The following is a 56,388-nucleotide window of genomic DNA, read 5'->3' as shown; positions in this document are numbered from 1 at the left end:
GACGCGCCGAAGATTGGCGAGATGACCAGCATGCTCACCGGCAACGAGACCAAGGATGCCGAGACCACCCGGCCCGGGCACGAGAACCATGGAGCCGGCGAAGTGGGGAACCTGCTGAAGAACCAGAAGGACAAGTGAGGAAACGGCCGGGGGAGCTCCTCCCCCGGCCTTCCGCGCCGCCAGACTTCACGCCGGTTGGGCGGCCCCTTCGGGCGTCTCTTCCCGCGTCTCGGGCATCGCCAGCCATACCAGCAGCACGCAGAGCAGGCCGATCACCCCCAGCATGGCGAAGGCCACGCCCGGGCTGATCCAGCTCGCCACGGCCCCCGCCAGGCTGGTGCTGATGGTGCCGCCGATCCCGACCGACAGGCCGAACAGCCCCATGCACAGGTTGAAGCGGTTGCTGCCCCGCGTCAGGTCGGCGGCAATCAGCGGCAGCATCACGTTCAGCGTCGCGGCGCTGATGCCGTCCAGCGCCTGCACGAAGATCAGCCCGACCGGCGCCTCCACCAGCGCCAGCAGCGCGCCGCGCAGCGGCAGCATGCTGAAGCCCACCATCAGCACCAGCCGCCGGCCGCGCGCCTCCGCCAGCCACCCCACCGAGGGCGAGATGGCCACCACCACGAGCTGCGGCACAACGATGGAGGCGGCGATGATCAGGCTCGCCTCCTCGCCGGACTGGCGCGTCACCGCCGTGCCGGCCAGCGGCAGCATGGCGGCGTTGGACAGGGTGAACAGCGCGCAGCAGGCGGCGAAGACCAGGATGCCGCGGTCCCGCAGCAGGTCCAGCAGACCCCGCCCCTTCCTCTCCTGCTGCGCGTGCGCCGCCGCCACATTGGCGGCGAGGTCGGCGGGGCGGATGCTGAGCAGGCAGAGCAGGCTCGGCACGGCCAGCGCCGCCGTCAGCCAGAACACGGCGGCCGGGGAGAGATAGGTGCCCACCAGCCCCATCACGCCCGCGGCGATGGCGCCCCCCAGTGCGGCGAAGCGCGTATTGCGCCCGAGCCGCTCCCCCAGCCTCGCCCGGCCCACCAGCGCCAGGCTGATGGCGGCGATGGAGGGCGTGAGCACGCAGCTGGCAAAGCCGTGCAGCACCTCAGAGAGCAGCACCGGCAGGGTGGAAGGCCAGGCCGCCAGCAGGACCGCCGCCGTGGCGATGGCCAGCAGCGCCAGGATGGCGGTGCGCCGCTTGTCGTACACGGCGTCGACCAGGGCGCCGGCCGGCACCTGGCTGATCATCGCCGTCATGGTGCCCAGGCTGAGGGCGAAGCCGATCTGCACCTCCGTCCAGGCCTGCGTCGTCAGATAGACGGCGACAAACGGGCCGAAGCCGGTCTGCACATCCGCGACGAAGAAGTTCAGCCAGTCGAGGCCGCGCCTGCTGCGTTCGGCAGCCATGCGCGCCTATTCCGCCTTGCCGGGGCTGGGCGGCGCGGCGGGTGGCGGCTCCTTCGCCGGGTCTTGGCCCGGGGCCGGCTCCGGGGGAGATTTTGGAACCGCCGCGTCCGGGGTGGACGGCGCACCGGACCGTGCTGCGGGCGCCGGGGCGGGGACCGGGGCCGGGGCGTCCGATGCGGGCCTAGCCGCAGGGGGTGCGGCCGGCTGCAAGGCCATCTGCACCGCCTCGCCCTCCTTGTACTCAGGAAAATTCTTCAGCTGGTCACGGCTCAGCGACAGCTGGATGCCCTCCGGCGTGAAGCGCAGCACCGACCAGGACACGGCGATGCGCCGCCGCCCCACGCCGAGGAAGCCGCCATAGTCCAGCACGGCGGCGCGGGGCTGGCCGGCCTCGTCCACCAGGACGTTCACCACCTGGCCGACCACGATGCCGGTCACGCCCTTCACATCCTGGCCGAGGACGCGGAAGGCGGTGCCCTTGGCGAGGGTTTCGCGCTCCGCCAGGGGCGTGGTGCCGGTTTCCGCTTCCTGCGCCTGGGCGGGCACGGCCGGCAGCGACAGGGCGAGGGACAATACCAGGGCCGATGGCCAGGCGGGGCGACCGGCCGGGCAAGACTGAATGGACACGATACAGCGCTCCGGAAGCAAGGTCCCGGCCCCGAAGGACCAGGGGGGCGACCCAGCGCCCCCGCAAGCCATAACGGCGCCCGGGCGCGTCGGTTGACCCAACGGCCCAGCTTAGCGCGCCCCGCGCGACACAGGGCCAGGCCCTCGTGCCTCGCGCCCCGGACCCCCTCCCCGGACGGCCCGGGCTCAGCGCGCCAGGGCGCGCATCCACACCAGCACCGCCGCGGCGCCGGCATCGGGCGTGCCCAGCGCGCGCGCGCCCAGGTAGGAAGCGCGGCCGAGACGCGGCGTCATCTCCTGCGTGGCGCGCAGCCCGGCCTCGGCCGCCGCCAGCGCCGCCCCCCAGGCGGGGCCGAGGCCCTGGCCGGCGGATTGCTCGAAGGCCTCGGCCGCCGGCAGCAGCGCGTCCAGCATGGTGCGGTCGCCGGCCCTGGCGCCGCCCAGCGCGCCGATGGCATCGGCCGCCGCGCGGAAGGCGCCGGCCCAGGCGGCGGCGTCGGGGCTGGCCTGCCCTTCCAGGGCACGCGCCGCCCGCAGCAGCGCGACCGCGTAGAACGGCCCGGAGCTGCCGGCGATGGCGCGGCGCAGCGCCTGCCCGGCCTCGGCCAGCATTTCGGCGGGGTTGGCGTGGGCGCCTTCCGGCAGGGCGCGGAGCGCCGCCGCGCCGCGCGCCATGCTGATGCCGAGGTCGCCATCGCCGGCGGCGCTGTCCAGCGCGGTCAGCTCCGGCTCCGCGGCCTCCAGCGCCGCCGCGACGCGGAGGAGGGCGGCACCGATCGCGGGGGCCAGCGGGCCGGGTTCTGGCGGCGGCGCGGCTGGCGCCGCCGGCGGGGCGGGCAGGATGTTGGGCGGCGCGACGCGGCCATCGCCCGTCCAGGCCGGCGCGGCGGCGGGGGCGTCGAGCAGCGCCAGCCGCGCATCGTCCACCTGCATCACGGAGAGCGAGCAGCCCGGCATCTCGATGGCGGTGAGGTAGTTGCCGCACCAGGCGCGCTCCACCACCAGGCCGCGCGCGCGCAGCCCGGCCAGCGCGGCGCGGGCGACGATGGCCAGCTCCATCGGCGGCGTGCCGCCCAGCCCGTTGACCAGCAGCACGACCCGCGCCCTCGGCTCCGTGCCGAGATCGGCCAGGATGCGCCCGAGCAGCGTCTCCACCAGCGCGTCGGCCGGCTGCAGGGCCTCGCGGCTGACGCCTTGCTCGCCATGGATGCCGAGGCCCAGCTCCACCGCGCCCTCCTCCAGCGCGAAGCCGGGGCGGCCGGCGGCGGGCACGGTGCAGGCGCCGAGCGCGACACCCATCGAGCCCAGCGCCGCCGAGGCCGCGCGCGCCTGCGCCGCCACCTCCTCCAGCCCCAGGCCGCGCGCGGCGGCGGCGCCGGCGATCTTGTGCACCAGCACCGTGCCGGCAATGCCGCGCCGCCGCTCCGGCGGCACCGTGTCGCGCAGCGCCACGTCGTCGGCCACCACGACGATCTCGGCGGGAATGCCCTCGGCGCGCGCCAGCTCGGCGGCGAGGCCGAAATTCAGCCGGTCGCCCGTGTAGTTCTTCACCACCAGCAGCGCGCCCGCCGGCCCGGCGACGGCGCGGATGGCGGCCAGCACCGCATCGGTGCTGGGCGAGGTGAAGACATCGCCGGCGACCGCCGCATCCAGCAGGCCGGCGCCGACATAGCCGGCATGGGCCGGCTCATGCCCCGCGCCGCCCCCCGAGAGCACCGCGACGGGCCGTGCCTCCGGCGCGGCGCGCGCCGCGCGCACCACCACGTCGGCCTCGGCCAGCAGCGCCTGATCCGGGCAGAGCGCGACCAGCCCCTCCAGCATTTCCCGCACCACGCGGCGCGGGTCGTTGATCAGTTTCTTCATCTCGCGGCCCTTCTTCCAATCGTGCGGGAGGTTGGGCGGCGCGGACACCGCCATCAAGACGGTTTCTTTCAATGACAGGCACATTGAGGACTTCACGCCGGGCGCGGCCTGTGCTTTGGGTGGGGCCTTCCGCGAAAGGGCAGCGAATGTCGAAGAAGTTTCTGGCCGATGCCATCCAGAATTCGATCGAGATCACCGGCGTGGGCGCGAACGCCCTGGCCGGCGACATCATCGAGGCGATCAAGGGCGAGATCGTGAAGAATGGCCGCTTCACGATTCCTGACTTTGGCGCCTTTATCGTGCGTGAGACGCCGAAGCGCACCGCGATGAATCCCCGCACCGGCGAGAAGGTTGCGGTGAAGGCTGGCGCCACGGTGCGCTTCAAGCCTTCTCCCGCGCTGCGCGATGCCGCCTTCGCGGCGATGAAGAAGAGCAAGCGCAAGGCCGCCAAGGCCTGATCCGAGGCCCCGCCCGCCCGGCGCGGCGGGCGGGGCTTATTCCCGGCCCAGGAAGTCGAGCAGCGGCCGGCCGCCTTCCTCGATATCCTGCACCACCGCGGCGCGCACCATCGCCGCATCCTGCCGCCGCAGCCCTTCCAGCGCCTCCAGATGCCCGTGCCGCGGCCGGTTCTGCGGGCCGCCCGCATAGAGATGGCTGAGCAGCGGGCCACACTGCATCCACAGGATCTCGACGAGACCCAGCAGCACCGGCATGTCGGCGAGCCGGCACAGGCCGAAATGGAACTGCTCATTGCAGTGCAGCGCCGTGGGGAAGTCGCCACGCGCCTCGGCCTCCAGCAGCCTGGCATGGATCGCCGCCAGCGCCCCGATCGCCTCCGGGGTGGCGCGCGCGGCGGCCGCGGCGCCGGCCTGGCCCTCGAGATCGCAGCGCAGCGCGCGGATCTCCAGGAAACGCTCGCGGCCGATGCTCGGCACCACCACCGTGCCGCGCTCGTCCATCTGCAGCGCCTGCTCGGAGACCAGCCGCAGCAGCGCCTCCCGCACCGGCGTGGCGCTGATGCCGAGCCGTGCCGCCAACGGCCGCAGCAGCAGCTTCTCCCCCGGCCGCAGGCGGCTGAGCATCAGGGCCGCGCGCACCTCCTGGTAGGCGCGCTCGCTCAGGCTGTCGCGCGGGATGCGGCGGACAGGGCCGTCGGCGGCAGGGTCGATGGCGGCAGGCCGGCTCGGCAACGTGTTCACGATTGACATGCCCCGCGTAACGTCCTCAGTGTTATATCAAATGACGCATAACAAGCGTCGTGACCAGGGAAGGAAGAAGTCCATGGACACCGCCGCGCACGCCCGGCCGGGCGTGGATCGGGCCGTCACCTTGCGCCCGGCCTCCGCCGGCCGCCGCCACGGCTCCCGCGCCACATCCTTGCGCCCCTGACGCCATGCTCGCGCTCCGCAAGACCCGTGCCGCACCCGGGCTTGAAGCGCAGGAGGTACGACCCCCCGCCGCGCCGGGGCCGGGCGAGATCGGCATCCGCGTCGCCGCCGCCGGCATCTGCGGCAGCGACATCCATGCCTATGAATGGACGCCGGGCTACGAGTTCATGGCGCCCCACATGCCCTTCACGCTGGGGCATGAATTCGCCGGCCATGTGACGGCGGTGGGAGCGGGTGTGGAAGGCTTCGCCCCTGGCGACGCGGTAACCGCCTGGCCCACCATCGGCTGCGGCCAGTGCCGCGCCTGCTGCGAGGGGCGCAACCAGGACTGCCAGGCGCGCCGCATCCTCGGCCTGCACTGCGATGGCGGCTTCGCGGCGCATGTGGTGGCCCCCGCCTCCCACTGCTTCCGCCTGCCCGACGGGGTCGATGCCGAGATGGGCGCGCTGTGCGAGCCCCTCAGCATCGCCGACAACGCGGTGGAGGTGGCGGAGATCAGCCCCGGCGACGCCGTGCTGGTGCTGGGCCCGGGGCCGATCGGCCTCGGCATCGCCTGGATGGCGCAGCAGCGCGGCGCGCGGGTGCTGCTCGCCGGCTTCGACGACACGCTGCGGCTCGACTGCGCGCGCCGCATGGGCATCGGCCACACGGCCGACCTGGCAGGCACGAGCCTGGCCGCCGCGGTGCAGGCCTGCTTCGGCGAGAAGGTGGACCGCGTGATCGAGGCCACCGGCGTCACCGCCTCGATCACCGAGGGGCTGTCGGTGCTGCGCTCGAGCGGTGTGCTGGTGATCACCGGCATCCATTCGCGCTCCCTGGAACTGCCGGTGACGACCATGGTGCGCAACAAGCACCAGCTCCGCGCCGCGCACGACACAAGCTGGGCCGCCTGGCCGCGCGTGCTGGCGCTGCTGGCGGACCCGGCGCACCGGGCGCAACTCGCCCTGATGATCACGCACCGGCTGCCGCTGCGAGAAGGGCCGCGCGGCTTCGAGATGGCCCGACGCAAGGACGCCGTGAAGATCCTGCTGCGGCCCGGCGACGGCTGAGCCGCGCCGGCGGGCGCAACGACTGGGGAGGGAAACAAGAATGTTCAGGACGACACGCAGGGTGGCGCTCGGCCTTCTGGCCGGGCTCGGCATCGGCCTCGGGGCCGGCGCGGCGCAGGCGGAGATCCGCCTCGGCGCGCTCTACCCCTTCAGCGGCGAGCTGGCCGTGCTCGGCGACGAGAGCTGGCGCGGGCTGGAGCTGGCGGTGGAGGAGCGCAACGCCGCCGGCGGCATCAAGGGCGAGAAGATCACCCTGGTGCGCGGCGACGCGGTGGACAACAACCAGGCCGTGGCCGAGGCCCGCCGGCTGATCTCGGTGGCCCAGGTGAAGGCCATCTTCGGCACCTACTCCTCCGCCCGCAGCCAAGTGGCGAGCCAGGTGGCCGAGCTGGCGCGCATCCCCTATTTCGAGATGGGCGCGGTCTCCGATTCCATCACCGAGCGCAAGTTCCGCTACCTGTTCCGCACCAACCCCACCGCGCGGAACATGGCGGAGCGCTCGATCGAGATGGTGGTGAACTCCGTGGCCCCCGCCTTCTCGGTGGAGCCGAAGGCGCTGCGCATCGCCATCATCCACGAGGACAGCCTCTACGGCACCACGGTGGGCCGCTTCCAGGCGAGCTACGCGAAGGAGCGCGGCCTCACCATCGTCGAGACCCTGCCCTATCCCGCCAACATCGTCGACATGTCCTCGCTGATCCTGCGGCTGCAGGCGGCGAAGGCCGATGTGGTGCTGCAGACCTCCTACCAGAACGACACCGTGCTGTTCTTCCGCCAGGCGCGCGAGGCCAATTTCAGGCCGCGCGCCATCATCGGCGGCGGCGGCGGCTATTCGCTGCGCGAGACGATGCAGGCGGTGGGGCCGGAGGTGATGGACGGCGTGCTGAACGTCGACTTCACCCAGTACGCCATCAACCCGAAGGCGGCGCCGGGCATCGAGGATTTCGTCGCCGCCTACCGCGCCAAGTACGGCATGGAGCCGCGCTCGGGCCACAGCCTCGGCAACTATGTGGGCGCCAAGGTCTTCCTCGACGCCATCGCCGCGGCGAAGTCCCTCGCGGCGGACGACATCCGCGCCGCGGTCGCGGCGGTGGACGTGCCGGACGGCACCACGCCGGAAGGCTGGGGCGTGAAGTTCGGCCCCGACGGGCAGAACGAGCGCGCCAAGATGATGGGGCTGCAATGGCAGGATGGCCGCCTCGTCACCGTCTATCCGCCCGAGGCGGCGGTGTCCGAGCTGCGCCTGCGCCGCTGACGCCAAAGCGGCTGACGCCGGAACCGCGGGCGCCCGGCGGCGCCCGCGAAACGCACGGCCCAAGGGCACGGCAAGAGGAGCGTCCATGGAAACCTTCGTGCAGCTCGTCCTCAACGGGCTGATGCTGGGCGGGCTGTTCGCCATCATCAGCGTTGGCCTCACGCTGATCTTCGGCATCATCCGCCTGGTCAACTTCGCGCATGGCGAGCTGCTGATGGTCGGCATGTACCTGACCTGGCTGGGCACCTCCCAGCTTGGCCTGCACCCCTACGTGCTGGCGCCGCCGCTGGTGCTGGTGCTGTTCGTCATCGGCGTGCTGATCCAGCGCTTCATCCTGCAGCCGCTGCTGGATGCGCGCGACGCGCATGTGCAGATCTTCGCGACCGTCGGCCTCTCCACCGCGCTGATCAACCTGGCGCTGCTGGTCTTCGGCGCCGATCTCTACGCCACCCCTTCGAGCGGCGTGCGGGACTCCCTCACCTTCGGCCCCTTCCGCATCCTGATCGGCCAGCTGGTGATGTTCGTCTGCGGCATCGTCGTGGTCGGCGCGCTGCACCTGTTCATGGAGCGCACCTATCTCGGCCGCGCCATCCGCGCCACGGCGCAGCACCGCGCCGCCGCGCAGCTGATGGGCGTGGACGTCAAGCGCATCTACATCATCACCTTCGGCATCGGCGCCGCCTGTGTCGGGCTGGCGGCGGCGCTGGTGGCGCCGATCTATCCCGCCTCCCCCACCGTCGGCACCTATTTCGTGCTCACCGCCTTCGTCGTGGTGGTGCTGGGCGGCATGGGCAGCCTGCACGGCGCCTTCATCGGCGCGCTGCTGATCGGCCTCGTGGACAGCCTCAGCGCCTTCTACATCGCCCCCGACCTGAAGGAGGTGGTGATCTTCGGACTGTTCATCCTGATCCTGCTGTTCCGGCCGACCGGCCTGTTCGGCCTGGGCCGCGGCTCGGAATGAGGAGACTCGCATGAGCGACCTCGCCCTCCCCGCCGCCCGCGCGCCCCGCCGGCCGGACCGGGGCCTGGTGGCGGCCCTGGCGCTGCTGCCTCTGATCTTCCTCGTACCGCTGCTGATCGGCGACGATTTCGTCTTCCACGTCTTCATCACCATCTGCCTCTACGGCGCGCTGGCCACGGCCTGGAACATCGTCGGCGGCTTCGCCGGGCAGCTCTCGCTCGGCCACGCCATCTTCTACGGCATCGGCGCCTACACGGCGGGGCTGCTGGTGCCGCTCGGCGTCTCGCCCTGGCTCGGCATGCTGGGGGGTGCCGCCATCTCGGCCATGGTGGGGGTCGCCATCGGCCTGCCCTGCTTCCGGCTGCGCGGGCCGTTCTTCGCGCTGGCCACCATCGCCTTCCTGCAGGTCATCCGGCTGCTGGCGCTGCACTTCACCGGCCTGACCGGCGGCGCCGTGGGGCTGATGGTGCCGCTGCAGACCGGCTGGGAATGGATGATCTTCTTCGAGCGCTGGCCCTCGCTGCTGATCGCCTTCGGCCTGCTGCTGCTGACGCTGGGCGTCACCGCCTGGCTCCGCCACGCGCGCTTCGGCTACTACCTCGTCGCCACGCGCGAGCGGGAGCCGGCGGCGGCGGCGGCGGGGGTCGATACGCTGCGGGTGCGGCTCTACGCCGTGGCGCTCTCGGCGGCACTGACCTCGATGGTCGGCACCTTCCACGGCATGTACCTCACCTTCATCGAGCCGGAGGCGATGTTCTCGCTCGCCTTCTCCGTGCAAATCGCGATGTTCGCGCTGATCGGCGGCATCGGCACCGTCATGGGCCCGCTGCTCGGCACCCTGCTGGTGGTGCCGCTGACGGAGCTGGCGCGCGGCTGGCTCGGCGCCTCGGCGCTCGGCCTGCACGGCTTCGTCTACGGCACGGTGCTGGTGCTGATCGTGCTGTTCGTGCCGGACGGGCTGGTGGGCCTGTTCCGGCGCGCGCCCAAGGGCAGCGCCGACGCGGCGGAGCCCGCCGCGCCCGCCACGGTGCCGGCCACCGCGCGGGAGGACATCCGCCGCGAGATCGGCGAGCCCATCCTGGTGGCCGAGCACCTGCACAAGCATTTCGGCGGGCTGGCGGTGACGCAGGATGTCAGCCTCTCCCTGCGGCAGGGCGAGGTGCTCGGCATCATCGGCCCCAACGGCGCCGGCAAGACCACGCTGTTCAACCAGCTCTCGGGCTTCCTGGCGCCCGAGAGCGGCATCGTGCGCATCCGCGTCGAGGGCGAAGGCTTCATCCGCCCGGCCACGCCGCATGCCTTCGCCCGCGCCGGCGTCGGCCGCACCTTCCAGATCGTGCAGCCTTTCGCGGCGATGACGGTGCTGGAGAACATCATGATCGGCGCCTTCCACCACCATCCCGGCCGCGCCGCGGCGCGCGAGAAGGCGCTGGAGACGGCGCACCGCATGGGCCTCTGGGCGCAGCGCGACGTGGAGGCGCGCTCCCTCACCATCGGCGGGCTGAAGCGGCTGGAGATCGCCCGCGTCATGGCGATGGAGCCGCGCATCCTGCTGCTCGACGAGGTGATGGCCGGCCTCAACCAGACCGATGTGCAGCGCGCCATCCGCCTGGTCGAATCGATCCGCGACAGCGGCGTCAGCATCATCGCCATCGAGCATGTGATGCAGGCGATCATGGCGCTGTCGGACCGCGTGGTGGTGCTGAACTCGGGCCGCGTCATCGCCGAGGGGCGGCCGCAGGAGGTGGTGCGAGACCCGGTCGTCGTCGAGGCCTATCTGGGGGAGGATTTCGTCCATGCTCACTCTGCATGAGGTGCGGGCCGGCTATGGCCGCACCACCATCCTGCACGGCATCGACGTCACGGTGGGCGCAGGCGAGGTCGTCACCATCGTCGGCGCCAACGGCGCGGGCAAGACGACCACGCTGCGCACCATCGCCGGGCTGGTGCGCCCCACCGCGGGCCGCATCACCTTCGAGGGGGAGGAGATCGGCCGCCTCACGCCGCACGAGGTGGTGGCGCGCGGCATCACCCTGATCCCCGAGGGGCGCCAGCTCTTTCCCTTCATGACGGTGCGCGACAATCTGCGGATGGGCGCCTACACGCCGCATGCGCGCGGCCGCATGGCGCAGACGATGGACGAGGTGATGGATCTCTTCCCCCGTGTGCGGGAGAAGCTGGAGCAGCATGCGGGCTCCCTCTCGGGCGGCGAGCAGCAGATGGTGGCGATCGCGCGCGGGCTGATGGCGCGGCCGAAGCTGCTGATGTTCGACGAGCCCTCGCTCGGCCTGGCGCCCATCATCGTGAAGCAGGTGTTTGACGTGGTGGAGCGCATCGTGGCCACCGGCGTCACCGTGCTGCTGGTGGAGCAGAACGTGTTCCGCACCCTCAGCCTCGCCGACCGCGGCTATGTGCTGGAGAATGGCGAGATCGTCATGACCGACACCGGGGCCGCCCTGCTGCGCGACGACCATGTGCGCCGCGCCTATCTCGGCATCTGAGGAGCAGGACATGGAGCAGGATCTCGCGTGCCGGCCGAGCCATGCGGGCTGCCGCGTGCTGGTCACGGGCGCCGGCCAGGGCATCGGCGGCGCCATCGCCGAGGCCTTCGCGCGGCGCGGCGCCCGGGTCGGTGTGCTCGATGCCGATGCGGCGCGCGCCGGGGCGATGGCGCAGCGCATCCGCGCCGCCGGCGGCATCGCCGCCCCCGCCTGCGCGGATGTCTCCGACTATGCCGCGCTCGGCGCCGCCGTCGCCGCGCTGGAGGAATCGCTCGGCGGCCATTTCGACACGCTGGTGAACAATGCCGGCATCTCGCCCAAGCACGAGGGCCGCGCCCATGCGGTGTGGGAGATGGCGCCGGAGGAATGGCAGCGCGTCGTCGGCGTCAACCTCAATGGCTGCTTCAACGCCATCCGCCTGCTCACCCCGGCGATGCGCGCGGCGCGGCGCGGCTGCATCCTCAACATGTCCTCGGTCGCGGGGCGCACCTATTCCGTGGTGGTGGGCGCGCACTACGCCGCGACCAAGGCGGCGCTGATCGGCCTCACCAAGCACCTCGCGGGCGAGCTGGGGCCGGACGGCATCCGCGTCAACGCCATCGCTCCCGGGCGGATCGACACGCCGCTGATCCGCACGGTGGACGAGGCGGTGAATGCGGGCCAGGTGGCGGCCACGCCGCTGCGCCGCCTCGGACGGCCGGAGGAGGTGGCCGACCTTGCGCTCTACCTCGCCTCGGAGGAGGCTTCCTTCGTCACCGGCCAAGTCGTGGACGTGGCCGGCGGCATGATGATGACCTGAGGGATAGGCGCGTGGACGAGGTTGCGGACTACATCATCGTCGGCGGCGGTTCCGCCGGATGCGTGCTGGCGGCGCGGCTTTCGGAGGATCCTTCGGTCCGCGTGCTGCTGCTGGAGGCGGGGCCGGAGGACCGGGACATCTGGATCCATGTGCCGGCCGGCTATGCCCGCCTCTTCGCCAGCGGCCGCTACGACTGCAAGTTCGCGACCGAGCCGGAGGCGGAGCTGAACGGCCGCAGCATCAACTGGCCGCGCGGCCGCGTGCTGGGCGGCTCCGGCTCGGTCAACGGGCTGGTCTTCCTGCGCGGCTCGCCGCACGATTTCGACCGCTGGGCGCAGGCGGGCGCACGCGGCTGGTCCTATGAGGACGTGCTCCCCTATTTCCGGCGCATGGAGGACTGGCAGGGGCCGCCCGGCGAGACGCGCGGCCAGGGCGGGCCGCTGCCGGTCAGCCAGGTGCGGCGGCTCTCCCAGGGCGCGGCCGCCTTCATCGAGGCCTGCGCCGCGCTCGGCCTGCCGCGCAACGCCGACATGAATGACGGCCCGCTCGACGGCGTCATGCCGATCCAGATGAACGTGCGCGGCGGCCGGCGGATGAGCACCGCGCGCGCCTTCCTGCAACCGGCGCGCGGCCGGCCCAACCTGCGCGTGCTGACCGGCATCGAGGTGCGGCGCGTGCTGCTGCGCGAGGGCCGCGCCATCGGCGTCGCCGCGCGGCGCGAAGGAGAGACCGGCGAGGTGGAATTCCACGCGGCGCGCGAGGTGGTGCTCTCCGCCGGCGCCATCGCCACGCCGAAGCTGCTGATGCTCTCCGGCATCGGCGATGGCGCGGCGCTCGGCGCCTTCGGCATCGAGACGCGGGTGCACAGCGCGGGCGTGGGCAAGAACCTCCAGGACCACCTGATCGCCCGCCTCGCCTTCCGCACCCGCCCGGCCGGCACGGTGAACGAGATCATGGCCAACCCGCTGCGCCTGGGCTGGACGGCGCTGGGCTACGCGCTGCGGCGCAGCGGCCCGCTGGCGGTGGGCGCCACGGAGGCCACCGCCTTCGCCCGCGTGACACCGGGCGCCGAGGAGGCGGAGGTGCAGTACCAGTTCATCAACTTCAGCCTCGCCGGCGCGGGCTACGTGCTGCCGAAGACGCCGGGGATGATGATCAATTTCGGCCAGTGCCGCCCCGACAGCCGCGGCGAGATCCGGCTGCGCAGCCCGGCGCCGGAGGACAAGCCGCTCATCCTCGCCAACTATCTCACCGCGCCGGGCGATCAGCGGGTGATGCTGGAGGCGGCAAGGCTTGGCCGCCGCATCGGCCGCACCGCGCCCTTCGCCGGGCTGGTGGAGGAGGAGATCGCGCCGCCCCGGGGCCAGGATGACGAGGAGACGCTGCTGGCGCATATCCGCGCCGCCGGCACCACCGTCTACCACCCCTGCGGCACCTGCCGGATGGGCAGCGACGACGCCGCCGTGCTCGACCCGCAGCTCCGGCTGCGTGGCATCGAGGGGCTGCGGGTGGCCGATGCCTCGGTGATGCCGCTGGTGCCCTCCACCAACATCCAGCCCGCCGTCATCATGGTGGCGGAGCGGGCGGCGGCGCTGATCCGGGCCGGCAGGTAGGGGTGCTCCCCCGCCGGCTCAGCCCTGCAGCAGCTCGGCCACGCAATGCGCCAGGTCGGCACGGCGGAAGGGCTTGCGCAGCACGGGGTAGCCCTCGGGCACGCGGGCGGGGTCGGCATAGCCGGTCAGCAGCAGGATCGGCAGGGCGGGGCGCAGGCTGCGGGCATTCCGGGTCAGCTCCACCCCGCTCATGCGCGGCATCACCAGGTCGGAGACCATCAGCCCGATGCCAGGGTTGTCGCGCAGGCTGCGCAGGGCGGCCTCGCCATCCGGCACCTCCACCACCCGGTGGCCGAGATCGGCGAGGAAGGTGGCGGTGACGCGGCGCACCGCCGGGTCGTCATCCACCACCAGCACCGTCACGGGGTGCGCGGCGGGTTGCGGCACGCCGTCCTGGCTGGCCTGCGCCTCGGCCGGCCGCAGCGCCCGCGGCAGGAACAGCTCCACCGTGGTGCCCTCGCCCGGCACGCTGGTGATGACGGTGGTGCCGCCGGACTGGCGCGTCAGCCCATAGACCATCGAGAGGCCGAGCCCCGTCCCCTTCCCCACTTCCTTGGTGGTGAAGAACGGCTCGAAGGCCTGCGCCATCACCTCCGGCGGCATGCCGCTGCCGGTGTCGGAGACGGCGATGGCGACATAGTCGCCGCCGGCGAGGTCGCCGACCTCCTCCTCCCCCACCGATACGTTGCGGGTGCGGAGCGTGATGCTGCCGCCCTCCGGCATGGCGTCGCGGCTGTTGATGCAGAGGTTGAGCAGAGCCAGGCCGAACTGCTCGGGGTCCACCATGGCGGGCCACAGCGCATCGGCGAGCTGCCGGTGCAGGGTGATGGCATCGCCCAGGCTGCGCAGCAGCAGGTCCTCCACATCGGTCACCAGCCGGTTCACGTCCGAGGCGCGCAGCTGCAGGTCGCGCTTGCGGCTGAAGCTCAGCAGGCGCTGCGTCAGGGTGGAGCCGCGCTCGGCCGCCAGGATGGCGTTCTTCACCAGCCTCTCCTGCCGCGGCTGCGCCATGCCGCTGTGCAGCAGCAGCTCCAGGCTGCCCAGGATCGCGGTCAGCAGGTTGTTGAAGTCGTGCGCGATGCCCCCGGCCATGGTGCCGAGCGCCTGCATCTTCTCGGCCTGATGCAGCCGCTCCTCCAGGGCCCGCTGCTCGGTCATGTCGTGCTCGACCGTGGCCAGGTGCGTCGGCTGCCCGTCGCGGCCGAGGATCGGGATGCGGCTGATCCGCACCCAGCGCGGCGGCGCGCCGGCTTCCTGCCGCTGCTCCACCACCTCCACGGGGCGGCGCCGGGCCATCGCCTCCGCATCCGCCCGGCGCAGCGCCGCGGCGGCGGCGGGGCGGTCCAGCATCGCCGCTTCCTCGTGGTGCAGGCATGCCTCCAGCGGGCGGGCGAGCGCGGCCGCCTTGGCCGCGTTCAGGCGCACGAAACGGCCCTGCGCGTCCTTGAAGCTGAGAGGGTCGGCGGAGGATTCCAGCAGGCCCTGCAGCAGCGCCTGCTCCGTCTCCAGGCTGCGGCCGAGGCGGAAGCGCTCGGCGGCGTTGCGCACCATGCTCAGCAGCGCCGCCGGCTCCCACGGCTTCGGCGCGTATCCGGCGATGCGGCCATGGTTCAGCGCATTGATCACCGCCTCGAGGTCGGCATAGCCGGTCAGCAGCAGCGCCTCGGCCTGGCTGACCTGCCGCGCGCGCCCGAGAAAGGCGTCGCCCGTCATCTCCGGCATGCGCTGGTCGGAGATGATGACATGCACATCCGGCTCCGCCGCCAGGATCTCCAGACCATGCGGGCCGGAGGGGGCGGTCAGCACGCGGAACTCGTCCTCGAACAGGTCGGCCAGGGCGACGAGGATCTCCGGCTCGTCATCGACAAGCAGCAGGGTGGCGGGGGTGTCCAGATGCATCGCTTGCACGCTCAGCGCCCTGCTTTCATCGGCACGCTGACCGTGAAGGTCGCGCCGCCCGACGGTTCGTTCTCGACCGAGATGCTGCCATCATGCGCCTGGATGACGTTGTAGGCGATGGCCAGCCCCAGCCCCGTGCCGGACCCCACCGGCTTGGTGGTGAAGAAGGGCTCGAAGATTCGCTCGCGCAGCGCGTCCGGCACACCCGGGCCGCTGTCGGTCACGGCTATACGATACATCTTCTCGTCGTTCGAGGTGGCGATGCGAATATGGCCACGCTCGGGGATGGCATCGGCGGCGTTGCTGACAATGTTCATCACCACCTGGTTCAGCAGGGCGGGCGAGCAGCGCAGCTCCGGCACCGCCCCGTAATGGCGCTCCACGGCGATGCGGTCGCCGAGCTTGTGCGCCAGCAGCGCCAGCACCGTGTCCAGCGCATCCGGCACGTTGACGCGCTGGAAGGCGTCGTCCTGGCGGGAGAACTTGCGCAGCTTCAGCACCAGGTCCTGGATCCGCCCCAGCCCCAGCGCCATGGAGCGGGAGCGGTCGCGGCAGCGGGCGACCAGCGGATGCGCTGCCGAATCCTCGCCCAGCCCGGCCTGGATCTGCCCCAGCAGCCGGTCCACCGTCCCCTGGTGCGCGATGATGAAGGCCAGCGGGTTGTTGATCTCGTGCGCGATGCCGGCCACCAGCTCGCCCAGCGAGGCCATCTTGGCGGCCTGCACCAGCTTGGTCTGGGTCTCGCGCAGCTGGCGGTTGGCATCCTCCAGCTCGCCATTGGCGCGGGCCAGCGCCTCGGCCAGGGCGGCCTTGGCCTGGGCGGCGGCGGCCTCGGCCTGGGCGCGCTCCATGGCCAGCTCGCGGTCGCGCAGCTCGGCGGCGCTGCGCCGGTCCTCGTCCTGCAGCAGCTTCCGGCGCAGCGCGGCGCGGATGCGCACGCTCATCACCTTGGCCTCGGCCATGGCCGGGATCAGGTCGTCCGCCCCCGCCTCGAAGACATGCGCCAGGGTCTCGCGCTCGGCCGGGTTGTCGCTGCCGAGCGCGACGATCTGGAAGCCCGCCCCGTCCCCCGCATTGCCGGAGGCGGCGGCGCGCAGCGCGTTCAGCCGGGCGCAGAGGGTGACGCCGTCGAAGCTGTTGCTGAAGGCGTTCAGCACCACGCAATCCCAGCTCTGCGGTGCCGCGGCCGCCGCCTCCAGCGCCGCCTCGGCATTGGCCACGGCCTCCACCATGTAGCCGTCGCGGCTCAGCAATCCGGCAAGGTAGGTGCGGTAGGTGACGCTGTCGTCCACCAGCAGCATCCGCGCCCGGCGGAACGCCGCCACGCCCTGCCCGCTCCCCGCCGGCCCGGCGACGGCGCGGCGGCGCAGCAGCGCCTTGATGCGCAGCAGCAACAGGTCCTGGTCGGCCGATTTCGGCACATAGGCATCGGCGCCGCTTTCCAGGCCCTGGCGCTCCAGGTCGCCCTCGCGCGCCTCGGTCAGCATCAGCACAGGAATGGCACGGGTGCGGCTGTTCAGCCGGATCTGCCGGGCCAGCTCGTCGCCATTCATGCCGGGCAGGTGGTAGTCGGCGATCACCAGGGCGGGCAGCGCCTCGTTCAGCGCCTCCAGCGCCAGCTCCGCCGTGGCGGTGCGGCACACGGCGAAGCCCTGGCTTTCCAGCAGCCGGCGCATCTGCAGGGCCTGGGTCTCGGAATCCTCGACCAGCAGGATGGGCGTGCCGGGAGGAACGGGCTGGGCGGGCATCAGAGCGATGCCCGGGCGAGCTGCTGCAGGCGGGGGCCGATCAGCGGCAGCGGCAGGCTGATGCTGGAGCCGCCCATCCGCACCGCCGCCGCCGGCATGCCATAGACCACGGCCGTGCTCTCATGCTCGGTGATGGTGAAGGCGCCCTCCTGGCGCATCTGCACCAGCCCCACCGCGCCATCCTCGCCCATGCCGGTGAGCAGCACGCCGAGGCCGCGCGGCCCCAGCGTCTCGGCCATGGAACGGAACAGCAGCGTCGCCGCCGGGCGCTGGCTGGCCACCGGCCGGTCCTTCGTCACGCGCAGGTAGCCCTGCGGCGCCAGCATCAGGTGGCAGTCGCCGGGCGCGACGTAGACATGGCCCGGGCGCGGCGTCTCGCCATCCCGCGCCAGGGCCACCGGCAGCGGCACCACCCCGCCCAGCCACTTGGCGAAGCCCTCCATGAAGGCGGCCCCCATGTGCTGCACCAGCAGCACGGGCAGCGGGAAATCGGCGCTCAGCGCGCCCAGCACCTGGGCCAGGGCCGGCGGGCCGCCGGTGGAGGCGGCGATGCCGAGCAGCGCCGCCGGCTGCCGCGCCGCCGGCTCCGGCCGCGGCGCGGCGGGCGGGGCGGCGCGGAAGCCCGCCATCATCCGCCGCCGGATCACCGGCACCTCGCTCATGATGTAGAGCTGCGTGCAGATCGTCTCCGACACCCGCTCATGCCCGCCGGTCTCCATGCCGACCGGCTTCTCCACCACCGAGAGCGCGCCGGCACGCAGCGCGTTCATCGAGATGCGCAGCGAGCTGTCCTCCACACTGTCGGCGATGACGACGATGGGGGTGGGCTGCTCCGCCATGATCCGCCGCGTCGCCTCCAGCCCGTCCATGCCGGGCAGGCGGATATCCATGGAGATCACGTCGGGCCGGACGCGCGGCAGCTCCTGCAGAGCCTCCTCGGCCGAGGCGACGGCGGCGACAACGGTCAGGCGCGGGTCGCGCGAGATGATGTGGTTGAGGAGCCGGCGCACCACCAGCGAATCCTCGACGATCATGACACGCACAGGCTGGGAGGACATGGTCAGAGCATCTGGCTGATCGTCGCCAGCAATTCACGCTGGTCGAACTTCTGCTTGGTGATGTAGGCGCCGGCGCCGAGGTCGAGGCCGCGCCGCACATCCTCCGCGCTGGCGCGGGAGGTCATCAGGATCACCGGCACCGGCGCCAGGCGCGGATCGTTCTTCATGGCCTGCAGCAGGCCAAAGCCGTCCAGCCGGGGCATCTCCACATCCGCCACCACCAGATCGACGGCCACCTCGCCGCTGCGCAGCAGGTTCAGCGCATCCAGCCCGTCGACGCTGAGCAGCACGCGGAAGCCCTGCGCTTCCAGGATGCTCTTCTCCAGCGTCCGGGTGGTGATCGAATCGTCCACCACCAGGATCGTCGCCGCGGCCCGTAGCTGCGGCGCCGGTACCAGGCCCAGCCCGGCCGAGGCCAGGCGGCCCTCGTCGCGCAGCCAGCGGCTCACCAGCCCTTCCGGGCTCAGCACCAGGGCCAAGCGCTCCCCCTCCTGCATCGCCACCCCGGCCACCAGATCCACCTCGGACGCCGGGGCATCGAGCGCCTCCACCGTCAGGGTGCGGACATCGCTCAGCATGTCGACCGCCAGCGCGCAGCGGCGCTCGCCGCTGCGCAGGAGCACAAGGCTGACATGCCCGGCCTCCACGGGAATCGCGGAGGCAGGCCGGCCGAGAAGGGTCGGCAGAGCAATCACGGGGGCAATAACGTCGCGTCCCTCGATTTCGATGCGCGTCACCGGCTGTGCCTCGACACTTTCGATAGCGGCGGCAGGCAGGCGCAGCAGCCGCTCCACGCCGCGGGTGGGCAGGCCATAGGCCTCGCCCCCCACCTCCACCAGCAGCAGCGGCTGCCGGGCGGCGGAGAAGGGCACCACGATCTCCACCTCCGCCCCCCAGGGGCGGCGCTGGCGCAGCGCCGCGGTGCCGCGCAGCCGCCGCGCCGCCTCGGCCACCACCGACATGCCGATGCCGCGGCCGGAGAGGCGGTCGGCCGTCTCGGTGGTGGAGAAGCCGGGCTCGAACACCAGGGAGAGCAGGTGCTCGCCGGGCGGCGGGGGGGTATCGGCGGGGCGCGGCGGCAGCAGGCCGCGCCGCACCGCCTCGGCCTCGATCCGCGCCAGGTCAGGGCCGCGCCCGTCGTCGAACACGGTCAGCGACAGCAGCCCGCCCCGCGCCACCAGCCGCAGCCCGATCTCGGCCTGCGGCGGCTTGCCCTGGCGGACGCGCTCCGCAGCACTCTCGAGCCCGTGGCTCACGGCGTTGCGCAGCAGGTGCGTCACCGGGTCCTTCAGCGTCTGCAGCACGCGGCGGTCGGCCTCCAGCTCCAGCCCTTCCATCCGCACCGCGGCGTTGCCGCCGGCTTCGCGCACCAGGTCGCGCGTCATGCGGGCCAGCGAGCCGAGCACCGCCTCGGCCGGCACGAGGGCGATGCGCTCCACGCGCGCGCGGAGCTGCGCCGCGGCGGCATCGGTGGCCCAGGCGACCGCGCGCTGCTGCCGCGCCAGATGGCCGAGCTGGCGGAACATCGCCAACAGGCCATGGCTGAAATCCTGCAGCCGCGTCGCGCTGCCCTCCCCCCGGGGGGCCTGGGCCATGCCACGGCCCAGCCGGTCCCATTCCCGGCGCAGGCCACGCATGTCGGCCTCCAGGGCGCGCAGGACGGCATCGACCTCCGCCTGCCGCGACAGGGTGTCGGACAGGGCATGCACCGCGCCGGCAAGCTCCTCCAGCTGCTCCGCCCGGACACGAAGGTACTCCACCCCGCCGCCGGCCGGCTCGGCTGCCGCCGGAGGGGCGGGCGGAGCAGCCTCGGCCGCCTGCGGTGCGGTGGCAGCGGGCGCCGCGGCCGGCGGCGGCGTGGCGGGAAGGGCCGCAGCGGGAGAAGCGCCGGCAGCTTGTGCCAGCGGGCGCGAGCCGCCGAGCAGGCCGTCGAGCGCCTCCAGCGCGGCGATGGGCAGGGCCGGGTCCGGGTCGCTCCCCAGCGCCGCCACATAGCCCTCGATGGCGTCCAGACCAAGCTGCACCGTGCCGATGCTGGCCGGGCCCAGCGACAGCGCCCCCTCCCCCACCCGCATGAACACGGCTTCCAGCCGGTGCGACAGCTCCTCCACCGCCGGCAGGTCGACCGCGCGGGCGGCGCCCTTGAGGCTGTGGGCGCGGCGGAAGATGTCGCGCAGATCGAAGGGCCGGCCGGCCTCGGCCTCGGCCAGGGCGGCGCGGATCGCCTGCAGGTGCTCCTGATGCTCGATGGCGAAGGCGGCCAGCAGCTCCTGGCGCAGATCGTTCATGCGGCACCGCCCCGCAGGCGGGGCGCGGACGGCCGATGGCCCGCCCTGCCCCGCCGCTCACCCGCCGATGGCAGACGCATGGCCAGCCCCCCGCTCAGAGCCGGTAGCGGTCGGCCAGGGCGACGAGCTGCTGCGACAGCTGCGACAGGTTCGCCGCCGCCGTGTCCAGCTGCCGCGTGCCGGCCGCGGTCTGCTGGCTGGCCTGGCGGATGTTCTGCAGCGCGCTCATCACCTGCTCGATGCCGAGCTGCTGCTGGTTGGTCGAGGCGACGATCTGCTGGAAGGTCTGCACGCTCTCCTGGATGCGGCCGGTGATCTCGGTGATGGTGCTCTGCGTCGTGTCGGTGCGCTCGCGCCCGGTGGCAACACGCTTCACCGCCTCCTCGGTCAGCATGACGGAGGCGTTGATGCCGCGCTGGATGTCGCCCAGGATCGAGCGCACCTGGCTGGTGGCCTCCTTCGCCTGGTCGGCCAGCGTCTTCATCTCGGCGGCGACGACGGCGAAGCTGCGCCCCTGCTCGCCGGCGGCGGCGGCCTCGATGGCGGCGTTCAGTGCCAGCAGGTGGCTGCGCTCGGAGATGTCGTTCACCGTGGCGATGATCTCGCCGATCGCCTGCGTCTTCTCGGAGAGCGCGACGATGTTGGTGGCCACCGCCTCGGCCTGCTCGCGGATGGCGTCCATCGCGCGCACCGTCTCGTCCACCGCGCGCAGCCCGGCGGAGGAGGTCTGCGCCGTGGCCTGGGCGGAGGCGATGACCTCCTGCGCCCGCTTGCCGATCTGCACGCCGGAATGGGTGATCTCGTCGACCGTCGCGGCGGTCTCCTGCACGGCGGCGAGCTGCTCCTCGACGCTGGCGGCCTGCTCCTGCGTGCTGGCGCGGATCTCGGCGGCGGCGGCGTTCAGGTTCTCGGTGGCCTCCCGGCTCTGGCCGGCGAGCTGGCGCAGGCCCTCCACCATGGCGTTGAGCGTGCCGCCGAGGCGGCCCAGCTCGTCATGCCCGGTCGAGGCCAGGTCGCCGCCGAGGTCGCCCCGGCCGACGCGCTCGACGAAGTTCATGAAGGCCGAGAGCGGCCGCACGATGGAGCGGCGGATCAGCACGGTGATGGCGATGCCGAGCAGCACCGCGCCGATCATGACCATGATCACCGAGAAGCGGCTCTCGAGATAGATCTCGTTGCTGCGCCGCTGGCCGCTGCCAATCACCTCGTTCAGCGCCTCCTGCAGTTGGCCGGTGAGGCGGTAGAATTCCTGCCGCGCGGGCAGCAGGGCGGCGCCCAGGCCCTGCACCGCGTCCAGGTTGCCGGCCTGGATGGATTGCAGCTGCTCCTGGCTGCGCTCGCGGATCTGCCGCAGCGGCAGCGCCGCCTGGGTGACGATCTGGGAGATCTGCTGCCAGCCGGCCTGCCGCTCCGTGGAGGCGGCGTTGGCCAGGTTCTGGCTGGCCTGGGCCTGGATCTCGTTCAGCAGGCGCTCTGCCTCGGTGACATAGCGCGGCACCAGCGGGGCCGGGTCCTCGGCTGCCGTCTCCCGGCCCAGGCTGCGCAGCAGGAAGCGCGAGACGGCCCGGCTGCGGGCGTCCTGCAGGTCGTGCTCGGCATCCTGCAGGTCGATCAGCTTGCGCAGCATGGCCATGTCGCGGGTGACCGTGACCTCGGAGGCACGGGTGACCACGCTGATCTGGTTCAGGCTGTAGAGACCCAGGCCGACCAGCAGCAGCGTGATGGCGGTGAAGCCCAGAAGGATACGGTTGGCGATGCTCACGGCGTCACGCTCCGGAAAGTCTCGGGAGAAGACAGGTAGGGTTGCAGCAGGCGGTCCATGTCGATCAGGCCCAGCACCGGCCGGCGGCCGCCGGCCAGGGCGGGAGGCAGCCAGGCATGGCCCGCCACCATCCGCTCCGCCACGGGCTGGCCGGGCTGTTGCAGCGGGGCCACCTCGGCCACGCCCAGCACACGGTCCACGCGCAGGGCGAAGCGGCGCGGAGCGTGGCGCAGCAGCACGACATGCCCCTCCATCATCCGCCCGTGAAGCGCCGGGTCGGCCGCCGCGTCGGGCCGGGCGGCGGGGCGGCCAAGCGCCAGGCCAAGATCCAGCACGCTGAACACCTGCCCGGTGCGGCCGAGCAGCCCCAGCATCGCCGGCGGCGCACCGGGCAGCGGCACGCAGGGCGCGGCAGGCAGCACATGCGCGGCCATGGCCAGGGGCAGGCCGTAGAACTCGTCGCCCAGCGCACACGCGATCACGGACAGGACCGGATGGGCCGCGTCCTGCGCGGCGTCGGCGCGGGCCCGGCCGGCCAGGCTGCGCGTGCGCTCATCCATCAGCCGCTCCGCACGGGCGCGCAGCGACGGCAAGGCCGCGGCGGGGGTCCGGCCGGGCATCAGCGGGCCGTCCCTGCGGGATGGGTGTCGAGATGCAGCCGCGCCGTCTCGCGCAGCGCCCGTGCGGTCATGCCGTCGCCCTCCTCCACGGTCTCGTCCGGCGGCATCGCATGCGCGATGCGCGACGCCACGGCGAGGGCGCGCCGTCCGGCGGCGGCCTCTCCCTCGTCGAGCAGCAGCAGGCCCAGCTGATAGTGCGCCATGACGAAATCGTTGCGCAGGTAGAGGGCACGGCGGAAGGCCCGCTCGGCGGCGGCACGCTGGCCGAGGGCCCGCTGCACCAGCCCCTCGTAATAATGCAGGGCGGCGTCGAGCGGCCATTCCCGCAGGCCGGCCGCGCAGGCCTGGCTGGCCGCGAGAAGGTCGCCCCTGTCGGCCTGGGCGCGCACCTGGTCCAGCCAGCCGGCGCCGCTCTGCCGGGCGGCGCCGCTGTCCTCCTGCGCAGCCGCGGTGGAGGGCGGCGCGGCAGGGCGCGGCGGAGCGGCCACTGGCTGGGCTGGCCCCGGAGGGAAAGCCGAGGCGGGTGCCACCGGCACCCAGGGTGCCGGGTTGGTGACGGCAGGCGGGCTGCCCGGCCACCCGGCCGGCAACGGCCGTGCGGCAGCCGTGGCGGCGGAGGGGGGCGCCAGGCCCGTCTCCCCACGCCGCCGATAGGCGACGGTGCCCGGCAGGTTCACGACCTCCAGGAACTCGGCGAAGTCCGGGTTGGGCTCGGCATGGCCCAGCAGCAGCCAGCCCCCCTCGTGCAGCCGCTCCGACAGGGCCCGGACGATGCGCAGCACCACCTCGGGGTGGAAGTAGATCAGCACGTTGCGGCAGAGGATCAGGTCGTAATCCGTGAACTGGAGCGGAGAAGTGCCGTCCAGCAGACTCAGCAGGTTGTGCTTCTCGAAGCGCACCATGGCGCGGTGCTGGGGCCGCAGCAGCCAGTGGCGGCCATCGGCGGCGGGGATGAAGTCCCGCTGCAACTCCTCCGGCGAGAGGGTCCGCAACGCCCAGCGGCTGAACCGCGCCTGCCGTGCCGTCTCCAGCACCGCCTCGTTCAGGTCGGTGCCCAGGATGGACAGCCGCCAGTCCGGCAGGGCCTCGCCCAGCAGGCGGCGCAGCAGGATGGCCACCGAGTACGGCTCCGCGCCGCTGGCGCAGCCGGCGCTCCAGATGCGCAGCCGGCTCCGCGGGCGGGCCCGCTCCAGCAGGGCCGGCAGGATGGTCTCGCCCAGCGCCGCGAACTGCTCGGCATAGCGGAAGAAGAAGGTCTCGCCGATGGTGATCTCGGCCTCCAGCGCCGCCCATTCGGCCTCGCCCTGCGCCATGTCCCGCAGCCGGGCCAGGTACGCGCCCGCGCCGACCAGCCCGGTGGCATGCAGCCGGCGCCGGACCCGCTCCCACAGCAGCTCGTCCTTGTCCTGGTAGTAGTGGTGGCCCGTGCGGGCGACGATCTCGGCCTTCAGCGCCAGGAAATCCGCGTCCGGCAGCAGGGTGGCCGTGAAGGGCCCGGGCGCCGCGCGCGTCATGCCGCGCCCTCCCTTCCCGCGCCTTCCCACTCCGCCAGCCGGGACTGCGCGCCCTCGCGCAGGGTGGCCAGGGTGGCGGCTTCCTGCGCCAGCAGGATGCGGTCCGGTGCCAGCAGGTGGATGAAGCCTTCCGGCGTCTCGATCTCGGCCGTGGCACAGCCATTCAGCGTCGCCTCGGGCGGCACGGGGCGCAGCCGCTCCGGCGGGATGCGCCGCATGTCCAGCACCCGGTCCACCAGCAGGGCCAGGAGCGGCTTCCCCTCCCCGCCAGTCAGCAGCAGGTGGCGGTACAGCGCGTCCTCGGCGTCGCCGGATGCGGCAAGGCCGAAGAGGCGCGGCAGGTCCAGCACCGGCACCGCCTCGCCGGCGAGATTCATGAAGCCGGCCAGAGGGCGCGGCAGGCCCGGCGGCCGCCAGAGGCGCGGCAGCGGCAGCACCTCGCGCACCGCGGCGCAGGGCAGGGCACAGCGCCGGCTGCCCAGACGCATCACCACGTAATGATCCGCTGGAAGGGCCGTCATAGCGCGCCAGTTCACGAAAGAGGATTTCCCGCTGCGGCGTTTTGGTTACCACCGGTTGTATCGCACGCCAACCGGCTCCCCTCGACCCTGCGGCGTGGGCGCGGCAGGATAGGGCATAACATTCCGGAGATTTCGCTCATGGCCACAGACCTTGCCGCCGCCGCAGCCGCCCTGCTGGAGGCACGCCGCAGCCGCCGCTGGCTGGCCGCGCTGCCCGAGGGCGCCCGGCCCGCCACGCAGGAGGAGGCCGTGGCGATCCAGGCGCTGGTGGCGGAGGCGCTGGGGCCGGTCGGCGGCTGGAAGGTCGGCGCCGCCACGCCGCAGGCCACGCCAAGCGGCGCGCCGCTCTACGCCAGCAATCTGCGCTTCGACAGCACGCCCTTCGCCGCGGCCGATTTCAACATCACCGGCATCGAGGCGGAGATCGGCTTCCGGCTGGGCGCCGACCTGCCCCCGCGCGAGACGCCCTACAGCCGGGAGGAGGTGATGGCGGCGGTGGCCAGCCTGCACCCCACCATCGAGATCGTGGACACCCGCTTCACCGCGCTCAACTGCACCGACGCGCTGAGCCATGTGGCGGACCAGGTCAACCACGGCGCGCTGGTGGTCGGCCCCGCGCTGGAATCCTGGCGCCACATCGACCCGCCGAACGAGCCCGTGCGGCTGACCTTCAACGACGAGGTGGCGGTGGAGCATGTCGGCGGCAACACGGCGGGCGAGCCCACCCGGCTGCTGCAATGGCTGGCCAATGAGGGCACGCTCGGCCTCGGCGGGCTGAAGGCCGGCATGGTGGTCACCACCGGCAGTTGCACCGGCCTGCTGCTGGTGAAGCCCGGCACCCGGGTCCGCGCCAGCTTCCGCAATGCGGGCACGGTCGAGACCGCGATCGTCTGAGCGGGCACGAAAAAAGCCGGGGGCGTTGCTTCCCCCGGCCTCTGGCGACGCTCAGGCCCGGCCTATCAGGCCAGGAAGCTGCGCAGCGACTTGCCGCGCTTCGAGACCTGCAGCTTCTTCAGCGCCTTCGCCTCGATCTGGCGGATGCGCTCGCGGGTCACGTTGAAGGTCTTGCCGACCTCCTCCAGCGTGTGGTCGTTCTCGCCGCCGATGCCGAAGCGCATGCGCAGGATGCGCTCCTCGCGCGGCGTCAGGTCGGAGAGGATGCGCATGGTGGCATCCCGCATCGAGGAGCGCGCGGCGGCCTCGAAGGGGATCACCGCGTTCTCGTCCTCGATGAAGTCGCCGAGGCGGCCGTCATCATCCTCGCCGATCGGGTTCTCGAGGCTCACCGGCTCGCGCGCCAGGCGCTGCACGGCGCGCACCTTGTCCACCGACATGCCCAGTTCGCCCGCCAGCTCCTCCGGCGTCGGCTCGCGGCCGGCCTTCTGGGCGAAGCGGCGGCTCATCCGCGCAACCTTGCCCACCGTCTCCGTCATGTGCACCGGCACGCGGATGGTGCGCGCCTGGTCGGCCAGCGAGCGGGTGATGGCCTGCCGCACCCACCAGGTGGCGTAGGTGGCGAACTTGAAGCCGCGGCGCCAGTCGAACTTGTCCACCGCGCGCATCAGGCCGATGTTGCCCTCCTGGATCAGGTCGCCGAACATCAGGCCGCGGTTGCGGTAGCGCTTGGCGATGTGCACGACGAGGCGCAGGTTGGCGCGCGTCAGCTCCTCCTTCGCCTTGCGCATGTCGCGCTCGCCCCGGCCGACCTCGGCACAGACACGGCGCAGCTCCAGCACCGCCAGGCCGCTCTCCGCCTCCAGCTTGCCGATGGCGGCGCGGATCTCGGGCAGGCCCTCGCGCAGCTCGCGCAGCGCCACCTCGCGCTTGGCGGAGCTGGTGCGCAGCTTCTGCGCCGCTTCCAGCAGCGCCGCCGCCCCCGCCTCGGTGCCATTCCAGACGCCGAGCACGAGATCGCGGTCCAGCCGGGTGGCCAGCGCCAGGCGCACCGCCTTGCCGTCCAGCGCCATCAGGCGGCGGCTCACCTCCCGCACCTCGCCCACCAGCAGGTCGAGGCGCGCGGGACGCAGGCGCAGCGCGCCGAACAGCCCCACCATCTCCACCCGCTCCGCCTTGGCGGCGGCGCTGCCGATGCCGAGCGCGCAGAGCCGCGCATGCGCATCGAGGGCGGCGTTGAAGGCGGCCAGCACCTCGGGCTTCATCTTCTCGTCGAGCGTGGCGTGCGGCGCGGCCTCGCTCTCCTCGCCTTCCTCGAGCTCCGGCAGCGGCGCGGCGTCGGCCGCCATGGCCTCGAGCTCCACCACCTCGCGCAGCGGCATCTCGCCTGCCTCCAGCGCGGCCTTCCAGGCGGCGATGTGGCGGAAGGTCATCGGGTTCTCGCACAGCCCGGCCAGCATGGCGTCGCGCCCGGCCTCGATGCGCTGGGCGAGGGCGATCTCCTCGTCGCGCGTCAGCAGCTCGGTGCCGCTCATCTCGCGCAGGAACATCCGCACCGGGTCGTCGGAGCGGGAGAGGCTCGCCTCGTTGACGTTCCCGCCCTCCGCGGCCTCCTCGCTCGGCTCCTCGCGCGCCTCCTCGGCGTCGGGCGAGCGCTCCTCATCCTCCGCCGGCTCGTCCTCCGCCGCATCGCTGCGCACGTCGATCGTCTCGGGGCTGTCGAACTCCTCCCCGAATTCGGCACGCCAGCCGCGGCCATTGGTCAGCACAGGCACAACCCGTTCCGCCTCCTGCCCTTCCCGGGCCAGGATGTCCCCATAGGTGCCCGCCCGTGCCTTGAGTTCCGCGCCATTCTCCGCGTCACCCTGATCCGCCGCGCCGTAGGTAAACATCCCGTCCATCGATTCACCTGTCTCGTTCGTGCTGGGGGACCAGGGAAGGCCCCATCTCGTATCGTGTCTCGCCGGAGTGTCCCGGGCCTGCCGGCCCGCAGGCCATAGCCCGCCGCCGCGCGGCGGCGCGACTTTAGAGGGCGAGATCATAAGGAAAGCTGGGCGTCCGCTCCGCCAGACGCCTGCCTCATCTAGGGAGCCGTTCCCGCTCCCAAAACCCCCGCCGCCTGCAAGGCGGCGATGCGGTGGCATGCCAGGGGTGCCGCCGGCCCGCCGCCAAGGGCTTCAACCGCCCCGAAGCCGAGCTGCTCATGCGCGCTCCTCTTGGCCGTGCCAGACCCGAAGGATGACCACCGTTCCCGCCTCCCCCAGCTGGTAGCGCAGCCCGAATGCCGTTCCGGCGAAAGGCACCACCAGCTCCCGCCGGCCCGTGCCATCGGCCAGGGGGCGGCCGATGGCGCCTTCGGCCAGGCGGTCCGCGGCGCGGGCGACAGCCTGGGCGGCACGCCGCGCCGCCTCGGGATTTCTCTCGTGCAGAAGGAGAAGAAGGCGCTCAAGAGCGCCGACCGCCTCCGGCAGCCAGGTCAGGACAGCCATGTCGTGGTCCGGCGCTCACTCAGGGCGAGGTCGCCCGCTCTCCGTTCCGAAGCTGTCCAGCCACTCCCGCACCGAGGCGTGCGGCACGCCGCGCCCGGCCAGGCGGTACTGTTCCCAGCGCGCCAGATCCTCCTGCTTCTCCTGCTCGTAGCTTTCCTCGCGGTCGAGATACTCGAGCACGGCCTTCTTCATCAGCCAGTGCGGCGAGCGGTCACGCAACTGGCCGAGCGCCTGCAGTCGCCTGCGGGTCTCCTCATCCAGCTTCAGCGCGAGGCTGCTCGACATCGGCCATGCTCCGGGGTGCCACTCGGTCATACTCGTCTATACCGTTGCCTCCTGTCACAGCAATGAAATCTGTGCAGGGCTGTCCCCACGCCCACGCTCAAGCCGGCGGTGCGCGAGGCAGAGGCGCGGCCGGCATATGTGAACCTTGCCAGCCGAGGGGCTCTGCCTCCCTCCACCGATTCGCGTGCCCGGTGTGAACTTTGCCAGCCGGCGCAAAGCGGGCGGCCAGGGGTCTCTTGTGAACTTTGCCAGCCGGCCGGGAGGCGCCGGGAAGCCCGGGATGTGAACCTTGCCAGAACCCGGATTTCCCGATTTATCGTCTTTTTACAGAGAGTTGTGGAGTTATCCACGTGAACCCTGCCAGCCCTTCTTCAATAACAATCTCTCCTCTACCCCTAGGCTTGCTCTGGGCTGGCAAGGTTCACAGACCTGGGAAGGACCCGTGACGGGGCTGGATGGCAAGGTTCACATCGACGGACGAGAAACGGCGTTGCAGGGTGCGGCGCATGGTCGAGCCAGATGACAAGCCGGGCAGCAGCGTCGAGCAGGGAGACCTGTTCGGGCCTAACAACAGCGTGCACCGGATTGTCGCGGCCAAGGGGGCCAAAGGAGCCGTGAAGGCAGCCCAGACAGCCATCCTCGAGCCGCGCCCGCCCAGCCTGCCGAAGGCGCTGGCCGGGCGTATGGGGCGGCAGATCGCCGACACCGCCTCCTCCGCCATCGTGCGCGAATTCGAGGGCACCAGCGAGATCGGCTACAGCTACTCCGCATGGTGCCTGGCCGGCCTGCCGCACCGGGACCAGCCCCGGGACCAGAACTGGCTGATCGAGACCGATTTCGCCCGGCTCCTGGTCCGCCCCGGCGTGCGGCTGCGCGACGACAACAGCCAGGAATATGTCGGCGTGCCCTTCGGCAGCTATGCGCGGCTCCTGCTGATCGACTGGCAGACCGAGGCGCTGGAGCGTGGCAGCCGGGAGATCCACATGGGGCGCTCGGCCAGCGCCGTGGTGGCCCGGCTCGGGATCAACCGCGGCGGGCCGAGCAACGGCAAGGTGGCCGAGCAGCTGGAGCGCCTCGCGAGCTGCACCGTCGACTTCAGCTTCGGCAACGACAAGAAGGGCGTCATCGTCAACCAGCGCCTCGTCGATGCCTTCAGCTATGTGGGCGAGCCCGATCCACGCTCCAAGAAGACGGCCAGGCTCGTGGAGCGCGTGGTTCTCTCCCAGGCCTTCTTCGACGAGTTGCGGCGGCACCCGGTGCTGGTGGACCGCGCCGCGGTGCGGGACCTGACCACCTCGCCGCTGGCGATCGACATCTATCTCTGGCTGGCCTACCGGCTGCACTCCCTGCAGAAGGAAACGCCGATCGGCTGGGACAGGCTGTGGCGGCAGTTCGGCTCCAAGGTGGGCGCGCTCAAGAACTTCAAGACGCAGTTCGAGGGACCCCTGCACCTGGCATTGTCCGCCTACAAGAACGCCAAGGTGCGCGTGAGCGACCGGGGATTGCTGCTGGAGCCCTCCCCTCCCCCGATCCATCACTGAGCGGCTTGCAGGGATCACACCCTGCCGCCCCCCCGCCGCTGGGAAGGATCACAGGCAGCCCGCCCCGTCTGCCCTAGCCGCCCGAGCGGCGCGGCTTCTGCAGCCCTGCCGCCAGTTCCGGCAGGCGATCCGCCATGGCGTGCACCGTCTCATCGGTCAGCGAGGTGGCGAAGCGGAACACCCATTGCCCGCCATTGCGGGTCAGGGTTCCGATGCGGCGGCCCTCATGGACGATATGGCGGCGTTCGGGCGGCTCGGGCTGCGCCGCCGGCTGGCGGCTGCCGCGCCCCTCGGCGGCCCGCATCAACACCGCGATCTGCTCATCCGGGTCGAAGGCGGATTGCGCCTGGCGCCGATAAGCGTCGAGGGCCTCCAGAATGCGTGCCAGCGCGTCCGGGCTGGCCTCGACGGCTTCCATCACCCGGCGGGCCCGCAGCACGGCCAGGCGCCGTGGCTCCTCCAGCCGCTCGATGATCTCGGCGGGAAAGCGCGAGAGCCGGAGGTAGAGGCTGAGCGTCGAGGGATCGAGGCCGAACTGCGCCGCAAGCTCCCGGCCCGGCCCCTCGAGCCGGGCGCGGACCTCGGCGAACCAGCGGGCACGCTCCAGCGCCGAGATGTCCTCGCGCCGCTCGTTCTCCGAGAACTGCACCCGCAGCATCGCCGCATCGTCAAGGGCACGGATGCGGGCGAGGACGGAAAGGCCCAGGCGGCGGCAGGCTTCCAGCCTCCGGCGGCCGGCGGCGATCTCGTAGCGCCCCTCCGGCTGGCGGCGGACGGTGATGGCGTCGTTCTGGCCGTTGTGGCGGATGTCCTCCAGAAGCGCCGTGAACTCCGGTCCTTCGAAGGCACCTGGCAGCCTGTCGCGCGGCAGGGGATCGGCGATCACGGAAGGGTCCAGGAAGAGGAACTCGTCGGCCGAGTCCCCTGCCCTGCCGGCCGCATCACGGGCATGGGCGAGCGCACGCTCCAGCCCGGCATTGGCGGTGCTGGCCTTGGCCAGCTCGGCCTCCAGCCGCACCACCCGCTCCCGCAGGCCCTCGGCCGCGAGGTTCAGCGCCGCGGCAGGCCTGTGCACCCCGGCCCCTTCCGGCGCCGCAGGGCGGCCGGACGCGGCGTCGGTCATTGCGGTCCGGTCGCGGACAGCCTGGGCCAGGGTGCCGAAGCGGGAGGCGGGGGGCTTCATGGTTGCGTCTCCTTCACCATCGCGTCGCGGCCCCAGGCCCGCCAGACGTCCCGCTCGATCGCGCGGCTGACGCTGTTGGCGCTGGCCAGGACACGGTTGTAGGCGGCCCGGTCCGTGCTGGGCTCGTACTCGTAGAGGGTTTCCTTGCCGAAGCCGGCGGTCCCCATGATGCGCGAATGCAGGAAGGGATCCGGCAGCACCATGTCGGTGAAGCGCTCGCGCAGCAGGTTCAGCAAGGCTTCCTGGCTGCGGTCGGTCGGATCATAGGCAGTCACCAGGATGCGGTTGAAGGCCAGCTTCAGCCCGTGGCCGAAAGCCTCCTGAAAGGCGGTGGTGTAGCCGGCGAGGTGGGCGAAGAACTCCCCCGTCGATGCCAAGTCGGTCATGGTGGCGCGGCTTGGCACCACGATCCCGGTCGCCGCGTGCAGGGCGGTGGTCATCAGCATGTTGACGTCCGGCCGTGTGTCGATGACCGCCACATCATAGTCGCCGGCAACCTCTGCCAGGAAGGCGGACAACTCCTCGAAATAAAGGGTTTCCTCCGCTTCACCGCTGGCTGCCCGGCGTGCCAGCATCTCCTCCGCCTCCGACAGGGCCGCACCCGCGGGGACGAGGTCGATATTGGGCCAGTAGGTCGGCTGGCAGAGGGCCTTGGCGGAGAGTGGAACATGCTGCCGCGCCACCCAGCCGGCAAAGCTGTTGCCAAGCCCCACCTCCTCCGCCGGGTCCATCCCGAACTGCGCCGTGGTACTGCCCTGGCTGTCCAGATCGATCAGCAGGATACGGTAGCCCGCAAGTGCCATGTACTGCGCGAAGTGCACGCTGCTGGTGGTCTTGGCGGAGCCACCCTTGAAGTTGGTGAAGGCTATGGCCGCCAGTTCCTCGCCTTTCGCTGCGTCACGTCGAGGCAGGAAGGACAACTGCCCGGTGCTTTCATAAAGTGCCGCGCGCGCCGCCATGATCTCGGCGAAATCCACGCGGGCCCGTGGCGCGATCCCCTTGCCCGCCGGCTTCAGGCCGCTGGCCTGCCGCAACTGCCGAGGCGTCACGCCCAGCAGTGCAGCCACCTCCTGGGTCGAGAAACGCCGCAGCCGCTTGCGCTTGTCCGGGGCATTCTCCACCTCGATGGCCATGCGCTGCGCGGTACGCAACACCTCGGCGACGTGGCGGAACCTGGCGGCCTGATCCATCGCACTACCTTTGAATCCGTCTTTTTCTCCTTAATGGCCTATGGTGGCTTGTGGAAGCCCCTATGGCATTGGATGCATCCAACATCGGCCAGAAGGCCCATTGGATGCATCCAATTCCGCCGCCCTGCCATCCCGCCGGACCCATGGTATAGAGCGCCGCTGCGAAGGAGCTGGGCCATGATGCAACGCGATGAACTCACCCGTGTAAAGGCACGCATCAAGGCCCTGACCGAAAAGACGGTGTCCAATGGCTGCACCGAGGCAGAGGCGATGGCCGCCGCCGAGATGGCCGGGAGGCTGCTCGAACGCTACGCGCTGAGCATGGACGAGATCGAGGTCCGGCAGGCGCGCTGCGTACAGGCCGAGGTGCCTTTGGCGGGGCGGCAGAGACGGCCCATCGATGGCTGCGTCCCGGCCGTGGCGCGGTTCTGCGGTTGCAAGGTCTGGCTGAGCCGCGACGAGGATGGGGCGCGCTATGTCTTCTTCGGCTTCGAGAGTGACGTGGCCCTGGCCACTTACCTGTTCGCGGTGATCGAGCGGGGTATGCAGACGGAGCTGGAGCACTTCCGCCACGCCCATCCCGCCCTGCGCGGCGTGCCGCTGCGTCAGGCCTCCGTCAGCTACCAGCAGGGCATGGCCGGGCGGATCGCCGAACGGCTGGAAGCGATGCTGGCGGCGCGCGAGGCCGAAGTGGCCGCCCAGCGCAGCGACAGCACCGCGTTGATGATCGTCAAGCACCGGGTGGTGGAGGACGCCTTTCGGGAGACCACCATACGGCTCGTCGCCACGCGCCGGGCGGGGATCCGGGCCAATGGCGCCTACCGCCAGGGCTATGCCGCGGGAGACCGGATCAACCTGAACCGGCCGGTCGGCGGAAGGACGCGCGACGTACTGCCATGAGCCGCGCCAGGGATACGCAGCGCGCCCGCGTCTATGCCTGGGAGGACCGCTTCGTCGCGCCTTTCGGCGGCGGGGCGGTCGGCTTCGCGCAGGCCGCGCGCATGGTCGAGGCGATCTGGGCGGATCTGGGGCTGCGATATCCTCCCAGGGTCGAGCCTCTGCCCGCCCAGGCGCGCCGGCGCCTGGCGGATGCCGACCGGATGCGGCTGCGGCTTCCCGAATCCGTGCCGGACTGGGTCCTTCTGCATGAACTGGCCCATGCCCTGAGCGCCACGCATGACGGCCAGTCGGATGGCCATGGTGCCCGGTTCCTGGGATTGTATGCGCAACTTCTGATCCGTTATCTCCGCATTCCGGAGGAAGCCTTGTTTTCCTCGATAGCCGAGGCCGGGCTGCGCGTCGATCGGGCGGCGCGGCCGCCGTTCCTGGATCCTGTCCGCGCATGACGGAGACCCTGTCTCACCTGGCCGGCCTGAACGAGGCGCAGGCCGCGGCCGCCATGGCCACGGCGCCGCAACTCGTCCTGGCGGGCGCCGGCTCCGGCAAGACCGAGACCCTGACCCGGCGGGTTGCCGATCTGATCCTCCGGCGTGGCGAGGCACCCGAACGCCTGCTCTGCATCACCTTCACCACCAAGGCGGCGGGAGAGATGCGGGCCAGGCTGGCCGCGCGGCTGGGGGCGGGGAGGGTGCCCCGCTGGGTCGGCACCTTCCATGCCGTCATGGCCCGGCTGATGACCGAAGAGGCGTCGCAGGTGCCCGGCCTGCCGCGCGGCTTCGCCATCCTGGGGCAGTCCGATGCACGGGCCGTGCTGATGGCGCTCGCCGGGCTGAAGGATGCGCGCGAGGGAATGGCGCTGCAGGATGCGGTGTCGCTGCTGAAGGGATCCCTTCTCGGCGCACGGGATGCCTGCCCGCAGGGTCCTGCCTTCGCCCGCTTCGAGGCGGAGACCCTGCGGCAGGCGCAGGCCCTGCTCCCCGCCTATCGCGCGGAACTGGACCGCCGCGCGGCGCTGGATTTCGACGACCTGATCACCCGCCCCGTCGAGGCCATGCAGGCGGACCGCGCCCTGGCGCAGCGCTGGGGAACGAGATGGTCGGAGCTGCTGGTCGACGAGTACCAGGACACCAACCTGGCCCAGCACCGGCTGATACGCCTTCTGGCGGGGGAACAGGGAAGGGTCTTCGCCGTGGGCGACGACACCCAGTCCATCTATGGCTGGCGGGGCGCCGATGTGTCGCAGATCCGCCGCTTCCGCCGCCAGTATCCGGGGGCGGGGGAGACCATCCGGCTGGAGATCAACTACCGTTCCGCCCGTGCCATCCTGCTGGCGGCGAATGCCGTCGCGGCGCGCGACCCGCAGGCGCTGCGCAAGACTCTGCGGCCGGCCCGGCCCGATGCGGACTGGGGCACGCCCCTGCTGCTGCGCGAGGCGGAGACGCCGGAGCAGGAAGGCCGGGCGGTGGTGAAGCATCTTCAGGCGCTGCGCGCGGGGGAGGAGGGTCTTCCCTGGAGGGAATGCGCGGTCCTGCTGCGTGCGGGATTTCTGGCGGAGCCTATCCTGGCGGCCCTGGCCGAGGCAGGAATGCCGTTCCGCCGCGTCTCGGAGCGGGAGCCGGAAGTGCCCCGCGATATCCTGGCCGCCCAGGCCTGGCTCCAGCTGGCCATGAGCCATGACGGGCATGGCTGGAACGCCGCCGCCGATGATGCCTTCCGCCGGGCCTGCGCCCATCCGCCCAGAGGGATCTCCGGGCGGCTGTTCGCGCAGCTCCGCCAGCATGCCGCGGAGACCGGCCTGGCCCTGGCCGCCGCGGCGGAGGACCTGCCCGGCTCCGACGAGGACCGCCTGCGGCTGCGGGCAGTCGCCGATCAGGCGCGGGCACTTGCCGCGGACATCCACAGGCGCCGCCTGCCGCCGGAGGATGCGCTGCAACTGGCCGCCGAGCGGGCCGGGCTGGCCGCCGGGCTGCGGGAAGCGGGGCAGGCGCATCTGGCGGCCTGGGAGGCGGCCTTCAGCGCCGCCAGCCGCTTTGGCAGCCCCGCCGCCTATTGCGAGGCCACGGCGCTGGGAGAGGCGGCGGATGCCGACCTGCAGGCCGACGTCGTGCCGGTGATGACGCTGCACCGCGCGAAGGGCCTTGAATTCGACCATGTGCTGATGCCCGGCCTGGAGGACGGCGTTTTTCCCAGCTACCGGGCGGAGGCGCAGGGCAGCCTCGCAGAGGAGCGCCGTCTTTTCTATGTCGGCCTGACGCGGGCCCGGCGCAGCCTGTGGCTGAGTTGGGTGCGGCACAGGCGGGACTGGGCAGCCAAGCCTTCCCGCTTCCTTGCGGAGATTCCGGAACAGCTTTTCAAAGGCCCGCCCGGCGCCGGGGCGCCTCCCGGCCCGGTCAAGAGGACGCTGCCCCCTCCGACCCAGGCGGAGACGGACCGCCTCGTCGCGGAATTCCACGCCCGCAGGAAGCCTCCCGGATCGGGCCGCAGGAAGAGGGAAGGGTAGGGGCGGCTCGTGGCCGGAGCCGGATCCTCTACCTGGCCTTGCCGATCATCTCCTGCACCTTCGCGGCGAGGGCGCCGAGTTCGAACGGCTTGGTCATCAACATCATTCCGGGTGCCAGGGGCTCCTTCAAGGCGTCCCCGGCATAGCCCGTGATCAGCAGCACCGGCAGGTCTGGCCAGCGCTGGCGTGCGGCGTCGGCCACCTGCCGCCCGTTGAGGCCGTTCGGCAGGCCCAGATCGGTCACCATCAAGGCCACCTGGGGTGCCTCCTGGCCGTAGAGGATGCGCAGCGCCGAAGGGCCATCGGTGGCCTCCAGCACCCGGTAGCCCAGTTCGCGCAGATATTCGGCCGAGACCGAGCGCACCGGCGCCTCATCCTCGACCAGCAGCACGACGCCTTGCCCGGCCGGTTCGGCGAAGCGCCTCCCGGCCGCCGGCTGCGGCACGGCGGCAACGGAATGCTCGCCCTGCCGGTCCGCACGCGGGAGGTAGAGGCGCAGCGTCGTGCCCTGGCCAACGGCGCTGTCGATATGCACCGCGCCATAGGATTGCCGCACGAAGCCGTAGATCTGGGAGAGACCGAGACCCGTTCCCTGGCCGAGCGGCTTCGTGGTGAAGAACGGCTCGAAGGCGCGCGCCTTGGTCGCCTCGTCCATTCCGGTGCCGGTATCCGTCACCGCGATCTCGACATAGTCGCCGGGCTGGGCGCCCTCCTGGTAGGCGATCTCCGCCGCGTCTAGATGGACATTGCGGGTGGCGATCGCCAGCCTGCCGCCTTCCGGCATGGCATCGCGCGCGTTGATGGCCAGGTTGAGCAGGGCATGTTCCAGCTGGTTCGGGTCGCACAGCACGGGCCAGGAGCCGTCGCAGAGGCGCAGCTCGACCCGCACCTCGGGCCCGACCGTGCGCCGGATCAGCTCCGTCATGCCCGTGGCCAGCAGATCCGGATTCACCGCGCGGGGATGAAGGGCCTGGCGGCGGGCAAAGGACAGCAGGCGGTGCGTCAGTGCCGCCGCACGCTCCACCCCCTGCCGCGCCGCATCCACGAAGCGTTCCGCCTCCGCCACACGCCCCTGCGCGACGCGGTGCTGCATCAGCTCCAGGCTGCCCATGATTCCCTGCAGCATGTTGTTGAAGTCATGCGCGATGCCGCCGGTCAGCTGGCCCACCGCCTCCATCTTCTGGGCCTGGCGCAGCGCCTCCTCGGCCTGGATGCGGTCCATGGCCTCGGCCTGCAGGGCATCCAGCGCGCTGCGCAATTCTGCGGTGCGCGTGTCCACCTGCACCTCCAGCGTCTCGTTCAGGTTGCGCAGCGCCGCCTCGCTTTCACGCAGGCGGCCCTCGGCGGCACGGCGCTCGGTCACGTCCTGGCCAATCTTGAGGAAGCCCTGCAGCTTGCCGTCCGGCCCTCGCAGAGCGGTCCTGCTGCCCTCGATGAACACCCGGGAGCCGTCGCGGCGGAGGTGCCAGCGCACATTCGGCGCCGAACCCTTCTCCCGCGCGACCGCAGCCTCCCATTCGGGCACACCCTGCTCGCGGTCCTGCGGTGTGTAGAGCAGGGAGCCCGGCTGCCCCACCGCCTCCGCGGCGCTCCACCCGAACACCACAGCCGCGCCTGGCAGCCAGTCCGTGATCCGGTCCTCCGCATCGGTGAGGAAGATCGCGTAGTCGCGCGCCTTCTCGACGATCAGGCGGAAGCGCTCCTCGCTCGCCGCCAGGGCCGCAGTGGCGCGATGCAGGGCTTCGTTCTGCGCCTCTGCCGGCGGTGCTTCGGCAGGGACGGGGCCGGCCCCCGGCCTCGCGCGGGCAAGCTCGGCGCGAAGCCGGGCCACCTCGGCGTTCAGCGCTGCCTCGCGGCTTGGCCCGAGGCCGTCCTGCCTATTCTCGCTCATCTGCCTGAAGAGGATGGGCGCCGGCTGTCCGTGCCGCAGGCGCGAACACCAGGGAAGGAGGCGCGATGAAGCGCGCCCTCCCGGAGCGGAGCCAAGCCGGCGCGGCCTGTCGCGCGGCAGAATGCAACGTGGATGAGCATGCCATGCAACCTTGATACCCAAGACCGATGCCAGACCTCGACGCGATCTGCCCCTCTAAAGTTGCAGCAGGCAGAAGGGTTGCGGCATGAGTCCCGATGCCGCATGGCCGCACACGCGCAACTGATGCCTGGCCGATCTCCGGCGACTGCAGACTATCACCATGGCCGCTATGGCCGCCCGCGCCTGCAGCAGGCGCCTGCATGCCGCCGGTTGTCCTGTTCGCCGGGGCCATTTCGAGACAGGCTCATGCGGGCCTATGGGAGCCAGGCTATCGTCCGCCGGCGCTTCCGTCCCCCGGCCACCCACAGCCGCCATGCCTTTGCCGTTGCCCCGAAGCTGCTGGGCTGGGCCAAGCGCGAGCAGTGGCGGGCGCAACTTGCCTGCTCGGCGCTCACCATGGCCATCCGGTGGCATGGCGCGCCCGGCTGGGCGTGCGGGAGCAGAGCGTAGGCAGGCCGAGCAAGGTGAGGCAGCTTGTATCCGGCGCTGGCGGGCGATAGCCCAAGGCACTGCGTGGCCGGACCGTGTTGTCGTGCCGCCGCCAGCGCTCGATCAGCACCTCGGCCTCGCAGAGCGAGCAGAAGATCTCCCGCCCCAGCCAACTGCGCACCGCCTTGGCCGCGAACGCCCGCCCGTTGCCAGAGCGGATGTGGTCCGGCGGACTGCGTTTTCGATAGGCAGCTCGGCCAGGACCCGAAGCACGTCATCTGCATGGCATGGAAGCCAATGCAGGGTTTCGACATCCGCGCCATGGGCGGCAGTGGCCAGGACACCAGACCGTAACCTTCATAGAAGCTGCGTGACTCTCGAAGAACGTCTTGCCATCCGTTGCGCCGCGCCCCTTCGGTATCCAGGCCAGCAGCTCTCGCGGAGGCCCTCATCGTGCCTTCAGTCCCAGTCGCCGCATGCGGTCCCACAGCGTGGTGCGCGAGACGCCGAGCGCCCGGGCAGCATCGCCGAGCCGGCCTCCATGTTCCGCCAGGACAAGGCTGATATGTTGTCGTTCAGCCAAGTCGCGCGCCTCAGCCAGCGATTGCCTACCTTCTTCGATTGAATCACTGGAGTTGGAGGACATCGGCTGGCCAACAGGATGCGGGCCTGCCGCAGCATCAGGTGGTTCGCCGCTCCGGGAACGCTCCGGAAAGAGATCCGCCGCGCCAATCTGCGAGGTGGCGGCGAATAGCGCCGCACGCTCGATACGGTTGCGCAATTCACGAAGATTGCCGGGCCAGGAATGTGCCCGCAGCGCCGCCAGCCCGTCCGCAGCGAAATTGAATGATGTCTCGGCTCTGCCGCCCGTGACGCGACGCAGGAAGTAGCATGCGAGCTCGTCGATATCCTCAGGCCGGTCACGCAGCGGCGGCACAATCAGGTCCAGGACTGAGAGCCGGAACCAGAGATCCTGCCGGAAGCTGCTCCTTGTCGTCATGGACCGCAGATCGGCATGCGTGGCCGCTACAATCCGAGCTCGGAAGGGGCGGGGCCGGCGGGCACCCACAGGTAGGAATACCTGCTCCTCGACCAAGCGGAGCAGACGAGCCTGAAGTGCCGTGCTCAGTTCGGCGATCTCGTCAAGGAAGAGCGTGCCGGCGCCGGCCTGCCCAACAAGCCCTGGGACCTCCTCGGCAGCAGATCCTTGGCCCACACCTTCCTGACCAAGCAGAACGGCTTCGGCCTGTGCCAGCTCGGCCGGCAGAGCGGCGCAATCAACCACCACGAAGGGTTCCTGCGCCCGCGAGCCCATGTCATGCAGCATGCGCGCCATGTAACCCTTGCCGGCGCCGCTCTCTCCGGTGATCAGCACCGGAACTCCTGTTTCTGCGGTGCGCCCAAGCAGGCTGTGCAGGGCCCGCATGGGCGGCGAGCGCCAGCCGGGCATGCCCTGCGCCCCTGCGGCGCCGGCCTCAGGATCCGCGCGTGCACGCTGCAACTCGGCAAAGCCGGACAGTTTGTGGAGGAGCTGCTGCACTGGGAAAGGCTTGGCCAGGTAGTCATCCACGCCAAGGCGCATCAGGCGCACGGCTTGCTCGATGCCCCCATAGGCTGTCATCACCACCACCGGTGTCGTACCGAGCTCCGGCATCAGCCGTGCGATGAGAGCTTCGCCGCTCTCGTCGGGCAGGCGGATGTCGCAGAGCACCATTGTCGGCCGATGGCGGCGCAGCAGCGCTTCTCCTTCTGCGGCAGAGCGTACCCAGTGCGTGGCAACCCCCGCAAGCCGCAGACGCTGCACCAGCGATCGGCCCAGAACGGCGTCGTCCTCGATCAGCGCCACGGAAAGCGCGGCTTCCTGGTTCATGCGAGAAGCTCCGGAGGCATTGGCTCGTTCTGCGACAATGTGGCGGCGGCCTGCAGGATGATACGCGTGCCACGCCCACCTGCTCCAGGCTGCACCGCGATCTCCACGGCCAGTTGCTGACCGAGGGCGGCAACCACCTCCAGCCCGAGCCCGAGGACAGGCGCCGCATCGTCCTCTGCGGGGGAAGCAGGGCTGCAAAGCCGCCGCTCGGCGGCTGGCGAAAGGCCCGCACCGCTGTCCTCGACCACAACGGCGAGCCGCGCATCGGTTCCCACCTTCACTTCCAGCCGGACGCGGCCACCCGCTGGCGTGGCCGCAACCGCATTCAGCAGGAGGTTGAGCACCATCTGCCGTAGACGCAGCGCGTCCACGGGGAAAGGTTCTGGCAGCGCCACGCACCAGTCGAGCGCAATGCCACGCCGCTGTGCGGCAGGGGTGACGAGCACGCGCAGATCCTCGAAATCCGCTGCGGCGAGGGAGCGTGGCGGACCCCAGTCACGGTGCACGGCCAGGGTCGAGGCAACGACCCGCTCAATCTGGCGCAAACCTCGTTCCAGAACGTCCAGCGCCTCATTCCGCTCGTGCTCGTCATGGCCGAACTGTCGCGCCGTCTCAACGGCGGTCAGCATGCCAGCGAGCGGGTTCCGCACCTCATGCGCGACGGTCCCGACGAGCCGGCCGAGCAATGCCGCCCGCTCCCGTTCGGCCAGACGCCGGGAGAGGTTTTCCCGCCTGGTGAGCTGCGCGACCATGCCGTTGAAGGCATGCCCCAGCCGACCTGCCTCGCTGTCCGAGGGCGGCATCATAGGCTCGGCAAGCGGTTCGAGCTGCCCGGCTCCGACCCGCCGCAGCGCCTGAGTGATGGCTAGCACTGGCTTGAGGGCATGGCGCGCGGCAAGTGCGGAGAAGGCCGCGCCGATCAAGGCGATGGCCAGGCCGAAGCTCAGCATCGCCAGGTCAAGCCGGCGCCGGCGCTCCGTGATGGAAGAGACGTCGAGCTTCGCTGCGACCACGCCGATCACCTGCCCACGGTCCTTGAGCGGGCGCTGCGCCCAGACCGCGTCGCCATCGGTGGCCAATTCCCAGATATGGCCACGCAGGCCGCGGGCAAAGGGGGCAGGCCATTCAGGGTTGGGGCCGATTCCGGCGGAGGCAAGCCGCTGGCCATCCGCAGAGCCGATGGCAATCCGCCGTTCCCGGATGCCTTCCTGAAATCCAAGCGCGCGCTGCAGGGCTTCCTGGAGCGCCTCGGCGTCACCATTCCGCACCGCTGGCAGTACCGCGGCGGCAAGACCATCGAGATACACCCGGCCCAGGCGCTCTGCCTCCTGATCCAATCGTTGCCCCATCGCCCAGCTGACGAGTTGTCCTGTCGTCACGGTGAACAGGAACACAGTGGCTGCCGTCAGGAGCGGCACACGAAGGGCAAGCGGCGGGAGAGGAAGACGGAATGCCATCGGGGAGAATCGCAATGTCTGCTGCCACTTCTGCTCAACGCCAATGCGGCGCTGTCGTCGCCTGCTCAGCGAAGGAGGAAGTCAGGGCGGCTTCGGGCCGGTTGCCGCCAAGGTCGCCTGCTGAACCGTAGAGCGAAGTATGAAAGCACGATGCGCCAAAGTATCGCAAATTCGAAACCGCCAATGTTCGGATTAATGAACACGCTTTCCGAATTCTGAACATGCATTTGAGGATCTTTTATAAATAAAATAATGAACAAGCGCAGGCTTTACTGCAACCTGTTCGCCGTGCCTTTTGTTATTGAATCGGTCGGGACAAACCATTGTCCGGCATCGGCAAAGGTCATGCCTGGCGTGGGCGGCCATTCCAGCTCTGACCGATCCGGCACAGGGTTTGACGGGTCTTCGCCCGCTCGACCGCGGGCAAGGAAGGTGGCCATGGCGCATGCGGCCCAGGACATAGAAGCCAGACGGCCGGAGATGACAGACAGCGCCCGTATGAAAGGCTCGGCCGAACAGACCGACGGCGCAGTGAAGAAGGACGCTGGCACCATGACGGGTGATGAGAAGATGAAGCGGAGGGCCGAATGAACCAAGAAGGTAAGGCTCGGAACGTTATTGGCCGCGCCAAGGTCGCCGCTCAGGGTGCGCTTGGGAAGAATCGCGGGCAGGCCGTCATCGCTCTTGGCCAGAGCGGAGAGCCTGCGGAGCAGGATACGTCACCGGCGCCTCAAGCAGAATAACGTCATGGCGGGAACGGCGTCCGGCTGACGCAACATCATCGAGTAGAAGCAGGCTGTTCCCGGGCCAAAATTCCTTGACCAAGGAGATGATTATGATTGGCGGCATTCTGAAGCTCCTCGGCGGCACCATCGGCCTGATCTTCCTGATCGGCCTGCTTGTCGTCATCGGGTTGCTTGCACTGATCTTCTAGGCCTTTGGGCGGCGCCATCCCCACAGGCGGCGACCAGCTGCGGCCCGAGGCGCTGCCTCGCTGTGCAGCCCTGCTGCAGCCAGGCAGGCGCGAGGGCGGCAAAGCACCCAGGAATACTCAACACCAGCCTGGAGAAACCCAAGACATGGCTTCAAAGCTTCACACGGCTGCTGCGGCGGCACTTCTTGCCGTTGCCCTCGGGGTAGCGGCTTGCGATGACGCTTCGGACTCTGGCGGCCAAGCCGATCAGACCTCCGGGCAGACCGGCACGACTGGCACCGGCACGACTGGCACCGGCACGACTGGCACCGGCACGACTGGCACCGGCACGACTGGCACCGGCACGACCGGCACCGGCACAACCGGCACCGGCACAACCGGCACCACTCCATAATCTCTGCTGGTCGCCGGCGGGAACATGCGGCTCTGCCGGCGGCACCAACGCCACTCTTTCGACTTGTGCGTGAAGCAGAAAGAGAAGCTCCGAGCTTGACCTTGGCGAACAGCCTAAGGTGGCCGACCTGCGCCGCCATTCCGCAATGGAGCTTCTGCAGATATTTTTGTGAGCGCGGCGGGGAAAGCGTTATTGGTAAGCAACCAATTTTCAAAAATAAGCTTCCCCACGCGAAGTCACTGCCTCGGAAGCTATGCAGTTTCCCACTGCACCCTTTGCTCGACCGGCTTGAGAAAGGCCTTTGCACCAAAGCTGGTTTCGATGGCGCCTGACGGCGTCGTTCACGCCGGTAACTTGAGAATTTGGAACATCGAACCGCGCAGCCCGCACGACCGGAGGTAGAAACAATGAGCGACAGACTTGCCGGCCGGCTCGAAGCGCTTTCTGCGCTGACAGGTATCCGTCTCGTCAGGCAAAGCGGCGAGCCGGCGCGGTTGCCAGCGGCGCTGCGCCTCCTCCGGCCGCATCAGTGGGTCAAGAACGCCATTGTCGCGTCGCCATTGCTGCTCTTCCCGGCAGATCTCACACTTGAAAACCTATACCTTATCATTTCGGCCGTGGTCAGCTTCTGCCTGCTGGCCAGTGCCGTCTATATCATCAATGATATCTGTGACCGGGAAGCCGATCGCGTGCACCCGGTCAAGCGGTTCCGCCCGATTGCCAGCGGCGCCATCAGCCTGCAGATCGCCCTCTTGCTTGCAGCCTTCGCGCTGCTGGCCGGCCTGGGTCTGGGATTGTGGCTAAGCCCCCGGTTCGCTGCCATCGGTGCCGTCTATTTTGCGGCCAATCTTGCCTACTCCTTCGGTTTGAAGAATGCCTCGATCATCGACGTCATGATCATCGCGCTCGGCTTTGTGCTGCGCATCGTGGCCGGCACGGTCGCGATCGGCGTCACCGCCGGGGTTTGGGTGATGGTCTGCGTTGGGCTGGCCGCCTTGTTCCTGGCCCTCGCCAAGCGGCGCGATGACGTGGTGCGCGCGCTCGACACTGCGCATCGCAGGAGCCTGAACGGCTACAACAAGCTCTTCCTGGACACCGCCATCGCCGTCGTGCTCGGCGCGCTGCTGGTTGCCTATGTCATCTACACGACAAACGAGGCCGCTGTGGCCCGGTTCGGCACGCCCGATCTCTACCTCACCTTGCCCTTCGTGCTCGCCGGCATTCTGCGCTACCTGCAGATCACGCTGGTGGAAGAACGTTCCGGCGCGCCGACGGTGATCCTGCTGACCGACCGTTTCATGATTGGCAGCCTGGCGTGCTGGGCGGTCAGCTTTGCCTTGCTGGTGCATCTGTGATGCTGGCCCTGGAGGCGCTGCCGGCGCCGAAGCTGCGCCGCCTGGAGTTCGGCATCATCGCCGTCATCGGTCTTTTCGCCATCGGCATGGCCGTGGCGGCGGCGCTAGCCGGCGGGCCGGAGGTCTGGTCGCATCTGCGGTCGCTCAGTCTGCCGCTGACGGCTGCCCTGCTCGGCCTGTCGCTGGCGAACTACCTGCTGCGCGGCCTGCGCTGGCACCTCTACAGCCGTCGGGTTGGCGCGGAAGTCTCGCTATGGCAGTCGCTGTTCTACTACATCTCGGGCTTCGCCCTGACCACGACCCCGGGCCGGGTCGGCGAGGCCTTCCGCCTCTGGATGATGCAGCGCTGCAACGGCACGCCCTATGAGCGGACGCTTCCGGTGCTGGTCGCCGACCGCCTTAGCGATCTCGGCGCGGTTGGCCTGCTGATGCTGTTCTGCCTTCTGACCGCCTCGCCGCAGCCCTGGCTGCTGGCCACCGCCCTTGTCGCCACCTTCGTCTCCTTTCTCCTGGCCTTGCGGCCACAGATAGCGCTGGCCGCGGTGGGCATGACCTTTCGTGCCACCGGCCGGTGGCCGCGGCTTTTCGGCCGGTTGCGCGGCATGGTTCGGCGGATGGCGGCACTTTTCTCGCCGGAGGTGTTGCTGCTGACCCTTACCCTGGCGTTGGCCGGCTGGCTGGCCGAGTGTTATGCCTTTTTCCTGATCCTGCAGGCTTTCGGCGCGGAGGTGCCTTTGCATCATGCCGTCCTCATCTTCACCGCCGGCATGCTGGTGGGTGCAGTCACCCTGATCCCTGGCGGCGTGGGCGGCACGGAGGCAACCATGCTGGCCCTGCTCGCAGCCCAGGGCGTGCCAATGGAGCTGGCCATTCCAGCCATCGCGGTGATCCGCGTGACGACGCTCTGGTTTGCCGTCGCTCTGGGCTGCCTCGCCCTGCCGCAGGCCCTTCGCCGCGCCCGGCAGGCTCTCTGATGGCCTGGAAGCGGATGGCGCTACAGGGCTGGGGGCGCGTCACGCGCGCCGAGACCCTGGCCAGCCGGCCCGAGCGGCAGCGCGAGGTTGCTCCGCTGCTCCTTGCGCCCGAGGCGGCACCGGGCCTGATCGCCTATGGTGGCGGCCGCAGCTATGGCGACGTGGCGCTGAACTCCGGCGGCGCGACGCTGCTGACCCAGCGCCTCAACCGCCTGCTGGATTTCGTGCCGGACACAGGCCTGCTGGTCTGCGAGGCCGGCGTGACCTTCCAGGACATCCTGCGCACCTTCCTGCCACGCGGCTATGCCGCGCCCGTCTCGCCGGGAACCGCCTTCGTCACCATCGGCGGCGCCATTGCCAACGACGTGCATGGCAAGAACCACGACCGCCACGGCAGCTTCGGCGACCATCTGGCCTGGATCGAGCTGGTGCTGCCCGATGGCCGGCTGGTGCGCGCCTCGCGCGAGGAGGAAGCGGAGCTCTTCGCCGCCACCATCGGTGGTCTGGGCCTGACCGGCCTGATCCTGCGCGCCGCCTTCCACCTGCAGAAAGCGCCCTCGACGCATTTCGTGGTGCACGAGCGCCGCCTGCCCGACCTGCAGAGCTTCATGGCCGCCTTCGCCGAGGTACGGCGCCAGGCCACCTACTCGGTCGGCTGGATCGACGGCGTGGCGCGCGGTGGGCAACTGGGGCGCGGCATCCTGCAGACGGCGGAATATGCCACCGGCGAGGTGCCGCGCGCACGGCCCGCCCGGGAGCGCCGCATGCCGGTGGACCTGCCGGCCCTCGCACTGAACCGCCACAGCGTCCGCCTGTTCAACGAGGCCTATTTCCGCCGCGTCCCGGCTGCGGGGCGCGAGCGCATCCTGCCGGTGGAGCAGTTCCTCTATCCGCTCGACGCGGTGCTGGACTGGAACCGCCTCTACGGCAAGCGCGGCTTCTACCAGTTGCAATGCGTGCTGCCCGACGCGGCGGCCGAGCGTGGCCTGCCGGCGCTGATGGAGCGGGTCGCCGAGGCTGGCGCCGCCTCCTTTCTGGCGGTGCTCAAGACGCTTGGTGAGCGTGGGCGGGGTTATCTTTCCTTCCCTCTGCCGGGCTTCACCCTGGCACTGGACCTTCCAGCCCGCCCGGAGACCCCTGCGCTGATGGCCCAGCTTGAAGCCATGATCCTCGACCATGGTGGCCGGGTCTACCTGGCCAAGGACGCCTGCCTCTCGCCTGAGGGCTTCCGCCGCATGTATCCCGAGCTGCCGCACCTGCAGGCGGTGCTGCAGCGGGTGGACCCCGCCGGCCGCATGCGCTCGGACATGGCGCGGCGCCTGCAGATCCATGGTGCGGCATGACGGCCGATCTCTGGGTGGTGCTCGGTGCCAGTTCCTCTGTCGCCCGCGCCTTCGCCCGCGCTGCGGCGGAAGGTGGGGCCGACCTCGTGCTCGCCGGGCGCGACCAGGCCGACCTCGCCGACACCGCCGCCGACCTGCGCCTGCGCACCGGGCGCCGGGTGGAGTGCCTCGACTTCGACGCCGCCGGCTTCGACAGCCATGACGCCTTCGTCGAGACCTGCTGGCGGCTGGCCGAAGGGCACCGCCTGAACCTCTTCTTCGCCGCTGGCAGCATGCCGGACCAGGAAGCGGCCATGCGCGACTTCCGGTTGGCGCGCTCCATCGTGGAGGTGAATTTTCTCAGCGTGGTCTCGCTGCTGAACCGGCTGGAACCCGGTCTGCGTGCACAGCGCGGCGGCGCCGTGGTGGTGCTCGGCTCGGTGGCCGGTGACCGTGGGCGGCGCAAGAATTTCCTCTACGGCTCGGCGAAGGCGGGGTTGCACGCCTACCTCCAGGGTATGCGCGGGCGCCTGCTGGCCGACGGCGTGCGCGTCGTCACCGTGAAGCCCGGCTTCCTCGACACGGCCATGACCTGGGGCCTGCCAGGCCTTTTCCTGGTGGCCTCGCCCCAGGCTGCGGCACGTGCCGGCCTGCAGGCTGCCGGAAAGGGACGCGACGAGATCTATTATCCCGGCTTCTGGCGCCTGATCATGCTGATCATCAAAGCCATTCCCGAGAGGCTGTTCAAGCGCCTTTCCATCTGACGCAGGAGCATCCGTGGACCTCACCTATCCGCTCGCCCCCCTGCTTGGCTATCTCGCTGCAGGCAGCCTGAAGTTCGCCATCAACACGCTGCGCGACCGCAAGGCCGCCTGGCGCGGCATCGGCCTCGGCGGCGCCGTCAGCACGCACACCACCATCGTCTGGACCACCTGCTGGCTGCTCGGCTTCCGTGACGGCTTTGGCCAGCCGGCCTTCTCGGTGGCACTGACCCTGGCGGTGATCGTGATGATCGATGCCATGGACCTGCGCCAGAAGATCGGCGCCCAGGCCCTGGCGCTGAAAGCGGCCTTTCCCGAGCGGCCTGATGTGGCGGCGCTGCGCGGGCGCCTCGGGCACAAGCCCCAAGAGGTTCTGGGCGGCGTCGCGCTCGGCGCCCTTTGCGCCGCGATGCTCAACTTGCTCTGAGCCTGCCAGAGGGCCACGCTGTGGCGGGCGCTGCTGTTTCTCCACACTCTCGTCACATTCCCGCCCTACCCGGGATCGGTCCGCCACTGCGCGGCATCCCTCTGCCCAGAGCCGGAAAAATGGCATGACTGGTCGCTTTCGCTTTGCGCATTCGTGGCGTTGGATGCTCCTGGCCCTCGCCCTGCTGCCGGTCCATCGCTCCTCCTCCGCGACCAACAGCACCTCGCATGCCAGCGGGCCTGAGATACGCAAGATCTGCCAGGTGGTCGGCGAGTTCGATCGCCAGCAGGGCATGCCCACCGTCAATGCCACGGAGCGCCGGTTCAAGTTCTGGGGGGCCGATCTCGGCGCCTCCTTCGAGCATAAGGGCAGGCTCTACTTCCTGTTCGGCGACACGCATCCGAGTGGCGGTCTGGTCCGCGCGCGAGACGCGGATTCCATGGCGGTCAGTGACACCACCAACCCGCGGGACTGCATCCGCCTGTCGTTTCTGACGGACCCGGATGGCGGCTTCCGCCAACTGCAGATCCCCGGCGTGTATTCCGGTGCCTTCGCGGTGCCGACAGGCGGCTTCAGCCTCAACGGCCGCATGTACATCCTGGCCACTGGCGATCATAGCGAGCGCGGAAATGTCGGCCGTTCCGTCCTCGCGCGGTCGGATGATGACGGGCACGAATTCCGCTACCTCTACGACATCTCGCGCGACAAGATGGTGCATGTCGCGCCGGTGCTTGTATCTGCAGGGCAGGTGCAGAACCTGCCGGCCCCCGACGGCGCCGGCGTGCTGCTCTGGGGCAGCGGCGACTTCCGCCGCAGCAACCCGCATCTTGCCTTCTTGCCTGCCGGCGCCGTCGAGGATACGAGCGCATTGCGGCATTTCGCCGGCCTCGACCCGGTGACGCAGGCGCCGCGCTGGAGCGCCGACGAGGCGGAGAGCGTGCCGCTTTTCGACCAGCCCTGCCTCGGCGAACTCTCGGCCGGCTGGAACGCCTTTCTCCAGAAATGGATGCTGCTCTATACCTGCGGCGGCCCGCGCGCCGCCACGTTCCTGCGCACCGCCGATCAGCCCTGGGGCCCCTGGTCGGCGCCGGAGGCGCTGGTCGATCCGGCGCGGGAAGACGGTGAATGCGGCTTCATCAGCGCCGGGCGGCCGCCGCAGCAGCAGCCCGCGTTGCTGCAGCTTGTCCGCCTCGGCCGCCGCTGCCACACGGTGTCGGATCCGCACACGCCTTTCACACCGGGCGAGGCATATGGGCCCTACCTGATCTCCCCCTTCACCGAGGGCGAGCCCGGTCTCTCCTCAACGATCTATTTCCTCGTCTCCACCTGGAACCCCTATACCGTCGTGCTGATGCAGGCGACGCTCCGCGCTGGCAACGGCCCCATCCTGCGCGACGCCGCGCCACTGGCGCGGCACCCCTGAAATCCGCCTTCGGCTGCTGGGGTGAACCAGCAGCCAGCTTGGACGTTAGTGTCGGCTGCAAGAGGCCTTCCCCAGCGAGAGCGAGCACCCCCCCTGATGCCCCTCAGCGATCTGTCTGTCGGAACGGCGGCCGTCCCGCACCGCTCCTGGCGCGTGCACATCACCAGCGCCGCCTGGGCGCATGTCACCCTGGCGCTCTGCCTCGTGGTGGCTCTGCTGCCGCTGCTGGCCACCAGCATGCCACCCTTGTTCGACTATCCCAACCACCTGGCCCGGGTTGACGCTATCAATCACTGGGCCAGCAGCCCCGGCCTGCAGGCGAACTACCGGCTTGCCAGCTTTCTGATTCCGAACATGCTGTCGGACGTGGTGATGCTGGCACTGATGCAGGTTGCCGATGCGCGGGCGGCGGGCCTTCTGCTGCTGGCCCTGACCTTCATCCTCACGCTGGGCGGTCTCTACCTTCTCAATCGGGCCGTGGCCGGCCGCTACAGCGTCTGGCCCCTTCTGGCCGGCGTCTTCCTGACCAACGAAATGTTCTTCTGGGGCTTTCTCAACTACAACCTGGGTCTCGCCCTGCTGCCTTGGGGCCTCGCGGCCTGGCTGCTGATGGAGGGACGGCCGCGCTGGCAGCAGGTGGTGCTGGGCGCATTCTTCGCACTGCTCATCTTTCTCGCGCACCTCGTCGCCTTCGGCCTCTACGCGGTGGCCATCGCAGCGCTGGAACTGCGGCACGCCTGGCTGCGGCGGCGCGAGGGGCTTGGCCCTGCCTTCCTGCGCCTCGTTGCGTCGGCTTCGCAATTCATCCCGGCCCTGGTGCTCTACTGGGCGATCAGCCCGTCGCATGGCCTGCCGCTGAGCCCGCACTTCAACTTCAGCGCCTTCGTCAAGCTCTCTCCCTTCACCCGCCTGCTTTCCTCCGGCAACCCGCATGCGGATGCCGCCGCCTCGCTGATCTCGGTGGCAGCCCTGGTGCTGGCGCTGACGATGCGGCAGGTCCGGCTACATCCCGGCCTGTTGCTGGTTGCCGCGCTCTTTGCCCTGCTGGTGCTGGTGCTGCCCTATTCGGCGATGGAGTCATTCTTCCTGGACTGGCGGATCGCCATCGCCGCGGCCTTCATGCTGCTCGCTGCAATCGTGCCACGCCGCCCGCGCCCGCTGGCGACGGCGATTGCTTCCATGGTCATCCTGCTGCTGCTGGGCTCGCGCAGCTACGTTCTGGCGCAGGACTGGCGCGTCCAGGGGAAGGTGATCGGCGAGATGGTCGCGGCCTTCCAGCGCATTCCGCCGGGAAGCTTCATCATTCCCGCCGCGCGCTACCCGATTGAACTCGGCGACTGGACGCAGACGCGCCGCATGCGGCCGCCGCCCGAACACATCGTCGCCTACGCGATGATTGACCGCCAGGCCATCATCCCCAGCCTCTTTGCCAAGGCGGGGCAGAATCCGCTCGTCTTCGAGCCGCTCCTGCCGGAGATGAAAGCCTTGGACCGTGGCCCGATCGCCCGCGTGCCGGACGCGGCGGCGTTCCGCCCGCTGGTCCAGAACGCGCTGGCCGTGGCCTCGCGGGCCGATGAGGTGCAGCCGCCGCTCGCGGGAGTCTATATCGCCATGTACCAGTGGGGCTGCGAGGACTGGCTGGCGGGCCTTGCCGTGCAGCCGGTGGCTTGTGGCCAGGACTTCTCGGTGATGCGTGTCGTGCCGCCGGCCGAGGCCTCAGAGGAGGCCCGGTGATGGCGGCGTCGCTCTCTCCTCCAGCGCGGCGCGCGCTGGCCGCTGCCCTGTGCCTGCTGCTGCTGCCGCTCATCGTCTGGAGCCTTGCGCGGGCACTGCCAACGCCGGGGCTTCTGGACTATGGCTCCTTCATCGCCTCCGGCCGGGCGGCCTCAGAGGGCCTTGACCCCTACGGCATCTATCCGCTGACGTTCCACGTGGCGTTGCCGGGCTTCGAATCCTGGAACCCCAACCTCAATCCGCCGGCCGCGCTGCCGCTGTTTCAGTTGCTGGGCTTGCTGGACCCGCATCAGGGCTTCCGCCTGTGGTGGAGCATTTCCGTGCTCTGCTACGTCGCGACGATCCTGCTGCTGGTGCGCCGCCAGGGCAGCGGCGATGGGCGCTGGCTGGCTGCTCTCTGGGCTTTCGCCCTTGCCGGGTTCTGGGACACGCTGGTGCTCGGGCAGATCTACCTGCCGCTGGTGCTGAGCGCGGCGGCTGCCTGGCTGCTGCTCGACCGGGGGCGGGGCCTGGCGGCGGGTGTTGCCATCGGCCTCGTCGTTGCAGTGAAGCCGAACTTCGCTGTCTGGCCAGTCTTGCTGTTCCTCTCAGGCTATTACCGGCCTGCAGTTTCTGCTGGCGTCACGGCGCTCCTGCTCAGCCTTCTGCCCGTGCTGCTCTACGGGCCTGAGGTCTACCAGCAATGGTTCGCAGTGCTCGCCGCGGAAGGGAACCGCGCCGTTTTCCTCACCAACGCCTCGCTGGCCGGCTTGCTGCAGCGAGGCGGGCTCGGTGCCTTTGCGGCGCCCGCCGGCGCCTTGGTGCTGGGCGCGCTTGCCCTCTGGGCCTGGCGCTGCCGGCCCAGCCTGGCACAGGCGAGTGCGCTGGGCCTGGTTGGTGCGTTGCTCGCCTCACCGCTCGCCTGGGTGCATTACACGCTTTTCCTGTTGCCTGTTTTTCTCCTCCGGCCGTTGAACTGGGCTCTCAGCTTGGCGGCGGCGCTTTTGTTGATCCCGGTCCCTTGGGTTCTGGCCTTCATGGGATCACCTGCCTGGGTCCAGGCGACGTTCGGCTCCATCTACGGATGGGCGGTGCTGCTGTGCCTTGTTGGCGCGATTGCCGGCATGGAGTGCCGGGCTGGCGGAGGGAGACGCCTGCGGCGGCAGGCCGCCTCCGCCGACCTTGCCCAAGGATCCGGAGCAAGCTGAAGCCTGCCCGGGAGAACCCCCTGCTGCCGTGTACGCCGAAATCTGCTGGCAGCCGGTGGGGCAGGGGGACGTCTCGGATCACCGGGGGCTACACGGCCCGTACTATATCCGTCCCGCTCGCGGGGCAGCGGCGGCTCCAGCCAGCGGTGCCGCACGCTCAGGCAGCACGCCGTTGAACAGCAGCCGCAGCACAGGGCGGCGACGGACCAGTTGCTGATGAAACCCCAGCGACAGGATCGTGGAAGCCGCCACCAGCAGCACGAACTGCAGCAGCACCGGAATCCCGCTGCCCATCATAAGCACCACGCCGAACACGATGAAAACCTGGTGCACCAGGTAGACGGTGAAGGAAGAGTCCACCGCGATCTGCACCAGCCTGTTGGCGCCCTGAAAGCAGGCCCGCATCCCCGACATCAGGATATGGGCGAACAGGATGCCGACGACGGGCATCAGGAAAAAGGTCACGGCCCGGTAGATGTCCTCGTCCCGCCACTGCACAGCGGCCAGTGCCGCCGCCAGGACAAGCCCTGCCGCCCACATCCACCAGTGTATGCGCGTGAAGCGGTCCAGCCAGTCGCGGCGCAGCGCAAGGGCGGCACCACACAGGAAGACGGGCAGATGGGCCGAGGTGCGCGCCAGCACCAACATGCCATGAAGGGTCGAGTTGAGGCCCAGGACACTCAGCGCCACCACCGTGCCTAGCGCAGCGACCCCGCTGAACAGCAGCAGGCCAGGCGCCACCCACCAGCGCGAAGCCATCAACCCGGCAACCTTGTCGGCGCGACGCGCCAGCGCTGGCATCCAGCGCAGGCGCAACAGCACCGCCAGGATCGAGGAATAGATCAGCAGATCGATCAGGAACCAGAGGTGCGACACCCAGGGCTCGCCAGGTGTCGCCAGCATGCTGAGCCACAGGTCCAAGACCTGGCTGGGCTCAGCCTGCCAAAGTGCCCTTCCCAGCATGAGCAGTGGATTGATCAGGATCGTTGCGGCAGCCAGAGGCACGCCGAGGCGGACCAGGCGGCTTCGCCACCATGATCCGGGACGCCGCTGACACAGCATCATCGCAAAGAACCCGGCGATCAGGAGGAACACCGGCATGCGGAAGGTGTGGCTGAACTGCGCCGCCCAGCTCAGCAGGGCCGAGTCCCGCTCCGCTTCGACGATCCAGGCCTGATGGGACGAGAAGGCCAGCGCCGCATGGTAGGGAATGCCCAGGAACATCAGAATGGCGCGCAGATAGTCCAGGTAGTGATGGCGCTCATTCTTGGATGGTTCGCAACTTCGATCAGCTGTCATTCCCACTCGATCCGCCAGGGCTGTTGTGCAGGGCGCTGTTGAGCAGCGCGGTGAAGATAGGTCTGCCCGAAACCGGACAGCAGCATCAGCAGGACGCCGGGAGGGCTGGCGAAAGCCGTGCAGGCTTTTCCCTCCCATGCCGGCGCGGGGCCTAGCGGAAGACCAAAGCCGGCACGCGGCACTCGCGCAGCAATGTGGAGGTGACACTGCCGAGGAACATCCGCGTCAACACACCATGGCCATAGGCGCCCATGACAAGCAGATCAGCCCCGCTTTCGGCGACCACGCGGGCTATGACGTCTTCCGGCCTTCCGGGCAGGATCTGCATATGAACGTCCAGGCCAGCCTCACCAAGCCTGAAGCGCGCCTCAGCCAGCCCTTCCTCGTCGGTACCGGCATTTCCGACGGTGAGTAGATGAACCGAGACACCATGCAGGAGCGGCCGCCGCGCCAGATATTCGACGGCCTTGCGGGAGGCGGCGCGGCCATCATAGGCGATCACCGCCCGGCTGATCGGCTTGAAGGCGCGTGAGGCGACCAGGACCGGGCAAATGCTGGTGCGCAGCACCCGCTCCAGGTTGCTGCCCAGATGGCCCTTGGCAAAGTCTGCCGCCTCGCCGCGCTTGCCGACGACAACCAGATCGGCGGCTTTCTCGAACTCCGGCAGCGCCTCCACCAGCGCCCCATGGCGGAGGGTGAGGGTGACCTCGGCAATGCCCGCAGCGCGCAACACCCACTCGGCGTCTTCCAGGATGGCTCTTGATCGCTGCTGTGCGAGGCGCCCCTGAGCCTCGTCCAGCTCGACCATCTTCCGGAGAAGATCCTGTGAGGCGTCAAATCCGATGGCGCCGCTCAACTCCGCTTCCCTGGCTGCGCCGGGGTGGCGGTCCAGCATGTGCAGAACCTCCACGGCCGCGTTCAGGCGGGAAGCCGCCCAGGCGGCATGCCCATAAATACTCGGCGCATAGATCGAGCCGTCGGTGCAGGCGAGTATTCTGGCCATATGATCCCCCCCTCAGTGTGCCGAGAGTTGCTCGAGCGCATCCGGCTTGTCGTGCATTGCCAGGCGGTCGACGAGTGAGATGCTCTCCTCGTTCAGCCCGACGATTTCCACCTGTGTGCCTTCGCGGCGGAATTTCAGCACCACACGATCCAGCGCGGCAACGCCTGTCAGATCCCAGAAGTGGCCTTGCGTGACGTCGATAGTGACGCGCTCCAACACTTCGCGGAAGTCAAAGGCATCGCCAAAGGAGGCTGCCGAAGCGAAAAAGATGTTGCCGCGGACGTAGTATGTACGCGCCTTGCCATCGGCTGAGAGTTCCGACCGGACGCGGACGATGCGCGCCACCTTCCGGGCGAAGAAGAGGCCGGAGAGCATCACGCCGACGAGAACGCCCTGGGCCAGATCATGCGTGGCGACCACCACGGCGACCGTGGCCAGCATCACGGTGCTGGAGCTCTTGGGATGCACGCGCAGATTGGCAACCGAACGCCAGTTGAAGGTTCCGATTGCGACCATGATCATCACCGCGACCAGGGCGGCCATCGGGATCTGCCGCACCCATTCGCCGAGCACCAGGATCAGGAAGAGCAGGAAGACGCCGGCGAACAGCGTCGAAAGTCGTCCGCGTCCACCGGATTTCACATTGATGACGGACTGGCCAATCATTGCGCAACCCGCCATGCCGCCAAAGAAACCGGACACGATGTTGGCGACGCCCTGGCCGTTGCACTCGCGGTTCTTGTCGCTGGACGTATCAGTAAGATCATCGATGATGGACGCCGTCATCAGCGATTCCAGGAGGCCGACCACGGTTAAGGTCACTGCGGTGGGCAGGATGATCCGCAGCGTCTCGAGGTTGAGCGGTATATCGGGAAACAGAAAGAACGGCAGCTCGGCCGGAAGCTCGCCCATGTCGCCAACCGTGCGCAGCGGCATGCCGCTGACGATGGCGAGGATGGTCAGCACGACGATGGCGATGAGCGGCGACGGCACCGCCGTGGTCAGACGCGGCAGCAGATAGATGATGGCCAAGCCCAGCGCTGTCATGGCGTAGGTCTGCCAGCCGTGACCCACCAGCTCGGGGATCTGCGCCATGAAGATCAGAATGGCCAGAGCGTTGACGAAGCCGGTCATCACTGAGCGTGAGACGAAGCGCATCAGGTCGCCGAGCCGCAGAAGACCCGCGATGATCTGGAGGATGCCGGTGAGAATGGTGGCAGCGAGCAGATATTGCAGGCCATGGTCCCGCACCAGCGTGACCATCACCAGCGCCATGGCGCCGGTGGCCGCGGAAATCATCGCTGGGCGGCCACCCGTAAATGCGATCACTACGGCAATGCAGAAAGAAGCGTAGAGGCCAACTTTCGGGTCCACGCCCGCGATGATGGAGAAGGCGATTGCCTCTGGAATGAGGGCGAGAGCCACGACCATGCCCGCGAGAAGATCCCCGCGGATATTGCCGAACCACTCGGCCCTTATATTGGCCAAGCTCATGGCAGCAATGCTCCAAGGCGGCGCCGGTGGGGCGCGCGGCGGCAGAGAGGCGACGCTCAACGTCGCTCACGGCAACTTATGTGGAATCGGGGGCAGATACGCGACAGAACGCGCCTGCCGGCGGCAGCAAGGTGTCTCGAAACGAAGGCTTGGCCTTCGTGATGGGTCTCTGAAGACCTACATCGGACTGATCACTGGACCTTGTTGCATGGCCTCCGCCTCAGCGAGGGCTCGATAATGCTCCCGGGAGACGATCTCCCGTCGAATTGGTCAATTCCAGTATCCAAGTTCCTCGCATCGCACAACCCACAAAAGGGTTAAGGCCTGTTAGAGCTTGAATGCTACTCCCATGTTTTGGGTATGGCGAAGGGCAAGGACGAGCAGCTTCTCACGGATGCGACCTGGGCGGTGTGGGAGCCGCTGATCGAGGCGGCCAGGCCTCACGGT

At 70.1% G+C, this 56,388-nt stretch carries 47 protein-coding genes and 1 pseudogene (1 of these 48 only partly in view); 24 read left to right on the top strand and 24 right to left on the bottom strand.

Going from position 1 to position 56,388, the window contains the following annotated elements; genetic code table 11:
• Positions 1-138 carry the 3' portion of a hypothetical protein gene (locus CR165_RS25030; protein WP_181378132.1) on the top strand. Its footprint begins 33 nt before the window's first position, so 138 of the gene's 171 nt are visible here — the last part of the coding sequence; its start codon lies off the left edge, out of view; its stop codon occupies positions 136-138.
• 48 nt (positions 139-186) lie between these two features.
• Here CR165_RS25030 and CR165_RS12085 read toward each other — a convergent pair whose 3' ends face one another.
• The 3 genes from CR165_RS12085 to CR165_RS12075 form a co-directional block, all read right to left on the bottom strand.
• Positions 187-1,398: an MFS transporter gene (locus tag CR165_RS12085; protein ID WP_109517250.1), complete on the bottom strand. Its 1,212-nt coding sequence runs from the start codon at positions 1,396-1,398 to the stop codon at positions 187-189.
• A 6-nt stretch (positions 1,399-1,404) separates the two neighbouring features.
• On the bottom strand, positions 1,405-2,025 hold the full coding sequence (locus CR165_RS25635) for a PRC-barrel domain-containing protein (protein WP_181378131.1): 621 nt from the start codon (positions 2,023-2,025) through the stop codon (positions 1,405-1,407).
• Between the two features lie 186 nt (positions 2,026-2,211).
• Entirely contained in the window at positions 2,212-3,888 is a 1,677-nt protein-coding gene (locus tag CR165_RS12075; protein WP_109517418.1) for a dihydroxyacetone kinase family protein, read from the bottom strand.
• 146 nt (positions 3,889-4,034) lie between these two features.
• Between CR165_RS12075 and CR165_RS12070 the strand changes: the two genes are divergently transcribed.
• Positions 4,035-4,346, top strand: coding sequence for an HU family DNA-binding protein (locus CR165_RS12070; protein WP_109517248.1), 312 nt, complete (start codon positions 4,035-4,037; stop codon positions 4,344-4,346).
• 36 nt (positions 4,347-4,382) lie between these two features.
• Here the strand turns inward: CR165_RS12070 and CR165_RS12065 are convergent, their stop codons facing one another.
• The gene (locus CR165_RS12065; protein ID WP_109517247.1) at positions 4,383-5,096 is read right to left on the bottom strand and encodes a GntR family transcriptional regulator; all 714 of its coding nucleotides are present in this window, start codon (positions 5,094-5,096) and stop codon (positions 4,383-4,385) included.
• Positions 5,097-5,281: 185 nt separating this feature from the next.
• Between CR165_RS12065 and CR165_RS12060 the strand changes: the two genes are divergently transcribed.
• From CR165_RS12060 to CR165_RS12030, 7 genes are all read left to right on the top strand, one after another.
• Positions 5,282-6,325, top strand: a complete 1,044-nt coding sequence (locus tag CR165_RS12060; protein WP_109517246.1) for a zinc-dependent alcohol dehydrogenase — start codon at positions 5,282-5,284, stop codon at positions 6,323-6,325.
• Positions 6,326-6,365: 40 nt separating this feature from the next.
• The gene (locus CR165_RS12055) at positions 6,366-7,580 is read left to right on the top strand and encodes an ABC transporter substrate-binding protein (RefSeq protein ID WP_109517245.1); all 1,215 of its coding nucleotides are present in this window, start codon (positions 6,366-6,368) and stop codon (positions 7,578-7,580) included.
• Positions 7,581-7,665: 85 nt separating this feature from the next.
• Complete coding sequence (locus tag CR165_RS12050) at positions 7,666-8,541, top strand: branched-chain amino acid ABC transporter permease (protein WP_109517244.1); 876 nt, start codon at positions 7,666-7,668, stop codon at positions 8,539-8,541.
• A 10-nt stretch (positions 8,542-8,551) separates the two neighbouring features.
• Complete coding sequence (locus CR165_RS12045; RefSeq protein ID WP_109517243.1) at positions 8,552-10,354, top strand: branched-chain amino acid ABC transporter ATP-binding protein/permease; 1,803 nt, start codon at positions 8,552-8,554, stop codon at positions 10,352-10,354.
• Positions 10,338-11,042 (top strand): ABC transporter ATP-binding protein, encoded by a 705-nt coding sequence (locus tag CR165_RS12040; protein ID WP_109517242.1) that lies wholly within the window; start codon positions 10,338-10,340, stop codon positions 11,040-11,042. The genes CR165_RS12045 and CR165_RS12040 overlap by 17 nt, the downstream gene beginning before the upstream one ends.
• 10 nt (positions 11,043-11,052) lie before the next feature.
• Positions 11,053-11,841: a 3-oxoacyl-ACP reductase FabG gene (fabG, locus tag CR165_RS12035; RefSeq protein ID WP_109517241.1), complete on the top strand. Its 789-nt coding sequence runs from the start codon at positions 11,053-11,055 to the stop codon at positions 11,839-11,841.
• Positions 11,842-11,852: 11 nt separating this feature from the next.
• A complete protein-coding gene (locus CR165_RS12030) occupies positions 11,853-13,454 on the top strand; it encodes a GMC family oxidoreductase (RefSeq protein WP_109517240.1) in 1,602 nt (533 codons plus the stop codon).
• Between the two features lie 18 nt (positions 13,455-13,472).
• Here CR165_RS12030 and CR165_RS12025 read toward each other — a convergent pair whose 3' ends face one another.
• From CR165_RS12025 to CR165_RS11990, 8 genes are all read right to left on the bottom strand, one after another.
• Positions 13,473-15,353 (bottom strand): response regulator, encoded by a 1,881-nt coding sequence (locus CR165_RS12025; protein WP_109517239.1) that lies wholly within the window; start codon positions 15,351-15,353, stop codon positions 13,473-13,475.
• A gap of 11 nt (positions 15,354-15,364) precedes the next feature.
• Positions 15,365-17,101, bottom strand: coding sequence for a response regulator (locus CR165_RS12020; protein WP_109517238.1), 1,737 nt, complete (start codon positions 17,099-17,101; stop codon positions 15,365-15,367).
• On the bottom strand, positions 17,101-18,159 hold the full coding sequence (gene cheB, locus CR165_RS12015; RefSeq protein WP_245906364.1) for a chemotaxis-specific protein-glutamate methyltransferase CheB: 1,059 nt from the start codon (positions 18,157-18,159) through the stop codon (positions 17,101-17,103). The genes CR165_RS12020 and cheB overlap by 1 nt, the downstream gene beginning before the upstream one ends.
• A 2-nt stretch (positions 18,160-18,161) precedes the next feature.
• Positions 18,162-20,447, bottom strand: a complete 2,286-nt coding sequence (locus CR165_RS12010; RefSeq protein WP_109517237.1) for a hybrid sensor histidine kinase/response regulator — start codon at positions 20,445-20,447, stop codon at positions 18,162-18,164.
• Between the two features lie 94 nt (positions 20,448-20,541).
• Complete coding sequence (locus CR165_RS12005) at positions 20,542-22,209, bottom strand: methyl-accepting chemotaxis protein (protein ID WP_109517236.1); 1,668 nt, start codon at positions 22,207-22,209, stop codon at positions 20,542-20,544.
• Positions 22,206-22,829, bottom strand: coding sequence for a chemotaxis protein CheW (locus CR165_RS12000; protein WP_109517235.1), 624 nt, complete (start codon positions 22,827-22,829; stop codon positions 22,206-22,208). The genes CR165_RS12005 and CR165_RS12000 overlap by 4 nt, the downstream gene beginning before the upstream one ends.
• The gene (locus CR165_RS11995) at positions 22,829-24,343 is read right to left on the bottom strand and encodes a CheR family methyltransferase (protein ID WP_109517234.1); all 1,515 of its coding nucleotides are present in this window, start codon (positions 24,341-24,343) and stop codon (positions 22,829-22,831) included. The genes CR165_RS12000 and CR165_RS11995 overlap by 1 nt, the downstream gene beginning before the upstream one ends.
• Positions 24,340-24,864, bottom strand: coding sequence for a chemotaxis protein CheW (locus CR165_RS11990; RefSeq protein ID WP_109517233.1), 525 nt, complete (start codon positions 24,862-24,864; stop codon positions 24,340-24,342). The genes CR165_RS11995 and CR165_RS11990 overlap by 4 nt, the downstream gene beginning before the upstream one ends.
• Positions 24,865-25,002: 138 nt before the next feature.
• Between CR165_RS11990 and CR165_RS11985 the strand changes: the two genes are divergently transcribed.
• Positions 25,003-25,758, top strand: a complete 756-nt coding sequence (locus tag CR165_RS11985) for a 2-keto-4-pentenoate hydratase (protein ID WP_109517232.1) — start codon at positions 25,003-25,005, stop codon at positions 25,756-25,758.
• Between the two features lie 65 nt (positions 25,759-25,823).
• Here the strand turns inward: CR165_RS11985 and rpoD are convergent, their stop codons facing one another.
• The 3 genes from rpoD to CR165_RS11970 all read right to left on the bottom strand — a co-directional run bounded on the left by rpoD (position 25,824) and on the right by CR165_RS11970 (position 28,532).
• Entirely contained in the window at positions 25,824-27,659 is a 1,836-nt protein-coding gene (gene rpoD, locus CR165_RS11980) for an RNA polymerase sigma factor RpoD (RefSeq protein ID WP_109517231.1), read from the bottom strand.
• 300 nt (positions 27,660-27,959) lie between these two features.
• Complete coding sequence (locus tag CR165_RS11975; protein WP_109517230.1) at positions 27,960-28,247, bottom strand: type II toxin-antitoxin system RelE/ParE family toxin; 288 nt, start codon at positions 28,245-28,247, stop codon at positions 27,960-27,962.
• A gap of 15 nt (positions 28,248-28,262) precedes the next feature.
• Entirely contained in the window at positions 28,263-28,532 is a 270-nt protein-coding gene (locus tag CR165_RS11970) for a CopG family ribbon-helix-helix protein (RefSeq protein WP_109517229.1), read from the bottom strand.
• 506 nt (positions 28,533-29,038) lie between these two features.
• Between CR165_RS11970 and CR165_RS11965 the strand changes: the two genes are divergently transcribed.
• Complete coding sequence (locus CR165_RS11965; RefSeq protein WP_109517228.1) at positions 29,039-30,073, top strand: replication protein RepA; 1,035 nt, start codon at positions 29,039-29,041, stop codon at positions 30,071-30,073.
• A 73-nt stretch (positions 30,074-30,146) separates the two neighbouring features.
• On the opposite strand, the gene CR165_RS11960 is transcribed toward CR165_RS11965, so the two are convergent.
• The gene (locus CR165_RS11960; RefSeq protein ID WP_109517227.1) at positions 30,147-31,256 is read right to left on the bottom strand and encodes a ParB/RepB/Spo0J family partition protein; all 1,110 of its coding nucleotides are present in this window, start codon (positions 31,254-31,256) and stop codon (positions 30,147-30,149) included.
• Entirely contained in the window at positions 31,253-32,446 is a 1,194-nt protein-coding gene (locus CR165_RS11955; protein ID WP_109517226.1) for an AAA family ATPase, read from the bottom strand. Before CR165_RS11955 ends, CR165_RS11960 begins: the two co-directional genes overlap by 4 nt.
• 177 nt (positions 32,447-32,623) lie before the next feature.
• On the opposite strand from CR165_RS11955, the gene CR165_RS11950 reads away from it, so the two are divergent.
• The 3 genes from CR165_RS11950 to CR165_RS11940 are packed head-to-tail and all read left to right on the top strand — an operon-like array spanning position 32,624 to position 35,846.
• The gene (locus CR165_RS11950; protein ID WP_109517225.1) at positions 32,624-33,346 is read left to right on the top strand and encodes a DUF7168 domain-containing protein; all 723 of its coding nucleotides are present in this window, start codon (positions 32,624-32,626) and stop codon (positions 33,344-33,346) included.
• Positions 33,343-33,792, top strand: a complete 450-nt coding sequence (locus CR165_RS11945) for a hypothetical protein (protein WP_109517224.1) — start codon at positions 33,343-33,345, stop codon at positions 33,790-33,792. The genes CR165_RS11950 and CR165_RS11945 overlap by 4 nt, the downstream gene beginning before the upstream one ends.
• Complete coding sequence (locus CR165_RS11940) at positions 33,789-35,846, top strand: ATP-dependent helicase (protein WP_109517223.1); 2,058 nt, start codon at positions 33,789-33,791, stop codon at positions 35,844-35,846. Before CR165_RS11945 ends, CR165_RS11940 begins: the two co-directional genes overlap by 4 nt.
• A 28-nt stretch (positions 35,847-35,874) precedes the next feature.
• On the opposite strand, the gene CR165_RS11935 is transcribed toward CR165_RS11940, so the two are convergent.
• The 4 genes and pseudogenes from CR165_RS11935 to CR165_RS11920 form a co-directional block, all read right to left on the bottom strand.
• Positions 35,875-37,737, bottom strand: coding sequence for a hybrid sensor histidine kinase/response regulator (locus tag CR165_RS11935; RefSeq protein ID WP_109517222.1), 1,863 nt, complete (start codon positions 37,735-37,737; stop codon positions 35,875-35,877).
• A 532-nt stretch (positions 37,738-38,269) separates the two neighbouring features.
• Positions 38,270-38,586 (bottom strand): annotated as a pseudogene (locus CR165_RS25630) (integrase core domain-containing protein); the annotation flags it as partial.
• A 169-nt stretch (positions 38,587-38,755) separates the two neighbouring features.
• The gene (locus CR165_RS11925; RefSeq protein WP_109517221.1) at positions 38,756-40,177 is read right to left on the bottom strand and encodes a sigma-54-dependent transcriptional regulator; all 1,422 of its coding nucleotides are present in this window, start codon (positions 40,175-40,177) and stop codon (positions 38,756-38,758) included.
• Entirely contained in the window at positions 40,174-41,634 is a 1,461-nt protein-coding gene (locus CR165_RS11920) for a sensor histidine kinase (protein ID WP_109517220.1), read from the bottom strand. The genes CR165_RS11925 and CR165_RS11920 overlap by 4 nt, the downstream gene beginning before the upstream one ends.
• A 438-nt stretch (positions 41,635-42,072) precedes the next feature.
• Here CR165_RS11920 and CR165_RS25025 point away from each other — a divergent pair, with 438 nt between their 5' ends.
• The 10 genes from CR165_RS25025 to CR165_RS11875 all read left to right on the top strand — a co-directional run bounded on the left by CR165_RS25025 (position 42,073) and on the right by CR165_RS11875 (position 52,145).
• Positions 42,073-42,225, top strand: a complete 153-nt coding sequence (locus CR165_RS25025) for a hypothetical protein (RefSeq protein ID WP_181378130.1) — start codon at positions 42,073-42,075, stop codon at positions 42,223-42,225.
• Positions 42,226-42,469: 244 nt separating this feature from the next.
• Entirely contained in the window at positions 42,470-42,568 is a 99-nt protein-coding gene (locus tag CR165_RS26280) for a small membrane protein YohP (protein ID WP_456316316.1), read from the top strand.
• A gap of 801 nt (positions 42,569-43,369) precedes the next feature.
• Entirely contained in the window at positions 43,370-44,317 is a 948-nt protein-coding gene (locus tag CR165_RS11910) for a decaprenyl-phosphate phosphoribosyltransferase (RefSeq protein WP_109517219.1), read from the top strand.
• Positions 44,317-45,291: a lysylphosphatidylglycerol synthase transmembrane domain-containing protein gene (locus CR165_RS11905; RefSeq protein ID WP_109517218.1), complete on the top strand. Its 975-nt coding sequence runs from the start codon at positions 44,317-44,319 to the stop codon at positions 45,289-45,291. Before CR165_RS11910 ends, CR165_RS11905 begins: the two co-directional genes overlap by 1 nt.
• On the top strand, positions 45,291-46,634 hold the full coding sequence (locus tag CR165_RS11900) for an FAD-binding protein (protein WP_109517217.1): 1,344 nt from the start codon (positions 45,291-45,293) through the stop codon (positions 46,632-46,634). Before CR165_RS11905 ends, CR165_RS11900 begins: the two co-directional genes overlap by 1 nt.
• A complete protein-coding gene (locus tag CR165_RS11895) occupies positions 46,631-47,377 on the top strand; it encodes an SDR family NAD(P)-dependent oxidoreductase (protein ID WP_109517216.1) in 747 nt (248 codons plus the stop codon). The genes CR165_RS11900 and CR165_RS11895 overlap by 4 nt, the downstream gene beginning before the upstream one ends.
• A gap of 13 nt (positions 47,378-47,390) precedes the next feature.
• Positions 47,391-47,801 (top strand): divergent PAP2 family protein, encoded by a 411-nt coding sequence (locus CR165_RS11890; RefSeq protein ID WP_109517215.1) that lies wholly within the window; start codon positions 47,391-47,393, stop codon positions 47,799-47,801.
• A 163-nt stretch (positions 47,802-47,964) separates the two neighbouring features.
• A complete protein-coding gene (locus CR165_RS11885; RefSeq protein WP_181378129.1) occupies positions 47,965-49,224 on the top strand; it encodes a DUF4185 domain-containing protein in 1,260 nt (419 codons plus the stop codon).
• 96 nt (positions 49,225-49,320) lie between these two features.
• A complete protein-coding gene (locus CR165_RS11880; RefSeq protein ID WP_109517213.1) occupies positions 49,321-50,958 on the top strand; it encodes a hypothetical protein in 1,638 nt (545 codons plus the stop codon).
• A complete protein-coding gene (locus tag CR165_RS11875) occupies positions 50,958-52,145 on the top strand; it encodes a glycosyltransferase family 87 protein (protein ID WP_109517212.1) in 1,188 nt (395 codons plus the stop codon). The genes CR165_RS11880 and CR165_RS11875 overlap by 1 nt, the downstream gene beginning before the upstream one ends.
• A gap of 102 nt (positions 52,146-52,247) precedes the next feature.
• Here CR165_RS11875 and CR165_RS11870 read toward each other — a convergent pair whose 3' ends face one another.
• The 3 genes from CR165_RS11870 to CR165_RS11860 all read right to left on the bottom strand — a co-directional run bounded on the left by CR165_RS11870 (position 52,248) and on the right by CR165_RS11860 (position 55,941).
• Positions 52,248-53,444: an acyltransferase family protein gene (locus tag CR165_RS11870; RefSeq protein WP_181378128.1), complete on the bottom strand. Its 1,197-nt coding sequence runs from the start codon at positions 53,442-53,444 to the stop codon at positions 52,248-52,250.
• Positions 53,445-53,595: 151 nt separating this feature from the next.
• On the bottom strand, positions 53,596-54,447 hold the full coding sequence (locus CR165_RS11865; RefSeq protein WP_109517210.1) for a universal stress protein: 852 nt from the start codon (positions 54,445-54,447) through the stop codon (positions 53,596-53,598).
• 12 nt (positions 54,448-54,459) lie between these two features.
• Entirely contained in the window at positions 54,460-55,941 is a 1,482-nt protein-coding gene (locus tag CR165_RS11860; RefSeq protein WP_109517209.1) for a SulP family inorganic anion transporter, read from the bottom strand.
• Positions 55,942-56,388: the final 447 nt, after the last annotated feature.

It is taken from the genome of Teichococcus aestuarii, assembly GCF_003116135.1.
Classification (GTDB): Bacteria; Pseudomonadota; Alphaproteobacteria; order Acetobacterales; family Acetobacteraceae; genus Pseudoroseomonas; species Pseudoroseomonas aestuarii.
The sequence above is the reverse complement of the archived record's forward strand: the minus strand, read 5'-3'. Positions and strand labels throughout refer to the sequence as shown.

What these genes read in the sequence shown, in the direction of transcription:
- CR165_RS12085 (WP_109517250.1), bottom strand. Translation starts at nt 1,398, where the DNA reads ATGGCTGCCGAACGCAGCAGGCGCGGCCTCGACTGGCTGAACTTCTTC.
- CR165_RS12075 (WP_109517418.1), bottom strand. Translation starts at nt 3,888, where the DNA reads ATGAAGAAACTGATCAACGACCCGCGCCGCGTGGTGCGGGAAATGCTG.
- CR165_RS12070 (WP_109517248.1), top strand. Translation starts at nt 4,035, where the DNA reads ATGTCGAAGAAGTTTCTGGCCGATGCCATCCAGAATTCGATCGAGATC.
- CR165_RS12065 (WP_109517247.1), bottom strand. Translation starts at nt 5,096, where the DNA reads ATGTCAATCGTGAACACGTTGCCGAGCCGGCCTGCCGCCATCGACCCT.
- CR165_RS12060 (WP_109517246.1), top strand. Translation starts at nt 5,282, where the DNA reads ATGCTCGCGCTCCGCAAGACCCGTGCCGCACCCGGGCTTGAAGCGCAG.
- CR165_RS12055 (WP_109517245.1), top strand. Translation starts at nt 6,366, where the DNA reads ATGTTCAGGACGACACGCAGGGTGGCGCTCGGCCTTCTGGCCGGGCTC.
- CR165_RS12050 (WP_109517244.1), top strand. Translation starts at nt 7,666, where the DNA reads ATGGAAACCTTCGTGCAGCTCGTCCTCAACGGGCTGATGCTGGGCGGG.
- CR165_RS12045 (WP_109517243.1), top strand. Translation starts at nt 8,552, where the DNA reads ATGAGCGACCTCGCCCTCCCCGCCGCCCGCGCGCCCCGCCGGCCGGAC.
- CR165_RS12040 (WP_109517242.1), top strand. Translation starts at nt 10,338, where the DNA reads ATGCTCACTCTGCATGAGGTGCGGGCCGGCTATGGCCGCACCACCATC.
- fabG (WP_109517241.1), top strand. Translation starts at nt 11,053, where the DNA reads ATGGAGCAGGATCTCGCGTGCCGGCCGAGCCATGCGGGCTGCCGCGTG.
- CR165_RS12025 (WP_109517239.1), bottom strand. Translation starts at nt 15,353, where the DNA reads ATGCATCTGGACACCCCCGCCACCCTGCTGCTTGTCGATGACGAGCCG.
- CR165_RS12020 (WP_109517238.1), bottom strand. Translation starts at nt 17,101, where the DNA reads ATGCCCGCCCAGCCCGTTCCTCCCGGCACGCCCATCCTGCTGGTCGAG.
- cheB (WP_245906364.1), bottom strand. Translation starts at nt 18,159, where the DNA reads ATGTCCTCCCAGCCTGTGCGTGTCATGATCGTCGAGGATTCGCTGGTG.
- CR165_RS12010 (WP_109517237.1), bottom strand. Translation starts at nt 20,447, where the DNA reads ATGAACGATCTGCGCCAGGAGCTGCTGGCCGCCTTCGCCATCGAGCAT.
- CR165_RS12000 (WP_109517235.1), bottom strand. Translation starts at nt 22,829, where the DNA reads ATGCCCGGCCGGACCCCCGCCGCGGCCTTGCCGTCGCTGCGCGCCCGT.
- CR165_RS11995 (WP_109517234.1), bottom strand. Translation starts at nt 24,343, where the DNA reads ATGACGCGCGCGGCGCCCGGGCCCTTCACGGCCACCCTGCTGCCGGAC.
- CR165_RS11990 (WP_109517233.1), bottom strand. Translation starts at nt 24,864, where the DNA reads ATGACGGCCCTTCCAGCGGATCATTACGTGGTGATGCGTCTGGGCAGC.
- CR165_RS11985 (WP_109517232.1), top strand. Translation starts at nt 25,003, where the DNA reads ATGGCCACAGACCTTGCCGCCGCCGCAGCCGCCCTGCTGGAGGCACGC.
- rpoD (WP_109517231.1), bottom strand. Translation starts at nt 27,659, where the DNA reads ATGGACGGGATGTTTACCTACGGCGCGGCGGATCAGGGTGACGCGGAG.
- CR165_RS11975 (WP_109517230.1), bottom strand. Translation starts at nt 28,247, where the DNA reads ATGGCTGTCCTGACCTGGCTGCCGGAGGCGGTCGGCGCTCTTGAGCGC.
- CR165_RS11970 (WP_109517229.1), bottom strand. Translation starts at nt 28,532, where the DNA reads ATGTCGAGCAGCCTCGCGCTGAAGCTGGATGAGGAGACCCGCAGGCGA.
- CR165_RS11965 (WP_109517228.1), top strand. Translation starts at nt 29,039, where the DNA reads ATGGTCGAGCCAGATGACAAGCCGGGCAGCAGCGTCGAGCAGGGAGAC.
- CR165_RS11960 (WP_109517227.1), bottom strand. Translation starts at nt 31,256, where the DNA reads ATGAAGCCCCCCGCCTCCCGCTTCGGCACCCTGGCCCAGGCTGTCCGC.
- CR165_RS11955 (WP_109517226.1), bottom strand. Translation starts at nt 32,446, where the DNA reads ATGGATCAGGCCGCCAGGTTCCGCCACGTCGCCGAGGTGTTGCGTACC.
- CR165_RS11950 (WP_109517225.1), top strand. Translation starts at nt 32,624, where the DNA reads ATGATGCAACGCGATGAACTCACCCGTGTAAAGGCACGCATCAAGGCC.
- CR165_RS11945 (WP_109517224.1), top strand. Translation starts at nt 33,343, where the DNA reads ATGAGCCGCGCCAGGGATACGCAGCGCGCCCGCGTCTATGCCTGGGAG.
- CR165_RS11940 (WP_109517223.1), top strand. Translation starts at nt 33,789, where the DNA reads ATGACGGAGACCCTGTCTCACCTGGCCGGCCTGAACGAGGCGCAGGCC.
- CR165_RS11935 (WP_109517222.1), bottom strand. Translation starts at nt 37,737, where the DNA reads ATGAGCGAGAATAGGCAGGACGGCCTCGGGCCAAGCCGCGAGGCAGCG.
- CR165_RS11925 (WP_109517221.1), bottom strand. Translation starts at nt 40,177, where the DNA reads ATGAACCAGGAAGCCGCGCTTTCCGTGGCGCTGATCGAGGACGACGCC.
- CR165_RS11920 (WP_109517220.1), bottom strand. Translation starts at nt 41,634, where the DNA reads ATGGCATTCCGTCTTCCTCTCCCGCCGCTTGCCCTTCGTGTGCCGCTC.
- CR165_RS25025 (WP_181378130.1), top strand. Translation starts at nt 42,073, where the DNA reads ATGGCGCATGCGGCCCAGGACATAGAAGCCAGACGGCCGGAGATGACA.
- CR165_RS26280 (WP_456316316.1), top strand. Translation starts at nt 42,470, where the DNA reads ATGATTGGCGGCATTCTGAAGCTCCTCGGCGGCACCATCGGCCTGATC.
- CR165_RS11910 (WP_109517219.1), top strand. Translation starts at nt 43,370, where the DNA reads ATGAGCGACAGACTTGCCGGCCGGCTCGAAGCGCTTTCTGCGCTGACA.
- CR165_RS11905 (WP_109517218.1), top strand. Translation starts at nt 44,317, where the DNA reads ATGCTGGCCCTGGAGGCGCTGCCGGCGCCGAAGCTGCGCCGCCTGGAG.
- CR165_RS11900 (WP_109517217.1), top strand. Translation starts at nt 45,291, where the DNA reads ATGGCCTGGAAGCGGATGGCGCTACAGGGCTGGGGGCGCGTCACGCGC.
- CR165_RS11895 (WP_109517216.1), top strand. Translation starts at nt 46,631, where the DNA reads ATGACGGCCGATCTCTGGGTGGTGCTCGGTGCCAGTTCCTCTGTCGCC.
- CR165_RS11885 (WP_181378129.1), top strand. Translation starts at nt 47,965, where the DNA reads ATGCTCCTGGCCCTCGCCCTGCTGCCGGTCCATCGCTCCTCCTCCGCG.
- CR165_RS11880 (WP_109517213.1), top strand. Translation starts at nt 49,321, where the DNA reads ATGCCCCTCAGCGATCTGTCTGTCGGAACGGCGGCCGTCCCGCACCGC.
- CR165_RS11875 (WP_109517212.1), top strand. Translation starts at nt 50,958, where the DNA reads ATGGCGGCGTCGCTCTCTCCTCCAGCGCGGCGCGCGCTGGCCGCTGCC.
- CR165_RS11870 (WP_181378128.1), bottom strand. Translation starts at nt 53,444, where the DNA reads ATGACAGCTGATCGAAGTTGCGAACCATCCAAGAATGAGCGCCATCAC.
- CR165_RS11865 (WP_109517210.1), bottom strand. Translation starts at nt 54,447, where the DNA reads ATGGCCAGAATACTCGCCTGCACCGACGGCTCGATCTATGCGCCGAGT.
- CR165_RS11860 (WP_109517209.1), bottom strand. Translation starts at nt 55,941, where the DNA reads ATGAGCTTGGCCAATATAAGGGCCGAGTGGTTCGGCAATATCCGCGGG.